General features: G+C 44.1%; 39 protein-coding genes (1 of these 39 running past the window's edge). 24 read left to right on the top strand and 15 right to left on the bottom strand.

The genetic code is table 11. From position 1 onward, the window contains the following. Positions 1–190 carry the beginning of a YehS family protein gene (locus J6I44_RS17770; RefSeq protein WP_265767533.1) on the bottom strand. It extends 287 nt beyond the left edge of the window, so the window shows 190 of its 477 coding nt (coding positions 1–190); the start codon lies at positions 188–190; its stop codon lies off the left edge, out of view. A 1625-nt stretch (positions 191–1815) separates the two neighbouring features. Between J6I44_RS17770 and J6I44_RS17775 the strand changes: the two genes are divergently transcribed. Next, positions 1816–2214 (top strand): hypothetical protein, encoded by a 399-nt coding sequence (locus J6I44_RS17775; RefSeq protein ID WP_265767534.1) that lies wholly within the window; start codon positions 1816–1818, stop codon positions 2212–2214. A 639-nt stretch (positions 2215–2853) separates the two neighbouring features. On the opposite strand, the gene J6I44_RS17780 is transcribed toward J6I44_RS17775, so the two are convergent. Together J6I44_RS17780 and J6I44_RS17785 are read right to left on the bottom strand one after the other, a co-directional pair. Then, positions 2854–5154: a DUF2357 domain-containing protein gene (locus J6I44_RS17780; RefSeq protein WP_265767535.1), complete on the bottom strand. Its 2301-nt coding sequence runs from the start codon at positions 5152–5154 to the stop codon at positions 2854–2856. 5 nt (positions 5155–5159) lie between these two features. Then, positions 5160–7007, bottom strand: a complete 1848-nt coding sequence (locus J6I44_RS17785; RefSeq protein WP_265767536.1) for an MrcB family domain-containing protein — start codon at positions 7005–7007, stop codon at positions 5160–5162. Positions 7008–7351: 344 nt separating this feature from the next. Between J6I44_RS17785 and J6I44_RS17790 the strand changes: the two genes are divergently transcribed. Together J6I44_RS17790 and J6I44_RS17795 are read left to right on the top strand one after the other, a co-directional pair. Beyond that, positions 7352–7567 (top strand): hypothetical protein, encoded by a 216-nt coding sequence (locus J6I44_RS17790; protein ID WP_265767537.1) that lies wholly within the window; start codon positions 7352–7354, stop codon positions 7565–7567. 12 nt (positions 7568–7579) lie between these two features. Next, entirely contained in the window at positions 7580–7945 is a 366-nt protein-coding gene (locus J6I44_RS17795) for a transposase (protein ID WP_265767538.1), read from the top strand. Between the two features lie 302 nt (positions 7946–8247). On the opposite strand, the gene coaD is transcribed toward J6I44_RS17795, so the two are convergent. Together coaD and rsmD are read right to left on the bottom strand one after the other, a co-directional pair. Further along, on the bottom strand, positions 8248–8760 hold the full coding sequence (gene coaD / locus J6I44_RS17800; RefSeq protein ID WP_265767539.1) for a pantetheine-phosphate adenylyltransferase: 513 nt from the start codon (positions 8758–8760) through the stop codon (positions 8248–8250). A 570-nt stretch (positions 8761–9330) separates the two neighbouring features. Next, on the bottom strand, positions 9331–9885 hold the full coding sequence (gene rsmD, locus J6I44_RS17805) for a 16S rRNA (guanine(966)-N(2))-methyltransferase RsmD (RefSeq protein WP_265767540.1): 555 nt from the start codon (positions 9883–9885) through the stop codon (positions 9331–9333). 872 nt (positions 9886–10757) lie between these two features. Here rsmD and J6I44_RS17810 point away from each other — a divergent pair. Continuing rightward, positions 10758–11123, top strand: coding sequence for an endonuclease domain-containing protein (locus J6I44_RS17810; RefSeq protein ID WP_265767541.1), 366 nt, complete (start codon positions 10758–10760; stop codon positions 11121–11123). Between the two features lie 640 nt (positions 11124–11763). Here the strand turns inward: J6I44_RS17810 and J6I44_RS17815 are convergent. The 3 genes from J6I44_RS17815 to J6I44_RS17825 form a co-directional block, all read right to left on the bottom strand. Continuing rightward, positions 11764–12627 carry a hypothetical protein gene (locus J6I44_RS17815; RefSeq protein WP_265767542.1) on the bottom strand — a complete coding sequence of 288 codons (864 nt, stop codon included), beginning with the start codon at positions 12625–12627 and terminating at the stop codon, positions 11764–11766. Between the two features lie 6 nt (positions 12628–12633). Beyond that, a complete protein-coding gene (locus J6I44_RS17820; protein WP_265767543.1) occupies positions 12634–13113 on the bottom strand; it encodes a hypothetical protein in 480 nt (159 codons plus the stop codon). Positions 13114–13256: 143 nt separating this feature from the next. Continuing rightward, positions 13257–13916 carry a class I SAM-dependent methyltransferase gene (locus J6I44_RS17825; RefSeq protein WP_265767544.1) on the bottom strand — a complete coding sequence of 220 codons (660 nt, stop codon included), beginning with the start codon at positions 13914–13916 and terminating at the stop codon, positions 13257–13259. A gap of 208 nt (positions 13917–14124) precedes the next feature. Between J6I44_RS17825 and J6I44_RS17830 the strand changes: the two genes are divergently transcribed. Then, positions 14125–14616 carry an MgtC/SapB family protein gene (locus J6I44_RS17830; RefSeq protein ID WP_265767545.1) on the top strand — a complete coding sequence of 164 codons (492 nt, stop codon included), beginning with the start codon at positions 14125–14127 and terminating at the stop codon, positions 14614–14616. Between the two features lie 12 nt (positions 14617–14628). Continuing rightward, positions 14629–15927: an MATE family efflux transporter gene (locus J6I44_RS17835; RefSeq protein WP_265767546.1), complete on the top strand. Its 1299-nt coding sequence runs from the start codon at positions 14629–14631 to the stop codon at positions 15925–15927. A 511-nt stretch (positions 15928–16438) separates the two neighbouring features. On the opposite strand, the gene J6I44_RS17840 is transcribed toward J6I44_RS17835, so the two are convergent. Together J6I44_RS17840 and J6I44_RS17845 are read right to left on the bottom strand one after the other, a co-directional pair. Continuing rightward, positions 16439–18184 (bottom strand): SulP family inorganic anion transporter, encoded by a 1746-nt coding sequence (locus tag J6I44_RS17840; protein ID WP_265767547.1) that lies wholly within the window; start codon positions 18182–18184, stop codon positions 16439–16441. After that, positions 18181–19965 (bottom strand): SLC13 family permease, encoded by a 1785-nt coding sequence (locus J6I44_RS17845; protein ID WP_265767548.1) that lies wholly within the window; start codon positions 19963–19965, stop codon positions 18181–18183. The genes J6I44_RS17840 and J6I44_RS17845 overlap by 4 nt, the downstream gene beginning before the upstream one ends. 226 nt (positions 19966–20191) lie before the next feature. Here J6I44_RS17845 and J6I44_RS17850 point away from each other — a divergent pair, with 226 nt between their 5' ends. From J6I44_RS17850 to J6I44_RS17880, 7 genes are all read left to right on the top strand, one after another. After that, positions 20192–20542, top strand: coding sequence for a hypothetical protein (locus J6I44_RS17850; RefSeq protein ID WP_265767549.1), 351 nt, complete (start codon positions 20192–20194; stop codon positions 20540–20542). A gap of 154 nt (positions 20543–20696) precedes the next feature. Continuing rightward, a complete protein-coding gene (locus tag J6I44_RS17855; RefSeq protein WP_265767550.1) occupies positions 20697–21407 on the top strand; it encodes an RluA family pseudouridine synthase in 711 nt (236 codons plus the stop codon). 234 nt (positions 21408–21641) lie between these two features. Further along, a complete protein-coding gene (locus J6I44_RS17860; protein WP_265767551.1) occupies positions 21642–22139 on the top strand; it encodes a Dps family protein in 498 nt (165 codons plus the stop codon). A gap of 40 nt (positions 22140–22179) precedes the next feature. Next, positions 22180–22473, top strand: coding sequence for a sll1863 family stress response protein (locus J6I44_RS17865; RefSeq protein WP_265767553.1), 294 nt, complete (start codon positions 22180–22182; stop codon positions 22471–22473). A gap of 115 nt (positions 22474–22588) precedes the next feature. Further along, positions 22589–23422, top strand: a complete 834-nt coding sequence (locus J6I44_RS17870; protein WP_265767554.1) for a mechanosensitive ion channel family protein — start codon at positions 22589–22591, stop codon at positions 23420–23422. A 259-nt stretch (positions 23423–23681) separates the two neighbouring features. After that, positions 23682–25880: a DUF349 domain-containing protein gene (locus tag J6I44_RS17875; RefSeq protein WP_265767555.1), complete on the top strand. Its 2199-nt coding sequence runs from the start codon at positions 23682–23684 to the stop codon at positions 25878–25880. Between the two features lie 75 nt (positions 25881–25955). Then, positions 25956–26819: an MBL fold metallo-hydrolase gene (locus tag J6I44_RS17880; RefSeq protein ID WP_265767556.1), complete on the top strand. Its 864-nt coding sequence runs from the start codon at positions 25956–25958 to the stop codon at positions 26817–26819. A gap of 63 nt (positions 26820–26882) precedes the next feature. Here J6I44_RS17880 and J6I44_RS17885 read toward each other — a convergent pair whose 3' ends face one another. Next, complete coding sequence (locus J6I44_RS17885; protein ID WP_265767557.1) at positions 26883–27353, bottom strand: hypothetical protein; 471 nt, start codon at positions 27351–27353, stop codon at positions 26883–26885. Between the two features lie 181 nt (positions 27354–27534). Between J6I44_RS17885 and J6I44_RS17890 the strand changes: the two genes are divergently transcribed. The 9 genes from J6I44_RS17890 (at position 27535) to folP (ending at position 37149) form a co-directional block, all read left to right on the top strand. After that, a complete protein-coding gene (locus J6I44_RS17890; protein WP_265767558.1) occupies positions 27535–27870 on the top strand; it encodes an arsenosugar biosynthesis-associated peroxidase-like protein in 336 nt (111 codons plus the stop codon). Between the two features lie 134 nt (positions 27871–28004). After that, on the top strand, positions 28005–29054 hold the full coding sequence (gene arsS / locus J6I44_RS17895) for an arsenosugar biosynthesis radical SAM (seleno)protein ArsS (RefSeq protein WP_350356719.1): 1050 nt from the start codon (positions 28005–28007) through the stop codon (positions 29052–29054). Positions 29055–29119: 65 nt separating this feature from the next. Further along, positions 29120–29755: a TIGR04282 family arsenosugar biosynthesis glycosyltransferase gene (locus tag J6I44_RS17900; protein WP_265767560.1), complete on the top strand. Its 636-nt coding sequence runs from the start codon at positions 29120–29122 to the stop codon at positions 29753–29755. 93 nt (positions 29756–29848) lie between these two features. Beyond that, positions 29849–30397 carry an REP-associated tyrosine transposase gene (locus J6I44_RS17905; protein WP_265767561.1) on the top strand — a complete coding sequence of 183 codons (549 nt, stop codon included), beginning with the start codon at positions 29849–29851 and terminating at the stop codon, positions 30395–30397. A 276-nt stretch (positions 30398–30673) separates the two neighbouring features. Further along, positions 30674–31396 (top strand): TIGR04283 family arsenosugar biosynthesis glycosyltransferase, encoded by a 723-nt coding sequence (locus J6I44_RS17910; RefSeq protein ID WP_265767562.1) that lies wholly within the window; start codon positions 30674–30676, stop codon positions 31394–31396. A gap of 153 nt (positions 31397–31549) precedes the next feature. After that, entirely contained in the window at positions 31550–34306 is a 2757-nt protein-coding gene (locus J6I44_RS17915) for a TonB-dependent receptor (RefSeq protein WP_265767563.1), read from the top strand. Positions 34307–34395: 89 nt separating this feature from the next. Continuing rightward, a complete protein-coding gene (locus J6I44_RS17920) occupies positions 34396–35646 on the top strand; it encodes an alkaline phosphatase family protein (RefSeq protein WP_265767564.1) in 1251 nt (416 codons plus the stop codon). 210 nt (positions 35647–35856) lie between these two features. Next, a complete protein-coding gene (locus J6I44_RS17925) occupies positions 35857–36198 on the top strand; it encodes a DUF3470 domain-containing protein (RefSeq protein ID WP_265767566.1) in 342 nt (113 codons plus the stop codon). Positions 36199–36318: 120 nt separating this feature from the next. Next, positions 36319–37149: a dihydropteroate synthase gene (gene folP, locus J6I44_RS17930; protein WP_265767567.1), complete on the top strand. Its 831-nt coding sequence runs from the start codon at positions 36319–36321 to the stop codon at positions 37147–37149. A 70-nt stretch (positions 37150–37219) separates the two neighbouring features. Here folP and J6I44_RS17935 read toward each other — a convergent pair whose 3' ends face one another. Next, positions 37220–37594 carry a four helix bundle protein gene (locus J6I44_RS17935; RefSeq protein WP_265767568.1) on the bottom strand — a complete coding sequence of 125 codons (375 nt, stop codon included), beginning with the start codon at positions 37592–37594 and terminating at the stop codon, positions 37220–37222. A gap of 210 nt (positions 37595–37804) precedes the next feature. On the opposite strand from J6I44_RS17935, the gene cdaA reads away from it, so the two are divergent. After that, positions 37805–38623, top strand: coding sequence for a diadenylate cyclase CdaA (gene cdaA, locus J6I44_RS17940; RefSeq protein ID WP_265767569.1), 819 nt, complete (start codon positions 37805–37807; stop codon positions 38621–38623). Between the two features lie 141 nt (positions 38624–38764). Here the strand turns inward: cdaA and J6I44_RS17945 are convergent, their stop codons facing one another. Beyond that, on the bottom strand, positions 38765–39709 hold the full coding sequence (locus J6I44_RS17945) for a patatin-like phospholipase family protein (protein ID WP_265767570.1): 945 nt from the start codon (positions 39707–39709) through the stop codon (positions 38765–38767). Positions 39710–39877: 168 nt separating this feature from the next. On the opposite strand from J6I44_RS17945, the gene J6I44_RS17950 reads away from it, so the two are divergent. Then, positions 39878–40750 (top strand): DUF4097 family beta strand repeat-containing protein, encoded by an 873-nt coding sequence (locus J6I44_RS17950; RefSeq protein WP_265767571.1) that lies wholly within the window; start codon positions 39878–39880, stop codon positions 40748–40750. 31 nt (positions 40751–40781) lie between these two features. Here the strand turns inward: J6I44_RS17950 and meaB are convergent, their stop codons facing one another. Both meaB and J6I44_RS17960 read right to left on the bottom strand, forming a co-directional pair. Then, the gene (meaB, locus tag J6I44_RS17955) at positions 40782–41876 is read right to left on the bottom strand and encodes a methylmalonyl Co-A mutase-associated GTPase MeaB (protein WP_265767572.1); all 1095 of its coding nucleotides are present in this window, start codon (positions 41874–41876) and stop codon (positions 40782–40784) included. Positions 41877–41992: 116 nt separating this feature from the next. Beyond that, positions 41993–42364: an endonuclease domain-containing protein gene (locus J6I44_RS17960; protein ID WP_265767573.1), complete on the bottom strand. Its 372-nt coding sequence runs from the start codon at positions 42362–42364 to the stop codon at positions 41993–41995. Between the last annotated feature and the right edge of the window lie 183 nt (positions 42365–42547).

The following is a 42547-nucleotide window of genomic DNA, read 5'->3' on the forward strand; positions in this document are numbered from 1 at the left end:
GGAAATGGGCCATCAGCAGGTGACTGCAATCCGCTTCTTTTTCATCCAACGGCTCATCCTGGTTCTTAAAGATGGCCGCTACCTCGCCGCGTTTGGGTTTATAGCCCCGGAGCTTCAGGATATGGGCGATCTCAATATCATTAAGATCCAGCATGTGGCGGATACTTTGGATTATATCATCATTTCTCATGTATTGTGGTACTTAAAGACAGTATTGCAGTTGATTTGACCAAAGGTACGGCATTTACAGCCGATGCAAAAACGGAATTACTATTGAATAGTGGTAATATTCTTATGATTTGCTTCCAAAACAATGCCGGATTCAGAACATTGACGGCTTCAAATTATAATGCAGCTCTGCACTCATCGGATGAGTATTTTTTGACCCATCCCACTACTACGTTAAAACTTCGTAGCGCATGCCGCCCCTTCCTTACGAGCAGGCCCTATGGAATGCCACGCTGTGGCCCTCCGATTCCTCGGAGGATTCCATGGGGCAGGGAAGGGAGATAATGATTCATCCTCTAATACAACCACCAGAGTCATTTCGAACAAAGCGTCAGCGGCGAGAGAAATCTTCTATTGTAAAGGGCTAGGTTCTTGTTCCATTTTTTCCATCAAGAATTCTGAAGGCTCGGAACCAGCAAAGCTGGGGAACCCAAAAAATTGACCGGCTGAGTAAATTATCGCTTCGATCCCTCCAGCTACGCTACAATCATTTAACTCATCGCTCGCGCTCTTCAAACAGGCTCGGGGTTAAACGCTTCGCTTTCGGTCTCTTGACCAGCGAAATTTACATTAGGCCGGGGCATACCCAAAAGTTCCTGTAGCTGAAAGAAGACCTCGTATTGATGAACTTTTCCTAACCTGAATCCTTAGAACCCTACCCCCCCAGTCTTTTCCAGCGTCAGCGAGAAATCTCCTATTGCTTAGCTGAGAAATAAAGAAGGATTCCGAGTGAGGCTGTCTAAAAAGATTTTACATCTACCTGGTCGCCTAACAAATTGAGGTTTTATCATTGTTGTTAACGGCTATAATTTCCCTGTCCCCCTTCGAAGGGGGAAACTCACGGTTCTTTTCCGTGAGTAGGGGGATGACTTATGGCATTAAACGTAAAGCGGGCTATTTATTGACATGAATGTTATCCATCCGGTCGCAAGTGTGTAACTTGTGGCAAGACAGGAGACAGCAAAAGGCGAAAGAAATTTATTACTTAATTTCTAAGCAATGCCATACTCTTATTACTATTTTTCAGTGATGAAAAAAGTAATCAAAAAACTCACCGGCTGAATAAATTCATGCTGCCGTTCGCTCCGCCTGCGCTAAAATCATTTAACTCAAGTTGCTCAAAAGCGGCAACTTTCAGACAGGAAATGATTTTCTACGCTTCGGCTTCAGTCACTTGTCCCAGCAGAATTTATATTAGGCCGGAGGGGTTAGAAGCTTGGCTGCCCCAAAATAATAAAAGGAGGGTTGTCTGGTCTGGATACCGGATACCAACTTTTGCTCCGTTAAAACCCCTCAGAAACTAAAATTGATCATCGAATCTGGCAATAAGCCCAGAAGTGAACTCAAGAGGGGGTATTTGGCCTAACTCCAATAAAAATAACCACCTTCGGAGATCCCATTGGGAGGTTCGGAGATCTCCTAACCAGTCAAAGAGATCTCCTTGGAAGGATATGCTTTCGCCCAACAAGGTTCGGACTTCGCTAAAGGAGATAACGAGATCTCGTAACGAGGTTGAGCCTTCTACCAGGGAGCCTGTGACTTCTCCCAGACAGCTTAGGAGATCTCTCAACAAGGTATGGACTTCTCATGATAAGCCAAGGACTTCGCCTAACCTTCTCCAGGGAAGTATGGAGAGGATTAGCACTGCTCCCAGGGAATGATCCAAGTCACCTCTCTTTATTTTTTGTGTTCCATTTTTTGGATGGCCAAATTCCGAAGTATCGGGACCAGGCAAGCTGGAATTCAAAAACTCACCGGCTGGTGGATTCTTCAGGTGCATGCCGGGCCGCGACCTCGGGAAAGAATGGAAATTCATCCTGGAGAACCGGGATTCAGACAACCATTCGTTCTGCTCCTCGTTGTTCACCGGCAACCCAGCACCTTCACAATCCTGAGGCCGGAGGTAATAATGCTTTTAAGGCTTTGGTTCAAAAGCAGAATAAATTGTCACTCAGAGCTCGGCGAGGAGCCTCAAATGTGGAATAAGCTAATCACTCATCGGATGAGTTCTTCTACCCGGGCTTCTGATCTCTTGGTTGTACCCTAAATCCCCTGAAAGGGCACTGCAATTTTCTACTCCTATCAAAAGCGACATGACCCACCGGAAGAATTTCTGTTTGACGAGGAGCTGCCTACAAACTGTGAGCAGCGGCAGACGAAGCTGTCAGCACCGAGGAGTTAAATTCTTCTTGACCTTTTACGAACCCCAGCTTGCTGATTCCGACTCTTCGGAAGGGTCAAGCCCCCGAATTCTCGGGGCACGGCAAAAGGTGGGTTAAACTATTTCTACCGACTGCTTGAATCATCATCAAGCAGTAGAGGGAATTTGTTTAAAGGATAAAGCCATACAGTGGAAAGGCTTTACAGATCTACGATCATAAAAAGGGAGGTATGATGGAGAAGACGATCAAGCAAATCGTTGATTACGCGGAAGGACGACTGACGGAGGAGGAAGCCATGGATCTCTGGGCCCACCTGCTCACCCAACCCGAGGACCTAAAGCTGCTGGAGTTTTATTTGGTGTACAAGGCGTACTTTTGGGGATGGAGTAAAATAATCAATTATACTGTTTTTTGGGTGTGCCAGGTACTGTTGCAGGGGAGAGCAGGACAGAGAAGAAGTGAGTTAATCTGTTGCTTTTGCTTTCATCAATTCAGTCAGCGATACACTAAATGGAAGTGCTGACCCTCTACCACTGCTATATTTAGATAACTGTGTGATATCCCATTCAACTTCTCTAAATGTATTTCTATTTACTTGAGTAACTTTAAAAACCAGATAATAATCTTGGCTTGGATTAGGATAATTCAAGTCGACAAGTTTTTGTTTAGAAAGTATTATAGGGGATTCTTTAATTTTTAAAAGTTTATCTGTAACAGTTTCCCCAAATGTGTGGAGAAGCAAAAATTTTGCCCCGGCTTCTTTCGTGCCAATTTTTAAAGCACCTCTATTATTTCCAGTTCTAGCATTATAAAGACCATGCTTTTTAATCCAGTCTAAATGACCTTTCCCTTTGTAAAAAGCTACCAAGACATTTGTTTTATCTGGTATTAATGACCTTTTTTGACCAAAATTCTCAGGGATTTTTTCCTCTAAAGAATCTCCGGGCTGTTCTTTATAAGTATCATATTTGTGAAATGATATTTCTTCTCTTTGAGAAGCTCTATTCAAGAAATGGCTAAGTACATCTTTTAGAAAATCTTTCAGATGTTGAGAACTGTCATCACTTTTTAAAGGACGAAGGGGAAAAGCACCAAGACCAGGGATAATTTCATGAAAGCCTTTTTTATTAAGATTCTTGTCACCTGGATATAAAACATAAGCGCCTCCTGTTCTCCTTATAGCATCTCTGTAGGCATGCATTTTTAACAGGTCAGCGCGCTTATATTTCCCTTCCTTTTCTTCTTGGTTTACCTTATCTAATTCTTGGTTCTTTTTTTTACTGTTTTGAATATTAGCGCTAAACAGATCGTCTAGATCTTTAACTTTATATTTTGCGTCAAAATGGATGTGTACTATTAATTCCTCTGCCTCTGCTTGACTTTCATTAATACCATGCGGCCATATGCTTAGTGTATAATCAGGACGCATATTGCTTGTCCAGCTGCCAGAATTAGGATAATCTTGATCTCCTGTAAAAGTCTTATTGAAACTAAATTGTATATTTAATTTGCGTGAATAAGTATTACAAATGCCTTTGATTGGGAAATATTTCCCCTGTTTTAATTTAAGATCAAGATTGCTCCCAGTTGCTTCGATTAACTTTTCAGCGGGCTTGGTTTTTATATCAAATACTTTTTCTATCGTATTTAATAGTTTAAAGAAAACCCAATACTCATAAAGCGATGCAACATCTTTCTTCCTTCCTTCATAAACATCATTACCTCCCTGCCATGTCAGTTGAGCTGCTAAATCAAACATCAGCCAAACCCTTAATATTTCTCTATAACCTCCTTTTCTTTGAAGAGTTGGACTGTTTAATGGAAGGATGTCAGGAGAAGATATCTCAGCAAAAAAATCATGATTAAGGTACTGTTCAATATTTAGTTCTATGTTTTCGGCCTCCATTTTTAGCCTATGTGTTTCTGGTGCGGCTTCTTTGAAGTCACTACAAATTTTAAGAAAAGACTTTAATGCATGTTTTATGAATCGATTTTCTGCTGTATCTATGGTTTCCTTTTTGCTGCTTGTGAGAACCTTTTCTGGTACTGATCCCAGCTTCCTCTTTTGAGGGTGGCTGTCAGGCAATCTAATTCTTTTTTCAGAACTAGAAATTTGATTGATAATGGAACGGGTGGGACGTCTTATAGATCGTATATCTCTTTTCTTATTTGTTTTTTCCCATTCTGAAGATGGCGTTTTGATTATCTTATAAACCGCTTGATCAAATTCATCCGACTCTAATATGGACTTAATGAATGCAAACCTTTGATAAAGTGTGGCCGCATCGGCGCTATAATCAATGGTGAATTGCTGGCTAACTGGAGATGAGTGTTGCATTAAGAGTTCTGTACTCCATTCAGTTATATACTCCAGCATTCTTCGATAATCAGTGCGATAGTTGGTTTTGATTGAGCGTACTTCAAGTTCTAAACAGCCGCATTGGGAACCATTGCTATCGCAGATATTCAATTTAAGAGTGCCGACATAAATGTTAGGTACAAGCCGGCCGCTGCTTGGATTAAATTTTGACTGCCTGATTATCCTTCCAGTATTGTCTATTTGATATTTATCTTCAACTTTATATTCATAGGTAGAGGCTTCATATAACTGAATGGGCGCTTCTCCGTATTCACGAGCTTCGGCTTCATCTACTTCTACAATTTTTTCTCCCGACTCGGATATAATACAAATGACAATGGTATTACCATTGTCCAGCTGTACTGGAATATCAAGTTTCTGATGATGTGTTTCTTTTGTAACCATACAAATTATGCTTCAGCAAAGCTTGTAAAGCCATTTTCCAATAACCTATTGTGCATTCTCACAATTTTCTCTAGGGAAATCGGATACTTTACATTGGCTGAATTATTAAAATCAAACTCGTACGGATTATCTAATATGTTATCAAGGCTGGCATCATCTTTAATGCATAAAGAAGCTAACACTCTTAAAATTGGCTCTAGCTTTCTGCGTGATCCATGTAGTTTTGGCAATATTTTTTGGACAATTACAATGTCTGTTATTTCTTGATTGCTCCAATCTTTAACTTTTCTACTTGCAATGCCTGCAAAGAGTTGTATCTCATGTGCCGAACGGTAGCCAAATTCAGCTCCGACTTTCTTTAATTCATTAAAAAAGTTGATTAGTTCAGTATTTAGCTCCTCTTTTATAATAGAACTGTCAGCAGGTGTATTGGCAATTTGTATAAATTTTGTAGCTAATGACGCTCCCATTCTTTTAATGGAATCTATATCCACATCCTGTGGTTCTTGAAGAAAATTTTCAAGTTCATCTGATGTAACCCTAAATTCTATTACATTTGCCCTATCTAGAACCTTTGGGCTGAACATATAGGTAGTTTCATCAATATTTACCGTACCAATCACGAATAGATTATCTGGGATATCAATGGTTGGTGGAACACCTTCCCAATCGTCTTTTCCAGAATGTAATTTTATTTCATCTCCTGATTCCATCGCACTTAAAAAATCTGCGAAATAACGTTCTACATGACTTAAATTCATTTCATCTAAGATCAAAAAGAAAGGTTTATTCCTGTTGTCAGAGGCTTTTATTATTAAGTCAAGAATGCCACTATCAGGTTTTTCGTAACCGTTATCTTTAAGAGCATTAGGATAGCCTAGCAAAGGCTCTCGATTAGTCCAGTCTGCTCCAACAGGTACGATGCATATTTGCTCATCATCCTCAGAAATCCATTTCGAGAACGCTTGAGCAATTTTTGTTTTACCAGATCCGGATAAGCCGGTTAAAATTATAAAAGGTTTAGTACATAAAGAATAAATAAAACGATTACATAATTTTTGACTGTAATTGAGATTAGCTGATTTACAATCGTTCACAAAGTCTGATAAATTCAGGTTGTTATTATTTCTTCTTGGGAAATCACCTGCTAAGAACTCTTTGTAATATTTGACCAATTTATTGAGGTCTTCATGTATTTTCTTTTTAGAAAATTCATGATTCAAGTCATAGTAGGAATACACGAATGAAGAACCATATCTAAAAGGTTCCCCCCAATTCTTTTCAGAAAAAAGTTCTTCAATAGATTTAGGGTTGTCTAAATCCCAATTAATATTAGGTTCATTAGTTTCGCTAACTCCATAGGCTAAGACCAGAATCTTTTTTTTCTTATAGTATAAGAAAACGGGGTAAATACCCTTACTGGTAGATTGATCGGAACCTAAAAAAGAAATCCAAGGAACATGGGTTGGAGTTCCTTGACCAAAACTAACTTTTACAGTTAACCCTCTAAATTCGTTTCTGTATTTTGAAGTTTTTAGACTACCAGTAAGTGCTTGGTCAATATATGCTTCAAGAGTAGGAATAAAATTTTCATCTTCTTCTTTTTTGTCCTGAATTTTGAAACCTTTATCCCGAAGAATTTTAAAAGGTTTTTTAGTGGAATTACCAAAATCACTTAATAAAAGCTCATCGCCACCATCTAGTTTATTAGCTTCAGACAAAACAAGAATTGGAGGATATCGTTTGCCATCATGTACTAAATCATATTTATAAGAGTTTCTTCCGGTTAGAAGATTAGGATTTTCATCAATCTGTTGGATAGCTTTTTGTATTTGTTCTTTAGTAAAATCCATTTTCAAATGTTATTAGATGAGAATGCTTTAACCATTAGTACATCTTTCATGTCCCCTAATCAAAAGGATTATACCTATCTTTCAAGCCAAAATCAGGTATCCATTTTGGCTGTATTTATATCAGGCCCAGGGATCTATAGGGAATATTCAAGTGGGGTACAATTTTGGGAGCAGAGCTTCCTTTAAACGTAGGAGAGATGCTTCGGCCACGTGTTCGGGTACGAAGGAGGAGAGGTCGCCGCCCCGGTAACCTATCTTGTTCATCATTTGGATTTAGTGCCGGAGGTGTTTTAATATATCGTCACTAACGCATCAGAAAGAGAGACGGTAATACTGATATTATTATGAATTACGATCCGAAAAAACATAACCGCCGGTCGCTACGTCTTAAGGGATACGATTATTCATCTCCGGGGTTGTATTTTGTGACGATCTGCACCTATGATCGAAGATGTCTTTTTGGAGAGGTTGCCAATGGTAACATGGTATTGAATAAATGGGGTAAGATTGCCCGGGATGAATGGCGACGTACCGAATCCATCCGGGATAATGCGGTATAGGATGCCTTTGTGATGATGCCTAACCATCTGCACGGTATTGTACAAATCATTGATACTGATAATAACGCAGGGGCATATCGCGATACGTCCCTGCTACACAATACGTCTGCCCATAATAACAATGACAAGCAACAACCCGAATTTCGATCACCGTCCAAAACATTAGGAGCCATCGTCCGTGGGTATAAATCCGCGGTAACCACCAAAATAAATAAAAAACGGAACGTATCCGGCCGGAAGGTATGGCAACGCAATGATCATGACCATATCATCCGGGATGAGAAGTCACTGGAACGTATTCGTTATTATATCCGTGCTAACCCCAGCCAATGGGAGGAAGATCAAAAGAATCCACAAGATTTTGACACCATAGAATAGAGGTCTTTGCAAAACCGAATATTCACTCTTCGACTTCATTCGCTCCGATATAATTCGGGCTCATTGCGCTCAGACTGACGTCATATTGAGCGCAGCGAAGCGTAGTCGAAATGTGTACCAGTATTTCAAAGTCCTCTTCTAAATTTAGTTTTGACAGTCAGGGACTATGAAATTTCTTCTCAAAAGCCCCTCTTATATCATAGGAGGGGCGCCGACGCCCCACGTAGCAAGTACTTCGGCGCAGTGGGCCTTTTAGCGACGTAGCGGTTTGGGGAGGTCAGAATAACAGCATTTCAACGTTTTTACCCTTCCTCGGCTTCGCGCTGCTCTTCAAACTTGGCTGTGAGGGCTTCAGCTACGTGTTCGGGCACGAAGGAGGAGAGATCGCCGCCCCAGTAGCCGACTTCTTTCACCAAAGAGGCGGAGATGAAGGTGAGCTGCTCGTTGGGCATCAGGAAGACGGTATCCACTTCGGGGGCCAGCCGCCGGTTGGTGAGGGCCATGCGGAATTCGTACTCAAAGTCGGAGATCTGGCGGACGCCCCGAACCAGGGTCTGGGCGTTCTTCTCTTTGGCGAAATCTACCAACAGGCCGGTAAACTGCTGGATCTCTACCCGCTCGGCCCACTCCTTGCCTTCCACACACGTCCGGATCAGCGCCTCTCGTTCATCACCGGTAAAGACGGTCTCTTTGTTTTTGTTTACGGCAATGGTGACGATGACGGTATCAAAGAGGTCGGTGGCACGCTCGAGGATATCAAGGTGTCCATAGGTGATGGGGTCGAAGGAGCCCGGATAGAGTGCTAATGTTTTCATGTAGTTATGCTTGGTTATTGGTATCGTCGTTAATGTGTTTACCGGTCATAGAATATATCGGATCTAAATTTATAAGATCAATCCTCCTGTCCTTGTGGAATGGAGCTCAATTCCACGGGGCCTGTCCTTACCGACAGTAGTCGGGACAGGCTTTGGAGCCGTGACCGCCTGCCGGCGGTAAGAGGGATTTAGCCAGCTCTACGAAGTTTTAACGTAGTAGAGGGAGATTGACTACTCCTAATAGTTCTTAAACCTTTATTTACAACCAGTAAACGGGTTAGTAGTTAGTTGTTATTCGTGCTTCCCTGATAACCAATAACAAATAACTATTAACTAACAGGAGATGCAAGATCTGTCGGGATTTTGAAATACGGCTCATCAATATCCGGAGGATTGAAATTTATACGTTGAGGGATTAAACCGTAGCCTTTTGGGCCAACCACCCCTGGCCCCTCCCCCTCCTTTATAAGGAGGGGAAAAGTTATAACTTGGAGTTTCTCCCCTTATGAAGGGGAGATCAAAGAGGGGTTGGATGATCATAAAAGCCATATTTCATATCTCAAAACAGGTTTAAAACTTAATTCCTGCTTCATCCAGAAAGATACTGACGTAAGTGCGCCCGTACTCTCGGACATAGGCGCAATGGGGATGGTCGTTAAAGTCGTGCCGTTTGTCGTGCTCGACGATCAGCCATCCGTGTTCGGCCATCCAGCCGTCGTTGATGATAATGTTGATCATTTCTTCCATCTGGGGATAGTCGTAGGGCGGATCGGCAAAGATGATATCGTAGGGCAGGGCCAGTCCGTCTAAAAAGTCTTCAACCCGTGCGGGGGTGGTGCGTACCTGGTCGGAAAGGTCAAACTCTTCGGCTACCTTTTCGATATGTTGGATGTTGCGCCGGTCGCTGTCTACGAAAAGCACGCTTTTAGCGCCCCGGGAGAGGGCCTCGATACCGAGGTTGCCGGATCCCCCGAAGAGGTCAAGCACTTTGGCCCCACGGATGTATTTGCGGGCGTCGAGGGTGGAAAAGAGTCCTTCTTTGACGCGGTCGGTGGTGGGACGCACGTTAAGGGTATTGGGTATGTGGATGCGTCGTCCTTTTAAAATACCGGTGATGATGCGCATAAATCAGTGATCCATTAAATGTGCGGTCTTATTTTACTACGGTAAAGGTAAGAAAAATAATTGGGCGGAGCGTACTTTCCATGACCCCACCCCCGATAGCCTGCTCCGAGACTTCGGAGAGTGGGTCAAAATAAAGGCCCATTTTTTTATAATTGGATCTCCGGATAGAGTTTTGTAGCAATTTGAACAGCTTAGCTTCGTATAAAGCTTATGATGACCCTCTTTTGATTTCTCCCTACTCGGTAGGGAGAAAAACTCATTTATATAGCGTGGTGCACGATTAGTTAGTAAGGCGTCCCTCTTCCTGGTCCCAGGGAGAGGGCGGGTGTGGGTCAATATAATGGATCTGCTATATTTCGGTGGACGATCGGTTAAGTCGTAGATGGCGGATGACCTCTTTTTGTTTTTCCTCTGCGGACAGGGGAAAAGACTCCTTAAAATAAAATTGAGTACTTAAATGAATAAAGCGTTTCCCTCCCTGGTTTCAGGGAGGGATCAAAGCCTGCTCCGAGACTTCGGAGGGTGGGTCACAAATAGAGATCTATTTTTTCATAAAATGTGGTTTTAGGAGAAGGCTTGGTATTCAATAGTATGCAAGTAATTGCAATGGGGCTGTTTAAAATTCTCCCTTTGTTAAGGGGGGAATGGTATAGCTGCGAGGGTTAAAAAATGAGGTCAAGCACAGATAGTCTCCCTTAAAAAAGGGAGTCCCCGAGAATTCGGGAGAGGGTTGTACTTAAACCGTAGCGTTCTTCTGTTGATTTGGCTTCAAAAGTTTTTCTTGAACTTTTCCGAAGTAATGGGATCAGGAGGTAGGTTGTATTTTCTTCAATATTAATTATACTTAAAAAAGAAATTATACAAGAGAGCCAATGAAAATTTACTACAACCCCAAATTAAAGTCGATTGCCCGAGCTCTTAGGAAAAATGCTACGCTGGCAGAGGTACTCCTATGGAACAAACTAAAAGCACGAAAAATGATGGGATACCAATTCATGCGTCAAAAGCCCATCGGAAATTATATTGTTGACTTCTATTGTCCTAAACCAAAACTGGTCATTGAGATAGATGGGGAAAGCCACAGGTATAAATTAACGGAAGATGTTGAACGACAAGAATGGCTTGAAAATTTGGGGCTTACCGTATTGAGGTTTGATGATCGGGAAGTCAAAAAAGATATGGACAATGTGCTTTATAGCATCAAGAGTTGGCTTCAACTGAATATGTCAGCTAAATAAAATACTCTCCGCAGTTATAAAATTATGGCTAAAGGCTTTAAGTAATCGGGCTGGCAAGAAAAATTCTCCCTTAGCAAAGGGAGTGCCGCGCAGCGGGAGGGTTGTGTTTAGCACTACGTGAGATAACAACCCCCACCCTGCAAGCAGGGCACCCCCTTTGCTAAGGGGGAATATAAAACTGCAAGGTTTATGTAATGAGATTAGTTCAATATCCTTCGATCTGAAAAGTTTGGCTTTATGCCTTCTTGATACCTTTTTAATTCTTTGAGTACCCCTTTTTTTCCTCCCTGATATTTTCAATCACCGGCTGTCATTCTGAGCGGTCCCGACAACTGTCGGGAGAAGTCGAAGAATCTCCTTGAATACAGAACTAACGTTTAAAGGAATAAACCGCAGTACCTACGCGAGCCTCGTGGCGGGAGATACTTCGGCTCCGGTCGCATTTGCTTTCTACGCTCAGTATGACGCTGCTTTAAATGGCAGGGAAGAATCAAAGCCTGCTCCGCGAGTGACCCCATCTTATTCTTCCCCTACTTCGCAGGGGAAGAAACTCATTGATATAGCATGGCGCATTAAATTAGTAAGGAGTTTCCTCTCTAATTTTAGGGAGGGATCAAGGGTGGGTCACAAAAAGAACGCCTTAATCATAATCCAATGCCAGCATCATCGCCGGGAAGGCTTTTTCAAGGCTAAAGCCATAGGTTGCTTCATCGGCATTAACCTGGATTTTTTCCAGGCTGTCCATCTTGGTGATGGTGCCGGTGTCGTCCCAAAAAGGCTCCAGTATATCCACAATATGAAAAGTCTCGCTGCCGTAGAGGTACGTCTGCTCATGCAGCCCGCCCATCCAGCTCAGCTCTTGGGTGTGTTGCAGCCAAAAGTAAGGCAGGTCCTGGATGTCGTCGAAGGTGATGTAGGTGGCGCCCCGCAGTTTTCCTAAAATAAAGGAAGCAATGCTGATGCAGTTCTTAAAGCAGCCGATCGTCATAAAAGATCCGCCGGGATTGGCGTGCTGTATCCATCGGCTTCCGATTTCGAAATCACTGATCAGTTCGGTGGTGGCCGTTTCGGGAGCCAGCTTTTGGGCGGCCTGCTGAAAAGATTTATTGCGCAGCAACAGGAACTTATACTCCTGGTTGCTGAGGGTGTACCAAGTGGCCTGGATTTGGCTGCGGTCGGTACCACTCATCAAAATCTTGATGTGCCGCTCTCGTTCGTCGGCATTGTCATACACAATTTTGGGGACGATCGTCCAGCATTCACGGGAAGGCATCGTATGCAGCCGCAGGTGACGAATATTGTATTCGTCTTTGAGTTGCTTAACGGTCTGTTGAATGCCTCGAAAATGCTTGTCGGATTCATCCCAAAGCATTTCCGAGACATCAGCGTTGAAATCGTACGATCCTATGCGGGTAAAGGTAGCATCTGTACCCGGCTGATTGACCGCGTAAAAAAGTTGATGGTCAAATAAACAAAGCCCTAAAATGGGGGGTTGTTGCTCCATGTGCCATTATTCCCAACTGGCTGCATTCAGTTCGGTTGTATTTTCAAGAGATCCGATCTTGTCTTCAGTATCAGGATCTTTTAACAGGTAAATAGGTGGACGCAGTGTATCATTCAGGCTGTATTCGAATCTGGAATGAGGCGGCCGCGGTGAGTAGATAAGCGAATCCACGTTAAACTGCTTGGTGGAATCCATCGGCTGGAACAGAGAGTCTGCCTGGATCTTCATGAGTGAGTCGGTCTTTATAAAGCTTACTAAGGTATCAAGACCACCTTCGGAAGGGGGAAAGCTGTCGGTTTGACTTTCGTACTGAATAAGAGCATCCCGAATAGTTCCCATGTTATAACGGACGCGTTCCGTCATCTGCTCCCGATCTATTACTGCCTGATAGGGATCTACAATTGAGCGATATAGCCAGTAGCCCAATCCGATAATAATAATTCCTAATACTATACTTATTAATCGATTACGCTGGTCAACAGTCATGTGGCGATGGATATAAAATTATTGTGTTTAGCGAAATTATGACTTTGAAAATACATGCCGGCATATTGATATGCAACTGTAACTAAAAAAAGCTGTTCGCCTTAGCGGATCATCCGTGCATCCGATTTTATATAAGAAAAATACTAACTGGTATAAAGGTGATAAATTTTTTCGACAAAATGGGATGATAATCCGCGTTGCTGGAATTTCTGTACCTCAGCAAGCCTCGACTCTTCTTGTAACAGACGAATAGTAAAATGGTTCCCAAATAGTGTTTGAACCTCACTTAACGGCACAGAAAAGGGCGGGCCGTTCATCTCTTCTTGTTCATATTCAAAAGTTTGAAGAAAAAGCTGGGTGTGCGAACCGCATAGCTGCAGCAGCTTGTGCGCATATTGAGGTCTTGTATCAGGGGGCAGCGCCACTAACGAGGCTTTATCATAAATGGCGTCAAGAGGGCCTGTGGCCTGTGTGGGTAAGGATAAAAAATTTCCCTGCCAGAGCGTTATCGAGGGAGACTCAAAAATGGGGTAGCCGTATCGTTCTGTGCGCGTAAACGATTCCGGGGAGTGGGCTATAAATTCTTTAATTGCTTTACCGGAAGCTTCAACACCGACCACCTTATGCCCCAGGTCGGCCAGCCACTGCAGGTCCGGGCTTTTGCCGCACAGTGGAACCAAGACGGTTGTGCCTTCTGCAAGAGCAAGCGCTGACCAGAAGGCAGTAAGTGGAGGAAAAACGTGATCCATATGCCATCCAATATTCCCTTTGCGCCATCGACTTTTCCAGTAACTAATTTCCATGGGTACTACCTCTTTGTTCAATTTTACTGCTAAGATAATAGGAATAAAACCAAGAGTATATAAATAATGGTTCAGATACTTATTATCTTTATTTAGCTGTTAATGTGTTAAGTTTGGTTTGTTGGGAATAGTTCATCATTAGATATCAGATGTGGTCGTTGATTATTAGATCAGCTGAAACACGAACTCAAGGAGAACGGGTGTTGCTATGGAAATTGATTTAGTGTGGATTATGACAGCCAAAGTGATTTTTGGCATATTTCTAGGGAGTTTAATTGGCCTTGAGCGAGAGTTGGCTGACAAGCCAGCGGGCCTGCGTACCCACATGTTGGTGTCAGGTGCTTCAACGTTGTTGGTCATATTGGGGGATGTTATGATCAAGCACTATGGAAGCGGACCATTCGTAGAAGCCATCCAGGCCGACCCCATCCGTATTATGGAGGCCATCATTACGGGCATTAGTTTCTTAGGGGCCGGCACCATCATTTTCCGAAATCACGAAGAAAGTGTAGAGGGATTGACGACCGCGGCTTCTATTCTTTTTGCGGCGGCCATTGGTATTGCTGTGGCATTGGGGCAGTACCTGTTGGCCTCAATTCTAACGGTAATAGTAATCGCAATTTTGTTTGGCTTAGGTTATATTGAGCGGCTTATTAAAAAACTCCGCAGACGGATATACGGCAAGAATTCCAACAAATAAATACCCAATCGGTTGAACAGGCAGATCCTCAACCTGGCTATCCCCAACATCATCAGCAATTTATCGGTTCCTCTTCTGGGGGCCGTCGATACCGCATTGGTCGGGCATCTGGAGGAAGCTTATTACCTGGGCGCCATTGCACTGGGGGGAATGATATTTAACTTCATCTTTTGGGGGTTTGGCTTCTTGCGCATGGGAACAACCGGTCTCACCGCGCAGGCCTTTGGCAAGGAGGATAAAACCGAAAGCGTGATGATTCTCGCCCGCGCCCTGACGGTAGCGGGGGTGTTCAGCCTGTTAATCGTACTGCTGCAGGCCTGGATTGCCGACCTTAGTTTTTGGGTGGTGGAAGCTTCTCCGGAAGTAGAACGGTATACCCGCATCTATTTTGATATCCGTATCTACACCGCTCCGGCAACGCTCTGCCTGTATGCCATCAATGGCTGGTTCCTGGGGATGCAGAATGCACGCTACCCGATGATCGTAACGGTCGTCTTAAACGCCATCAATATTGCCCTGGATGTCTATTTTGTACACAGCCTCGGCATGACGGTGGATGGTGTTGCGTGGGGCACGCTGATCGCTCGTTATGCCGGCGTTACACTGGCTGTCGTCCTGCTGCTGACCCGCTACAAGGACTGGCTCAAGAGCTATGTCCATAACCTTTTGATGGAGGTTAAAGCCCTCAAAAAGTTCTTTTCGGTCAACCGTGATATCTTTATTCGTACGCTCTGCCTCATTTTCTCTTTTTCTTTCTTTACAGCTAAATCGGCTTCTTTTGGGGATGTCATTCTGGCTGCGAACTCAATCCTGCTTCAGCTTTGGATGATCGTCTCCTACGGCATTGATGGCTTTGCCTATGCGGCAGAAAGCCTGATCGGGCGGTATAAAGGATCCCGGCAGCAACAGAAGGTGGTGCAGGCGGTTAAATATTGCTTTATCTGGGGGATAGGCATCGGCGTATCGGCTTCTATCGTTTATGCAGTCTTCGATGTGCAGATTCTGCGGCTTTTTACGGATCAGCAGCCCGTCATCGATGCTGCAATGGTGGTCTTCCTGTGGACCATTGCAGGTCCGACGGTAAGCAGTTTTTCCTATATCTGGGATGGCGTATTCATCGGTGCTACGGTTACGGAGCCTATGCGAAACTCCATGATTATTGCAACGCTTGGATTTTTCTTGCCGGCTTACTTTATCGGTGTGCCCTATATTGGCAATCATGCCCTCTGGCTGGCCATGGTGTTGTTTATGCTGGGCCGGGGACTCACACTTTCCCTTTACGCCCCCAAACATATTTTGCAACGCCGCTGATCTGGAGACTTTCTTCCTTCCACTCATCGGATGAGTGATCGAGCTAAATTTTAGGATACATATTTTAGGGCGGACTTAAGTGGATTTCCTCTTTTTCATTGTTCAAACTCTATTTTTTAAAAGAGTCTTTCTCCCTGCGGAGTAGGGAGAAAGCAAAAGAGGGTCAACGCTACTTTATGACCCATCCTCCGAAGTCTCAGAGCAGGCTTAAATCCTTCCTTGTCAACAGGGAAGGACTTGGAAAGTTTATTTGATACCTGTTTTTGATGAACCAAGATCCCTCAAAGTAGCTCCTCTTCCGGTTTTTTAGGGAAAACAAAGCCATTTATTGTTTTCAATTTCTTATCTCGAACTCAGGTTAATTAAATCGCTGTCATGAAGATGAAGATATCCAGCTTTTTTGTGTTGTAAATTAGATTGGATAAGGGAGGTTAATGTCACTCATCGGATGAGTGATTAAGCCAAGTTCAATGTTAGAGGTCTGATATACTCATCCGATGAGTATTAGGTTCTATTCCTCATGGTTATTGACCTCCTGCTCATAGACATCCAGCCGCGAGGTGTTATCTTCATCATCCATGATCTCTAAAATATGTTTTACGGCCTCGTGGGGCTCACGGAAAAAGTGGTTTTTGCCCAGGTAGTTGCGGAGCCCTGATTTATCAATGACATCACGGATGGGACCTTTGAGGCCGGTTATATAGAGTTCGATATCCCAATTTTTAAGGGTCGCAGTCATGGATTTGATCTGGTCGATTGCCGTTGTGTCCAGGGAGTTAATCGTACTGCCGTCAATAATAACGTGGCGGGTGTTATTATTACGTTCTCGTGTTTTCTCAATGATGAAATCCCGGAAGAAGTCGGCATTAATAAAGGAGAAAGAAGCATCTACCCGGAGGATGAGCACCCCCTTAATGGCCCGGGCTTCATTATTCCGATTGATGTTTTGGAACAGGCGGGTTCCGGGGATAAGACCCAGCTCTGCAACATTGGGACGGCTATATTTATAGAGAATATTAACCATGGAGGCAACGACGCCCAATAAAATGCCTTCCTGGATGCCAATAAAAAGCGTGCAGACGGCGGTAAAGATGGCAATAAAGCCTTCGCTTTTCTTGGTAGAGAACAGAAATTTGAATTCTCCGATATCAATAAGATTTAAGGCCGATACAATAATGATAGCGGCCAGAATGGGCATCGGCAGATAGTAGAAAACCGGGGTAAGAAGCAGGAGTGTGGCAATAATGACGGCTGAGGTGATAATATTCGCCAAGGGTGTTTGCACGTTGGCTTGCTCGGAGGCGGCTGATCTTGAAAAACTGCCTGAAATAGGGATAGACTGAAAAAGGCTTCCCAGAAAATTGGAGGCCCCGATGGCAACCAGCTCATGGTTGGTATCAATAACGTAGTTATTCCGCTTGGCAAAGGTGCGTCCCAGGGAGGCCACAACCATAAATTGCACAAGGGCCAGTGTCAGTGCCGTGGGTAAGAGCTCGCGCATATTGCTAAAGTTGATTTCTGGCAATGAAATTGGAGGCAGGCCCATGGGTATTTCTCCAACCAGTTGAATATTGAGCGCCTTGGCATCGAAAAACCAGGCTGCCAATATACTTGCTACTAATATGATGACGGAAGAGGGAATGTTGGATTTGGTGTATTTGAAAATAGTAAGGACGATGATCGCAAGTCCACCCCAGAGCAGTGTATCCGGCTGTACCTGGTCAAGCTTATAGAAAACCTCTTCAATGATGGTAAAGATGTATTGCGTATTTGAGAGTTCGATTCCCAGCAGGTTGTTTAGCTGGGTGAAAGCAATAATCAAGGGTGCAGCGAGGGTAAAGCCGGCAATGACGGGACGCGAGAAGAAGTTGAATACGGCCCCCAGCTGCATAGATCCCATAATGAGCTGCAGTCCCCCGGCCATCATGGTGAGTAAAATAGTGAGCGTAATATATTCGGAAGTGTTGGGCTCAGCCAGCAGGCTGATCCCTGCCGCAATAATCAGCATATCCACCGCAACAGGTCCTACCGACAGGTTTTTGGACGTCCCCAGCAAGGGATAGACGAGCAGGGGGATTACACCGGCATAGAGACCATAAATAGGGGGTACACCGGCAATGACGGCGTAGGCCATTCCCTGGGGGATGAACATAATCCCGGTAGTAAGTCCGGCAGATAGATCGCCACGGAACTTGGAAAGGCTGTAATAGGGTAGCCAGTCAACGATTTTAAACGTTTTTTTAAGCCATTCTTTCATGCATCAAAAGGCCAAATAATGGGTATAAAGATAGTTGCAAGGATCCAGAACAAAATATTTAATGGTAATCCGATTTTGGTGAAATCCGTGAACTTATATTCCCCGGCACCGTAAATTAAGGTATTCGTCTGATAACCAAAAGGAGTTATAAAACTTAATGAGGCTGCAAAAGTGACGGCAAATAAAAAGGGGTGCGCATTTACATTAAGTGTATGGGCCGTTTTAATGGCTATAGGCGCCAGTAGCGCGGCCGAAGCATTATTCGACATAATAGCTGTAATGGCCATCGTTAAAAGAAAGAAACCTGAGAGCACTGCTTGTGGACCTAAATCAGAGAGCAAAAAAATCATCTGGTCAGCGAGGAGTGCCGCCGCGCCTGATTTATTCATAGCTGTGCCCAATGGAATGACCCCGGCCAATAGCATGATGACTTTCCAGTTTACAGCTTGATAGGCCTCTTCGGTATCAAGGCAACCGGTTAGCATCATCAGGATGGTACCACATATAGCACTGACGACGATCGGTAAAACATTGAGTGCAGCGGTGGCTACTACGCCAAACATAATAGCCAGGGCAATATAGGTTTTTTCCGGTCGATATCTCCTTTCTCCAATCTTGGAAGCTACGACAAATGAGGGTGTACTGTCGATTTCTTGCACCCGGTCCTTGCTCATGCTGAGCAGCAGGGAGTTCCCTCCTTTGAGTTTGAGGTTGCCCAATTTCTCCTGCTGCAGCTCACCATGCTGGCGTACTGCAAGGGGGACGGCTCCAAAACGATCAAAGAAGTCAATCGACTCCAGTGACTGGCCCGACAGGGCAGAGTCTGGTGCAACGGCAGCCTCCACCAAGGCATCCCGGCCTTGCTTTAAATCGGTATCGGTCCATTCGTGGGCCGGCTGCAGTGCAAGGTTGTCGGTTTTTAAGAGTTTATCAATTTCATCGGCGCTGCCACGGATGCGTAAAACATCGCCTGCCACAATTTTGATTTCGGATCGTTGAGCTGAGGCATCTGATTCTTTTTTGAAAATTCGCAACACATCCAAATCCAGGCGTTGGGTCAATTCTTCCGGATGGAAAATATGTCCCACCAGCTCCGATCCCTCTTTCACAACCACATCCGTCAGGTATTCTTGCATCTTATACCCCTTGGTAAGCTGTTTATGTTCCCTGCGGTCGGGTATGGCCCGGATGCCATAGGCAAACATATAGATAAATCCCGCAGCAAGAAGGATAAGCCCAACAGGGGTAAACTCAAACATCGAAAAAGCACCTACACCTTGCTCTTCAGCGATAGAACTGACCAGAATGTTGGTAGAAGTCCCTATCAGGGTACAGGTTCCCCCGAAGATACCGGCAAATGACAGTGGCATCAATAGTTTGGAGGGACTCACATCCACATGGTTGGCTATGTGAATGACGATGGGAATAAAGATGATGACCACAGCCGTATTATTAATAAATGCGGAACAGACACTCACAAAGATCAGCATCTGGAAGAGGCCACTCCAGTAGTGTTCGTTCATCTTGTCAATGAATAGCTCGCCGATGGTATTTAGGAGACCCGTTCGCCGTAATCCTTCACTTAGGATAAACATGGCCGCAACCGTTAGCGTAGCGGGATTGCTGAAACCGGCTAACCCTTCGCTGGGACTCAGGATGCCTGTTATAAGCAGCGAGACCATAATAATGAGTGCGGCAATATCAAAGGAGACGTATTCTGTTGAAAACAGAACAAGGGCAACTATTAAAAGGAGGAACACAAAAATAATTTCAAAAGACATGTCAGTAAAAAATTAGAATAATTGAATTACCGTTTATCTTTGAAGGACCTTAAAATGGGTTTTGAAATATATCTGTTCATTCATATTAAGCACGGTATGGATAAAATAAGTTTCCATAATGGAAGTGTCTCCATTTTTTAGCTGGAAATTAAGAAGGTGCCCATAATTTTTCTTATCTTTATCCTGATATTTCAAAATCACTATAACTGATTAAGATTTTAAGTGGATGAAGTACGAGCATAAGTTTTTCTATCTTTGTAAAACGCCTCTTAGCGCCGAAGGTCCGGAAGATGTAGAGGTAATAACCAGGGTCGAGAAAAGTGAAGAGTTTCCAGCCGTTTTTAAGCAGTATGAAGAACTGCGTTCTCATGCTTTTAACGATGATGATTTGTACAGTATCATCCGAGCCGATGATATTTACGACCTGATTCGGACCGGCACCGAAAAACAAGCCAAGGAAGAGGGCTTTGAAAAAGCGCAACAAGAAATCATTACCAATCTTCAGCATCGGGTTATGCAAGATGGGGATGCCAACGCACAGGCCATCCTGAAAGAAGTGCATGATATCGACGCTTAAGTAATGTATAGTTAGTAAGTCGATTTTGTGCCGGCTCAGGGTTATATGCTTTCAAAAAAATGGGTGTAAATCCACGGCTAAATTATTTTGCTAATTAATTGCGGATTACACTTAAACGTAAGTTTTAGACCTTAGTTATACGGGTAGGAAATCTATGGCAGCCAGAAAACGTCCTTTCTACATCGTAGATCAAGACAAAGATGTTTTTATTGTCGATAAGCCGGCCGGATTGTTAGCGGTGCCAATCCCCAACAGCAACGTGAAAAATCTGTTTGATTTAGTAGCCGACCATCTGGGTAAGCATGGCGTGCGGGTAGGGACGGTCCATCGTATTGACCGCTACACCAGCGGACTCATGGTGTTTGCCAAGAATAAGCGAGCTTACGATGACCTCTACGAGAAGTTCCGTGAGCACACCCCCAAACGAACCTACCTTGCTATTGTTCGGGGGGTCTTAGAGAAGGATGAAGGTACGCTCGAGCACCATCTGAAACTCATTAAAAAGGGATTTCGGAATATTGTAGTCGATCCTAATGAGAAGGGGGCTACTCCGGCACGGCTATCCTATAAAGTCAGGGAGCGTTTCCTCAACAATACACTGGTTGAAATACAACTGGATACGGGACTTAAGAACCAGATTCGTGTGCAGTTCGAGCATATTGGTCATCAGTTGGTGGGAGACCAGCATTATGCCCCTGAGGAGAAGGAAGAGCCGCTGATCAACCGACAGGCGCTCCATGCATATCAACTGGAGTTTGAACATCCCCGGAAGAACCGGATGGTACAATATGAAGCGAAAATTCCGGCCGATATGATGCGGCTTATTGACCATTATCGCTGGAAAAAAGAAAGTCGCCCGAAATAATAAGGGCAGTTATTTTCTATCCTATCTATAAAGAGCATCTATTGGTGTAAGGGAATGATTCTGATGATATTGATGTAGTAATGATATCAAGGAAATGGACATAGAAGCTTTATGATTTTACACGACATCAAAGAGTTCTTTTGTGAATTATTCACAGAATTATTTAAAAATCGGGAACAACCCGCAAACTGCGGTTGTAACAAATAATAAATAAGATAGGAGAAGGCCACATCAATGAGTAATCCCAAAAAAGCAAAGAACGTCATGGAGATTAATATTGGTATAAGCGAAGAGAACCGGAAAGCGATTGCGGATGAACTATCAAAAGTATTAGCTGATTCGTATATGCTATATTTGAAAACACATAATTACCACTGGAATGTTACCGGTGAGTTGTTCCATTCACTGCATGAGCAGTTTGAGGAACAATATACCGAGCTGGCGGAAGCCATTGATGAAATTGCGGAACGCATTCGTGCTCTCGGTTACCGGGCGCCCGGTACGTTCAAAGAATTTAACGAGTTGACTTCCATAGACGAGGATACCGAAGAGCCGGAAGCACTCGAAATGGTTCGGCGGCTGGCATTGGGCAATGAACAAATCTTGCGTACGGCCCGTAAAGCGTTGAAACCCGCCAACGAAGCCGAAGATGAAGCGACCGTTGACCTGCTAACACAGCGATTGGATATACATGCCAAAACGGCCTGGATGCTTCGAAGTCACTTGGAGTAATTGTATCTCATTCAATTTCAATTAATAGTATTAAACACTTATGGCTACACGAGAAGAATACATCGAGAAGTTGGAAGCTCAGCTCAAAGAATGGAACAGTAAACTTGATGAGTTGGAACAAAAGGCAGATCAAGAGTCGCAGGAGCTAAAGGGGAAATGGCAGGAAAAAGCTAAATCCCTAAAAGCAAAACGACGGAAGTTGAGTGATAAGCTTGATAAAATCAAAGACTCCGGTGAAGATACCTTCGAGAAGATAAAGGAAGATACAGAAATCCTTTGGGGAGATCTGAAAGATGGATTTTCTGATGTGAAGGCTATCTTTCAGGAAGAGTAAATCTTAATTGGAATCTAATAGATTTTTTTTAGATTAAGGGCAATGTACTCTGGTGCATTGTCCTTTTTTATTAGCTGTTATTAGCAAAAATTTTAAATAAACATTGGGAGTATTTATGGAAAGTATTGACGGGTATCTAAATCAGGCTTGGCCGATTTTATTAAATGTGATTTATGCCATAGTAATTTTAATTGTTGGATGGATTTTTGCCAACTGGGTAAACAGGACCATCAGGCGGAAAGGAGAGGCTTCTGCCAAGCTGGACGATACCTTGATCAAGGTATTCGCCAAGACCGCCAAAGTGCTTGTTCTGGTGGTTGTCGTAATGGCCGTGTTAGATAAATTTGGCTTTAAAACTACCAGCTTGGTGGCCGTAGTTGGTGCCTTGGGCTTAGCTATTGGTATGGCCTGGCAGGGAGTGCTGGCCGACTTTGCGGCTGGAATTATGATCTTGGTGTTGCGCCCATTCAAGGTTGGGGATACAGTAGATATCGCTGGTGAGTTAGGTCATGTAGAAGAAGTTGGCCTTGTTACAACAAGGCTCAACTCGGTGGATAATGTTGCTGTAATCATGCCTAACTCAAATGTATGGGGCAACAATATTAAAAATCTGTCACTTAATGATATCCGCCGTGTCGATATGGTAATCGGATTCGGTTATGATGATGATATTGATCATGCCAAGCAAACGATTAAGCAGGTGCTTTCGGAAGATGAGCGTATCCTGGATGATCCAGCTCCACAGATTGCCGTTTCTGAGCTTGGCGGAAGCTCGGTAAATGTAAATGTAAGACCGTGGACGAAGAAGGAAAACTACTGGGCGCTTAAATTTGATCTTACAGAAGCGATTAAGAAACGATTTGATGAAGAGGGGCTGAATTTCCCTTATCCATCACAAGATATCTACTTTTATAACCAGGATATTTCTGAGGAAGGGGAAGGAGCATAACCTTCTTGATAAGTAAAGTTTAATGGTAAAGGCCGGTTTCGATCAGAAACTGGCCTTTTTTATTAGCATCAACGGCTAATACAGCTATTCTTGAAATAAAATTCAGGTGAAAAGCAGGCAAAATGATCTTGGTAGAACTGTCAAATATTTTTCCGGTCTATCCATTGTAATAAGTTGCGTAGAAATATTATCTTACCTAAACTAAAAAGCTGTAGAAGAATTCCGAATTTGAATTGCGAAGTGTTTAATTGAGGTTTCTGTGAAATCGATTATGGAAGAGCAAAATAAAACATCCGAATATATATATGAGGATGAACAGGTATTTTTAACGGAAAAAAGGGAACTGTTTCTTAAGAAAGCGGCATCGGAAGATTCCGAAAAACTTTGCGACATTGCAGAAGATGACGAAGTGGAAGAGAAAGTAGCAGAACTCAAGGAAACCTTTGAGCAATTTCAGGAAAGATTTAAGGCGCTGATTGCAGCTGATGATACGGAGGTAGAACAGGTGAAAGAGCTTCGGTCCGATATTGAAGGGAACGCTTGTATTGGCGATATAGAGGGGCTTTTATCTCAGGTTGAAACCTATCAGGAGACGTTAAAAAATCCTGAAACGCCTGATGAACAAGAAGCTTCTGATGACGGAGAAGTTGATGATGAGGCTATCGAAGAGCAGCCGGAAGAAGAGGAAAAGGATGAACAGCAACAGGTAGAAGCCGAAGAAGAAGTATCGGATGATGAGGAGACGGAGGCCGAATCAGAAGAAAGCGAAGAGACCGAGGAGGACGATCCCGTTCAGTATTATCGCGCTATTGTTAAGAAGGCGCAGGATCTCGCCAAGCAGACCGACTGGCCTTATGTATCGATGGAGCTTGACAACCTGAGTCGCGAGTGGTCCGAAGGTCCGGATACGGATTCAGATGAGGTGAAGAAGCTTTTCAGTAAATTTAATGATGCTGTTCAAAACTTTGAGCAACGCAAGGAAGAGCACTATGAGGAGCTTAACAAAAGGAAACAGGAAAATTTTGAGACCAAGAAGAGGCTGTTGGAGGAGCTGGAAGGTATCATCTCGAATGAGACCTGGACGGCCACCCGACGCGTCAGTCAGATAAAAGGGCAATGGAGCAGTATTGGCGCCCTGCCATCCGGCAAAGGAGAAAATTTTGATGAACGGTATAAGGAGTTAATTAGCACCTTTAATGACCACAAGGTAGATCGGCTGGTTCAGGAACGCCAGAAGCGCGAAGACAACCTAATGGTGAAGCTGACGGTGCTCGAAAAGATGGAACGGGTCAATAAATCTATTGACCATGAGACCGAGAACTGGAGCGATATTGATGAACAGTTCGATTCGTTGACCAAGCAGTGGAAAAAAATTGGTCGTGTTCCCAAAGAAAAGTCTAATGAGGTGTGGGAACGCTATAAGAAAGCGCAGGATGACTTCTACGATTTAAAATACCGCTACAATCCTGACCATCAAAGTATGGTCGATAAGTTTTCGAGTAAGAAAGAAAAGCTTATCGAAGAAGCCGAAGCCTTGGTAGAGGCTGATGATATTGCTATCGCAGCCCGAAAGATTAATAAGCTGCACCGCCGCTGGAAAAAAGTAGGTAACTTGCCACAACGGGCCGAAGATAAGCTTTGGTCTCGTTTTAAAGCCGCAACGGATGCTTTTAATGAACTAAAGGCTAATAATCAGGAGAAGATAAAAGAGCAGGAAGAAGAGCATTATCAGCAGAAGCTCGACCTGATTGATCAGGCCAATGCCATTAAAGATACCGACGACTTTGAAAAAGGGCACTCCAAGATGCAGAGTATGATGGATCGCTGGAAGAAGATTGGTCCGGTGGCTCGCAGCAAGTCCAATAAAATTTGGAAGCAGTTTAAGGGGGCGATGGATGAGTTTTATGACCGCCGTCGCGAACATTTTAAGGAGGTTAAAGAAGAGCGAAAGGATAACCTCGAAGAGAAAAAAGAGCTTCTGGAAAAGCTACATGAGCTCGGTCGGCATGAAGATCCTATTGAGGCGGTAGAAATCGCCAAAGGCCTGCAAGAGAAGTTCAAAAATGTAGGCTATGTGCCCATCAAGCACAAAAATACGATGTGGAAGAAGTATCGTGAGGCCTGCGATATCATTTATGACCGTTTCCGTGCCGCCAAGTCGGGAGACAAATTTGACCAAGAGCTGGCTAAAGCCGACCTGGATACCGACGATCGTAATAAAATTCAGAAACTTCGCAAACAATTTAAGAAGGTTAAAAAAGAAGCACGCGAGCTTGAGAAAGAGGTTCTGCAGTTCAAGGAAAAACGAACCTATTTCAGTTCTTCCGGGGATGGTAACCCCCTGCTTGATCAGCTGAATGAAAAAATTCAGGAAGCAGAAGATAAGCTACAGGCTAAGCAAGACAAGATGGATGCCCTGACCGAACAGATGGATGACATTCGGGCCGAGGCTGAATAGCCTGCCTGGGGATTCTACTTGAAGGTATAGCAGCTGGGAATGGGAATAGGGAGGCAATGACCAAAGACGCTGAGGATGGGCGATCAATTATCGTGTAAGATTACATTTTGGGGAGTGCGAGGCTCTACGCCCTGCGCTGATCCAGAGCATATGGCGTTTGGTGGCAACACAACCTGCGTTCAAATTCATATTCCCGGTTCTGATGAGCAACTTATTTTGGACAGTGGAACGGGAATCCGAAAGTTGGGCAATAAACTGTCCGGACAAAACCAAAATATCAGGGGACATATTTTTATTACGCATCCCCATCGCGACCACCTCCAGGGTTTCCCTTTTTTTCGTCCCTTGTATAGTTCAGGCAACAATTTTGAAATACATATGCCTGAACAGGAACAAGGAAGCTGTCGGGAAATTTTTACCGAGCATCACAGCAAAACGTTCTTTCCGGTTTCTCTGGATATGATGAATGCCCACCTTACCTTTGTTGACCAACCACCTGAACGAACCACCTATGAGGGGTTTGAAGTAGAATTTATGCGGGCAAATCATAGTACAAACACCGCTATCTATAAATTCCATCTGGATGGCCGGCAGCTTATTTTCGCACCCGATAATGAGCTGGTCCCCGAGGATCTGGAGGAGGACTGGGGGCATAAGGAGCGAATCCGGGAGTTCTTTCAGGATGCTGATATTTTAATTCATGATGCGCAGTATGACCTTGAGGCATACAAGCATAAGCAGGGATGGGGACATTCTGCATGGCAACAGGTTATAAAGGTAGCGAGAGAGACAGGGGTAGCCAAGCTGCTGTTAACGCATCACGATCCAAGTTCGGATGATGAAAAGCTATATCAGCTTGATGAACATATTCAGGAAGAGTATGGAGCTTATTTTGACATCATTGAGCTCGCAAAGGAGGGAGACACAAGCTTTTTATAAAAAAGTGAGGATGTGGTTGGACACCCTCACTTTCTGTTGAAAGAATATAGCGATGATCCTCAGTTAGAGATAAAACCGAATACCAATCCCTCCTTCAACATCAAGATCCGTATCTGGAGCAAGGTTGATAATGGGGGCTACCTCCATGAAGAGTCCGATAGGAGCATCTTCGAAAAGGTAATTAAGGCCAACAGGAACACGAGCACCAATAACGGCATCATCATCTGCCAGGATAACACGCCCGCCAATACCGTAATACAACGGTAATGATCCCTCATCAACTTCATCAAAGAGATTAAAATTATGCCAGAGATAGTCGGCATGGACATGTACCGCATCACGATTTAATGACCAGGCTAATCCCACATCAAAAGCGTTGTTGCCGCCTAACCAGGATTTGAGGCTTAAGCCTGTAGGCTCACCTACCATAACCCCTATGCCAATATCTTTATCGGCTTGCTGGGCATGGGTGATGCTCGTCATCGATAAAAATAGTAGGGCCGTTACAAAGACAGTGGATAATGTTTTCTTCATAAATTTAAAATAGTTTTATGGGTTATTTGGTAAGATTTATTTATTTAACGCAGTCATCTCTAAGTAATCTTGCAATAAAAAAGTTCCGTTTATTTTGACTGTAAATCCAATCTGGAACTTCGGAATTGCCGTATATAAGCTATAGATACCACTTTAAACCTTAATCTAAACTGATTTTAAAATGAGAGAAACCTATTACAAGCCCGAAGATCTTAAAAAGTTTGAAGATGTCGGTGAATTTGGTCCTGAACTGGCGGAGAAGTTTTTTGACTATTATGGAGCCGTATTTGAGGAAGGGGCCCTAAGTGCCCGCGAAAAAGCACTGATTGCCCTGGCAGTATCGCATACGGTGCAGTGCCCCTATTGTATTGATGCTTATACAACCGATAGCCTCGAAAAGGGCGCCAGTGAAGAACAGATGATGGAGGCGGTGCATGTAGCCTCTGCTATACGCGGGGGATCTTCATTGGTACACGGGGTGCAGATGATGAATAAAACCAAAGATTTAAGCATGTAATGCAGGATGAAGGATATGGGGAGTAAGTATTCAGAACTCAGAATCCAGAATTCATCGAGTGCTGATAGCTGGACAGGACCACAGATCCCATTATCCACCACTTATTACTCATCACTCACAACTCCCAAACCATGATCAAATCCCTGAAGACACAGCACCATAAACTATCGGATCCGGCCTATCAGCTTCACGTGCTGAATGACCATTCTGAGTCGTTGCGTAATCAGCCTAAATTTCGTGAGAAACTGGAAGAAATCAACCTTTATCCATTAAAGCCTACGGGGATTGAAATTTTCCAGATGAATGTGGGCTACATGTGCAATATGACGTGCAAGCACTGCCATGTTGATGCGGGACCGGATCGCACAGAGGTTATGAGCAAGGAGACGTTCAAGCAATGCCTGGAAGCACTGCAGCATTCGAAGGCCGATACTGTCGACCTGACGGGCGGGGCTCCCGAAATGAATCCCCATTTTCGGTGGTTTGTGGAAAAAGTCTCTGCGTTAGGGAAACATATCATTGTCCGCTCCAACCTGACGATTCTGACGACCGCCCCCAAATACCAGGCGCTGCCCAAATTTTTTGCTGAACACGGGGTAGAAGTGACCTGTTCGCTGCCCTTTTATAATAAATCCAGAACCGACCGGCAACGGGGAGAAGGGACCTACGATCGGTCGGTGGAGGCGTTGAAAAAACTAAATGCCATCGGCTACGGCACGGAAGGGACTGGCCTGGAGCTGAACCTGGTGTATAATCCGGCGGGTGCTTTTTTACCCGGGGGACAGGAATCCCTCGAAAAGGATTTCAAACGTCAGCTTAAGCGTAAGCACGGAATAACGTTTAACAACCTGTTTACGATCACGAATCTCCCGATCAGTCGATATCTTAACTTTTTGCTGGAGTCCGGCAACCTGGAGGAGTATATGGATCGGCTGATCACTTCCTTTAATCCAGCTGCAGCTCAAGGAGTGATGTGCCGAAATACGATTTCTGTGGGGTGGGACGGCACCTTATATGACTGTGACTTTAATCAGATGCTGGAGATGCCCGTAGAAGAACAAGCCCCCCGGCATATCAGCGAATGGAACGAGTTAAAGCTCAATAATCGTGAGGTTAAAATAAACCAGCACTGCTTTGGATGTACGGCGGGTGCGGGGAGTAGCTGTGGTGGAGCAACGACATAGATCATCAGTTTTATTAAATTTCCAAAGGTTAGTAAAACTTTCTCTGAAAATATTTAATTAACACTATGGCAGATTCTACAAACGAATGTCTCCTTATTTTTGCAAAAAACCCGGAAAGAGGAAAGGTAAAAACACGACTGGCAAAAACCATTGGTGATGGGCAAGCTCTAGCAGTTTATAAGAAACTCCTCCGGATCACCAAATCGGTGACCGATACGTTGGATCTCTCCAGGCAGATTTGGTATTCAAACTATATTAATGAACAAGATCTGTGGTCGAAAGGTGGGTATGAGCAACGGTTGCAGGAGGGCGATGATTTGGGCATGCGCATGCAAAAGGCCTTTGCCCGGGCATTTTCGGATGGTTTTTCTAAAGTGGCTATCATCGGTACGGACTGCGCAGCCATTACATCTAAGATTTTAAGGCAGGCATTTCAACAACTGGAAGAACATCCGGTGGTCATAGGTCCATCAAGTGATGGGGGATATTACCTTTTAGGTATGACCAATTTCTATCCTGCTCTTTTTGAGCAAAAGGAATGGAGCACGTCATCTGTTTGCCGGGAGACCATCCAGCAGCTTAAAACTATGGAAATCTCGTATCATGAGTTACCTGTACTAAACGATATTGATACAGCAGAGGATTTACGGGCTTCGGGAATAGACATTGCAAAAAGCGACCGGGAGTGCAACTCCCTCTAAGCATATGCTTAAGAGATTTTATAAAAAACAAGCTTCAAGGGAGTCAAGCTCCGAGGGAGTTATACTCCCGATCAAACCAAAGGGGCCAAAATCATGAAAATATATGATGATGTAGAAATCTACTTTGTTACCTCAACAATTATCGAATGGTATCCGGTTTTTACAAAGAGGCTATATTTTGATGTTATTGTTGACAGTCTTCAATATTGTCAGGTAGAAAAAGATTTACGGATTCATGCTTATGTTATTATGCTTGATCATATCCATCTGGTTGTTTCTTTGAGTAACAAATCCCCCAAAAGGTTGAGTGATGTGTTTCGTGACTTTAAGCGATTTACTTCTCGAGAAATAACAATGCTGTTAAAGAAAGAAAGTAATCAGCAGGCATTAAATATTTTTAAAAGAGCGGCTATTAATGATGAAAGAAAAAATAATTTCAAAGTGTGGCAAGAAGGTTTTCATCCAAAGGGCATTTATAATGAGAAATTTGGGCTTCAAAAGCTGGAATATATTCACAGTAATCCGGTTAAAAAGGGGTGTGTATTAAAACCGGAACATTGGCAGTATTCCAGTGCTGGTTTTTATTGCGGATATAATAACGTGCCGTTAGAGGTGGAGGATATTTTTAAAATTAATGAGTAGTAGATGCAACCGGGAGTGTAACTCCCTCTGAGCATATATCTTATGAAGTAAAGTGTTCAAGCTCCAAGGGCGTTGTACTCCCGATAGAAAAATCAATTTAAGCTGATAATGGAATTAAGTGTAATAATACCAACCTATAACGAGGAAGAGTCTATTGGGGAAGTAAGGTAATCGGGAGTGCAACTTGCTTTAAACCCAGTACTACTCCTTTTATAGGCTCCGAGGGAGTTATACTCCCGTTGGGTATAGTTAATTTTAAATTCTTTAGTAATCTCTGTGGAGAACTTAGCGGTAAAGTTAAATGATTCTACTATCAAGTTAAGCGTCATCATTCCCACCTATAACGAAGCCGAAGTTATCGCAAAAACAGTCCGGCAAGTATTTGATAAGGGAAATGACCTCATTGAAGAAGTCATTGTCGTTGACGGTGGAAGCAGTGATGAAACAGTATCCCAAGCCCAACAAGCAGGAGCTACGGTTATAGATTCACCTTCCAAGGGGCGGGCCGCCCAGATGAACAGGGGCGCAGAACACGCTACTGGTGATATCTTATATTTTTTGCATGCGGATAGTCGTCCCCCGGCGAACTTTGCAGCCTCCATCCACCGGTCCATAACAACAGGCTCTGATGCTGGTTGTTTCCGATTGGCATTTGACGACGATCACTGGCTGCTCACATCTTATGCGTGGTTTAGCCGTTTTGATATTGATTTTTTCCGATTTGGAGATCAGAGTTTATTCATAAAGCGAGAAGTATTTGCTCAGCTCCGGGGGTTTCGGGAAGATCATATCGTTATGGAAGACCAAGAGATGGTACGCCGAATAAAAAGCGATTTTTCCTTTACCATACTGGATGGGGCTGTAGTGACTTCGGCCCGCAAGTATCACAAGGTGGGTATATTAAAACTCCAGCTGATATTTAGCCTCATACTCACCCTTTATTATTTGGGAGTAAGTCAGGAGCGTCTGGTCGGTATTTATAAGGGACTCATACAATAATGTTATTTTTTTGTTATTTTAGCGCCAGCATAATCAGTCAGAGTTAACATTCTCGTAATTTTCTATTCGTTATATTTGCACTTCTGATAATTGCGAGAAATATACAGTACCATTTATCTAACCATTAACTAAAACGAACATATATCTATCGATATGAAACGTTACTTATTTTTGTTTATAGCTTTAATAGCTTTTCCACTAATATCGACTGCTCAAATAAACGGACAGGTATTTGATGCAGAAACAAACCAACCCTTACCAGGAGCTAACGTTGTCGTAGAAGATACCCAAACGGGAACATCTACAGATGCTGAAGGTGAATTTACAATTGATGCCGAGGAAGGTGATGTCTTGGTTATATCATTTGTTGGATATAATACCCAAGAGGTTACGGCAGAACAGGGTATGGAAATATTCCTTCAGCCTGACGAAGAAATGTTGGGTGAAATTGTAGTATCAAGCAATGTTATTGACATTGCCCGAGCCCGGGAAACGCCTGTTGCGGTATCTACTATAACGCCGGCAGAAATTTCTCAGGAAATTGGGAATCAGGAGTTTCCGGAAATTATGAATAAGACACCCGGTGCGTATGCAACGAAGCAGAGTGGTGGATATGGTGATTCCCGTATAAGTTTGCGTGGGTTTGATCAAAATAATACAGCGTTTTTGATTAACGGGCAGCCCGTCAATGATATGGAAAACGGCTGGGTGTACTGGTCTAACTGGCAGGGATTGACGGATGTTGCATCCGGTATACAGATTCAGCGCGGATTAGGTGCCACGAACCTTGCGGTACCGTCGGTAGGTGGAACCATTTCGATTTTTACAAAAACAGCGGAGCAAGAAAAAGGCGGTTCTGTTTCTCAGCTGGTAGGGAATGATGGCTATACCAAAACGGCTGCGTCCTATAATACAGGGCTTGGTGATAATGGATGGTCCGCTTCTTTCCTTTTAAGTTATTGGCAAGGAAATGGGTATGTAAATAATACCAGCGGTGAAGGTTGGACTTATTTTGGGGCTGTAGGGTATGATCCGAATGATAGCCACTCTTTCAACCTGTCTGTGCTCGGAGCAGGTCAGTGGCACCATCAGCGTGGTACGAATGTTTCTATTCGTGATTTCCAAAACTTTGGAGATGATGGTATTGACCCACGCTGGAACAGCAACGGTGGTACGTTAAATGGTGAAGCATTCAACATGGAGCGTAACTTTTATAATAAACCGTTGGCCACCTTAAACTGGGATTGGAATATCAGCGACAACGTATCGCTGGCTACCTCCCTGTATGGTTCTGCCGGACGTGGTGGCGGGACCGGACCACGCGGAAATAACTACTTCAATTCAGCCATTGACCTTTACCCCTTCGGAGGTGGCCAATATCAGGAAGACCTGACGGCTCACTACTTGGAAGGTGGTGATGGCGCGGCTTCAAGAAAGGAAGACGGCTCGATCAATTTTGATAACGTAGTGGATGTAAACCGATCTACGACTTCGGGCTACAACGGAGCCCTCGGTGCATATAACGGTCAGCTGATTGGGTCGCACGGATACAGTGAGAATGGCGTTAATAATGCCGTACTTGTTCGCAGAGCTTCGATGAATTCCCATAACTGGTTTGGGGGTATTTCTAAACTGGAAGCCGAAGTTGATAAATTTACACTCTCGTTGGGTGTTGACCTTCGAAAATACACCGGCTATCATTACCGTGCACTCAATAACTTAATGGGCTTGGATGGCTACTTTTCTGGAGGTGATGATTCTAACGGTAATCAAAATTCTCTTGGTAAAATCCTTGAAAGTGAAAATACCATTGAGGCCTCTCCTTTCCATGATACCGGGATCTCTGGTCCAAAAATTGACTACTACAACCTCGGCCTTGTGAACTGGCAGGGGGTAAACGGTATGGTTGAGTATGACAGTGGTGACATGTTTACAGCCGTTATCCAAGGTGGGGTTTCCAACCAATCGTATCAGCGAGAGGACTTTTTCGACCAGCAGGGCAATGCGCTGTCTGAAAAGAAAAATGTCCTGGGCGGTTATGTGAAAGGTGGTGCAAACTTCAACATTTCAGATCGCCACAATGTTTTTGCCAATGCCGGTTTCATCTCGAAGCAACCGCTCTTTGATGCTGTTTTCCCAGGCTTTGCTAATGATATAAATCCGGATCTGCAAAATGAGCAGATTACTTCAATTGAGCTTGGATATGGATACACCTCTTATGCCTTTGATGTAAACGTAAACCTCTATTCTACGGTGTGGGGTAACCGTTTTGTCGAGCGAACTATTCCTGACCCCAATAACCCCAATCAAGATGCCACTGCGCAGTTTGATGATGTGGATCAACGCCATAATGGTATTGAGGTCGAGACGACCGTCCGCCCAACGAATAATTTAAGATTGGATGGGACATTGTCCGTAGGTGACTGGAAGTATACCAATAACTTTAATGCTACCCTGTTTGATGAGGATCGAAACGAAATCGGTACGTCTACGCTTTATACCGACGGCGTAAAAGTAGGTGATGCAGCTCAATTTGTCGGCTATCTGGGAGCTGACTATCGTCTTGGAGATTGGAGCATCGATGCCGGCTACCGGTATGTAGACAATCTGTATGCCAACTATAGTATTACAGATGATGCTTTTGCTGATCCTGATAATGAAGGCGCTCTCAAGCTTCCTTCCTATGGGTTGGTAGATTTAGGCTCAACATTCCGATTCGACTTTTTTGGACAGTCGGCATCATTAAGGGTTAATGTCAACAACCTGTTTGATACGACCTATATTTCTGAGTCTGAAACCAATTATCACGCTGCTTCCGGAGATGAGACCTGGAACGGTATACACAACCGTAACTTTGTATGGTTTGGTTTTGGCAGAACCTGGAATGCATCGTTGAAGTACAACTTCTAACAGTCTGCTTTCAGGCTTGAAAAGTGATTGAAATTGAAGGGGCAGTCTCGCTATTTGGGGCTGTCCTTTTTATTTTTGAACTGAACTTAATGATTACAAATAGAATGCAGAAAAGATACGTTCTTTGTTTAGCAGCGATAGTTCTAGCACTGACATTTATAGGCTGTCATGATCAACAGCAAACACAAAATTCGCAGCATAAGTTACTACTCATCTCTTTTGACGGTTTTCGTTATGACTATTTAAACAAAGTGGATACTCCACATTTTGATAGCCTGGCTGCCGGGGGTGTGCAGGCCGAAGGACTTATTCCTGTTTTTCCCAGCAAAACCTTTCCCAACCACTATGCCATTGCCACGGGACTCTATCCCGAAAACTCCGGCTTCGTGGGGAACACCATGTATGATCCAAAATGGAAAGAGTGGTATCGCATTCGTGATCGTAAGGCTGTGGAAGATGGCAAATGGTACGGGGGCGAGCCCATCTGGAATACCCTCGAAAAGCAGGGAATACGTACGGGCACCATGTTTTGGGTGGGATCGGAAGCGAATATCCAGGGTATGCATCCCACCAACTGGAAGAAGTATGACGGAGATATGCCGTTTAAAGCACGTGTGGACACGGTTGTCAAATGGCTGAGTGCACCGGATACACAAGCCGTAGACTTTGCCACCCTTTATTTCGAGCATGTAGACGGTATAGGACATCGCTATGGCACCGAGTCTGATTCTCTTAAAGCCGCTATTCGAGAATCCGATCGCATCATGGGATATCTGAAAGAACAACTGTGGAATAAAAACCTTTGGGACAACACTAACATACTGATTGTTTCTGACCACGGGATGGTCGACCTGGCAGCGGATAAAACCATATTCCTTGACCAGATCATTGATATTGCAGATACGGAACGCATTATCTGGGGGCCACTGACGATGATCCAACCCAAAGAAGGGACAGAAGAGCAGGTCTACCAGGCGCTGAAGAAAAAGGAGAAGCATTACCGGGTTTATAGGAAAGAAGAAATTCCTGAGCGGTATCATCTAAAAAATCACGGGCGGGTTACGGATCTCGTAGTCGTTGCTGACTTGGGATACATGGTGCTAAATTCAAAGTACAAGGAACAGTTCGTTCAATCGCTGCCTCGTGCAACCCATGGCTATGATCCGGCGGAAAAGAAGATGGAAGCTCTTTTCCTGGCGCATGGACCCGCATTTAAATCGGACACCACCGTCAAGGCCTTCCAGAATATTCATCTATATGAGTTGATGAATCATGTGATGGGCACCAAGTCCGCTCCCAACGACGGATCTCTGGATAGCGTGCGGGTGCTGTTAAGGTAAGAGTTGCTTTAGGTTAGGTGGACGCCATCAATAAACGGTGTGGCACTATATGGTGCGGTCCACTTCCAAAGTGGGCTGCACCTTCTAAAAGAAATAGCTAAATTAAGAGTCCGTCTAAATTAGATTCTCTGGCATAAAACGTTGCATATATCCGTTGAAGCCGGGATATTACGGCCCACTATTGAAATAACAAAGAATACCTGATTTCTAATGGCATACGTAGTAACGGAACCCTGTATCAACTGTAAGTACACCAACTGTGCGGCTGTTTGTCCGGTGGATGCATTTTTAGAGGGGCCCAACTTTTTGACTATTGATCCGCTTGCCTGTATCGATTGTGATGCATGCGTAGCTGAATGTCCGGTAGAAGCCATTTATCCTGACGATGAAGTACCCATGGAATGGGAGCACTATATTGATCTTAACGATCGATTGGCTGAGCAATGGCAGGGACGCATTATTAATGAAACCAAAGAGGAACTCCCCGAAGCAGATGAGTGGGCTGAGGTTACAGATAAGCTTGATCAGCTTATAGAAGAATGGGATGATTAGTTATTTTCGTTAATAGTTATTTGTTTACAGTTGTCTCATCATCCAAGATGAGTGGTTTAGAATATAAGAACCCACCGATAACCAATAACTATTAACATTTTTTGAAGGTCTCCAATATTTATGGACTTAACGATCAGGGATAAAGTTTTAGACCTCTCACCTCCTAAAATTATGGGGATTCTGAATGTAACACCTGATTCGTTCTCTGACGGTGGAGCCTTTAACGAGACGGATGCAGCCATGCAACATATTGCAGAGATGGTTGCAGAAGGGGCGGATATCATTGATGTAGGGGGAGAGTCCACACGTCCCGGCTCCGACCCGGTGGCAGCGGAGGAGGAATCAAACAGGGTTATACCCATCCTTGAGCGGGCCATTCCAGCATATCCCGATACATTTTTTTCGGTCGACACCACAAAATATACTGTTGCTGAAGAAGCTCTGAAGCTTGGTGCGCACTTCATTAATGATGTGAGCGGGATGCAAAAAGAGCCTCGCCTTGCCAACTTATGTGCAGAGTACGAGGCTGGCTATATCCTGATGCATTCGCAGGGAGATCCCAAAACAATGCAACAAGACCCTACTTATGATGATGTTGTAAATGATCTTTACCTGTTTTTTAAAGAGCAGGTGGAGGCCGCTCAGGCGAAAGGCGTCGAACGGCTTATTATAGATCCCGGTATTGGTTTTGGAAAAACACTGCAGCATAACACGGCCCTTATCCGGGAGCTAAAATCCTTTCAATCTCTGGATTGCCCAATACTGGTAGGGGCTTCACGCAAGTCTATGATCGGGGAAATTTTGAACGACCGCACTGTGGACGATCGCCTTATTGGCACCATTGCTGTTCATTACCATGCGCTTATTAATGGGGCTAACATCATCCGCGTACATGATGTAAAAGAGGCTCGTGACTCGCTGGCCGTCTTTAACGCTCTTTCCGCTAAATAGAACTTTTTGATTCCAGTTTTCGGATCCCAGATTCTGGATGCTTGATGTCAGAGCCCAGTATCCTACTGGATCATCTGGTGCTTTTGTGATTTTTCTGAACGGAAGACAAAAAGTTATTGATCATTTTGCTTAGAATATTGAGGCGTTCGTGCAACTGTTGAAACTGGGTGTCATCTTTTCGGGAACCAGTCTCATGCAATGTTTCCAAGTGATCTATGGTCTCATCAGTAGAAGCTAAGGCATAAATAATAAACCGGATAAAATCGTTTTTATAATGCCGCCGTCCATATCCTTCTACTATGTTAGCTTTTACAGCTTTCATAGATCTGCGGATTTGTGACCCCGTTTCATATAGCTCAAATTTGGGAAGATTCAAACTCATCTTATGGATATCAATAACTAATTCCCTTGATCGTTGCCAGATATCCAGTTTTTTATAACCCATTGTGTTATGAATTTATTTGCGTTGTCCTTGGTAAGGTCCTCAAACCAGCAATTCCTTACAAGAAACTTTAAATAAGATTGAGATCTTCGTACCTGAAATATCTGGCATCCGCTATCTGGTATCCTGTCAACAAAAATCGGAGGCCTTCTCAAACTTTCTAAAATTATAGTTATATTTATAGAAAATATCCTAAGCTAAAGAGATACTCCCTTGATCCCCATTGGATTCTTAGAATTTGGTATTACAGACTTCATTGAAGTCCTGATTATTACCACGGTACTATTCTACCTTTATCGGTGGATCCGGGGAACTTTTGCCATTCAGGCAGCAGTGGGCCTGGTATTTATTATTATCATTAATGCTGCCGTAAGCGCACTGGGCTTTACCACCATCAACTTTATTTTAAGGGGCATTCTGGATGTAGGGGTGTTGGCCGTCATTATCATCTTCCAGCCCGAGATCCGTAAGCTGCTGTACCGACTGGGACAGAACACCAACCTGGATCGCTTTTTTGTTCGTTCTAATTCCGATACCATTATCGATGAAGTGATCGATGCGGTACGTAATATGTCGCATTCCCAAACCGGGGCCCTCATCGTCTTTGCCCGCTCTTCTTCATTGCAGGATCTGGTGGATGTAGGGGTAAAACTGGATGCCCGGGTCAATAGTAAACTCCTTCAAACCATCTTTAACAAATCAACGCCCCTGCACGACGGCGCGGTTGTCATACGGAACAATCGCATAGTTGCAGCCAGCTGTTATCTGCCGATCTCTCAGAACCAGAATATTTCATCGGTCTTTGGAACCCGTCACCGGGCAGCCGTAGGGATTACCGAGACGAATAATGTATTTGTGGTTGTCGTTTCTGAAGAGACCGGCCGTATTTCAATTGCTGAAAAAGGTTCGCTTACCAGTGGACTCACCATCCAGAAGTTACGGAGTGAAATGCAGGAGGCTCTGGGTGAGCAAAATATGGACGATGAGGGCGTTGCCTTTTCTTCTGCCCAGTCGGAGTTAAACCTGAATTAAGTGTACCTTTTTCTGCCTGCTATCCGATCTTGCAAGTACTACGCGAAGAGTATGCGTAAGCCTTGCGAACACTTCGCGTAGTGCTCGCAGAGCCTTTGCATAGGGTAGGCATGGTCCATTTACATATATGGACTAAATAATTTAACTTGGATCTTCCTCTTCAGGGACATTATCTAATATTTCTTGTGCCCGTTTTTTGCCTCGCTCATAGCGTTCCTCAAGTTTGTCCCGTTTAAAGTTCAGGGAGTCGCCCAGAAGTTCCTGGGGCGCTACTATATGCGATTTGATAAATTTATAGGGCATGCCATTGGGTTTTTTTAGGGTAGAACCCTGCTGTTCCGCCTGACCCACCAGCCGATTGATCTGGACGAAGCGCTTAATGTCTTCCTTAAAAATTTCTTCCAGCATGACATCAATGGCCCGTTTGGCAATTTTCAAAATATCGTTCACTTCAACATCTTCCTCACGATTGCCAATTGGTTCAGTAGGAATAATAACGACCTCATCCGGATTGTACGGGAGTACCTCAGCAATAGGAGAAATATTACGAATACCCCCATCCACAAGCACTTGTCCGTAGAAATCCACGGGGTCAAACTGCACCGGGATGGCGGAGGAGGCCAGGACCCGAAGAATATCATCTTCATCAATTTGGTGGCCGTTGCGCCGAATAGTTGCATTCACATAGTGACCCTTCTGCAGAGAAACAAAACCAAAATGAAAGGGAATCTGCACCTCTTGACCCAGCAGATGGTTAGTGAGCAGGCGTTTCAGCGGTGTATGATCATTAAGTCCACGGGGTGGATCGGTAAGCCCGATTTTGTATAACGTAAACTCTTTGATTACGCCGGCCAGCGATCGACTTGTTAGTATGTCACTCCTGCTGATTACCTGCCATAGCCGCTGAAGTTCCTTAAACTGTTGGGTGGCTATCATAGCACCATTGAGGGCTCCAACACTTACGCCGCTCAGGACATCGAACTGATAGCCCCGTTCAAAAAATACCTCCAGCGCACCTACCTGGAAGGCGCCCTTGGCCCCGCCTCCGGAAAGAACCAGCGCTATCTTCTTATCTTGGTCAGGCATATCCGTATTTTTTTGATGAAATGCTAATACTAAGATATAAAAAAATAAGAGGGTGTAAACCTTCTCCAGGTTTTAAGCTGGGGCCGATCGTTAATATGTTAATCTGCTACAACTTTTTAGTCTGTCTTTCGTACAGTGCGATGTACTTTTAATAAAATGGGTTCAGTTATGAAATATGTAAAGACAGGTTTTTTTACGGCACTATTGATCACACTGGCTGGAACGGTGTGGGCGCAAGATGAAGCATTCAAGTTGAACGAAACATATCCTATTGCGGAAGAAGGAACGCTCCACTTAGTCAGCGATGACGCCGAGGTAACGATAGAAGGCGCGGATCGATCCGATGTGCACGTGGTCATTTACCGCCATGTAGATATGGATGGCTGGAAAGTGGAGAAGAGCGGTACTTTTGATGTGGAGGTCAAACAAAGAGATGGGGATCTGTATATCACCGAAAAGAGTGATGAAGAACGGCGCGTAGTTGTAGGTAGTGTGAAAGAAGAGTACCAGATTACCATTCAGGCTCCTCACGATATTGCACTCGATATTCAGGGTGACGACGACCGGTACACTATCCGAAATATAAATCGGGGCATTAGGCTGGAAGCCGATGATACCGAAGCTGAGATCCTTAATGCCGGCGGTCAACAATTCAATTTCAGCATGGACGACGGACGTATTAACATGGATAGGGGGCAGGGTTCCTTAGAACTTTCGATGGATGACGGAACCTTTTCGGTAGCCCAAGGCACATTTGATAATTGGAATACCCAAATGGATGACGGTATCATTACGCTTGGGACTCGGCTTGTTGATGGAGGATCATATAGTTTAGATATGGATGATGGTTCCCTGAAGCTAAACATAGCCGGTGGTGGGGGACGTTTTATCATTAACCATGATGACCCGGAGATAGATTTTGGAGGTTCATTCGAAGCAGTACGTGCGGGCGAAAATCATTCGGAGTATCGATTAGCCGGCGGCAATGCAGAAGTCGAAATTAACACCGACGACGGAGAGATTACCTTAAGCGTGATTTGATGTACTGCTATTTTTAACTAAAATCATGAATTTAGCGAAAGTGCTTAAAGTACAACTCCAGTAATTGTTGCGCAGCCCGGAATGAGCTGAGTTCTCCTGCCAGCACTTTTTGCTCAATCTCGGATTGTCGCTTCTTAATTGCAGGATGCTCAAAAAAGTGGCTGCTGAGCTGTCGTTCAATAGTGTCATGCATCCAGTGCCGGGCTTGTTGATTCCGCCGAGTTTGAAAATAACCATTCTTTTTAGTCAGCTCGATATAATCCAGGATGAGTTGCCAGATATCGGCAATACCCTGGTTTGTCAGTGCCGAGCAGCTTGTAACTTGGGGCGTCCATCCGGATTCCGTCTCAGGGTACAAGTGCAGAGCGTTTTTATATTCCCGCAAGGCTTGCTGTACCGCTTGTTGGGGAGCTTCATCTGTTTTGTTGATGGCGATCGCGTCGGCCATCTCCATAATGCCTCGTTTGATGCCCTGCAGTTCATCCCCGGCCCCGGCCAACATCAGCAGCAGAAAGAAATCCACCATAGAATGTACGGCCGTTTCCGACTGTCCCACGCCTACTGTTTCAATAAAAATGGTATCATAGCCGGCGGCTTCGCAAAGGTACATCGCTTCACGTGTTTTCCGAGCCACGCCACCCAGCGATCCCCCGGTTGGAGAGGGACGGATATAGGCCTGATCGCTATTGGAGAGGGTTTCCATACGGGTTTTATCACCCAGGATGCTGCCCTTGCTGCGTGTGCTACTGGGATCAATGGCCAGCACCGCTAATTTTTGTCCCTGTTCAATAATATGGTTGCCCAACGATTCAATAAAGGTGCTTTTGCCTACGCCGGGCACGCCGGTAATGCCGATACGGATCGCATTTCCGGTATCCGGGAGACACCGCTCGATAATTTTCTGTGCTTGCTCTTGATGTTCCGGTAGGCTACTTTCAATCAGAGTGATAGCCCGGCTCAAAATCGTGCGATCGCCAGCTTTAATGCCTTCCACATATTCATCGATGGATAGTGCTTGTCGTTGGCTAAACTGCTTGCGGCTATCCGGATTGATGGAGTGGTTCTGTTCTACACCCTTGTTCACTGAGAGAGAAGAGTCATTATTTTTGTCTGGATTTTTAGGCATTTAATAAAGTTGATCACACCCCTCCCGTTTTGCGGCGTTCCCATTAAGGGGAGAAGTATTAATCCCTCCTTGAGGAGGGGCTCCCGATTAATCGGGGCGGGAGGTGTTTTTCTTATTTAGGTATTTTGTTTTATCCAATTCTCAATTATTGAAACTACGGAATCAATATCCTGTTTTATTTCCTCATTCTCGAATCTTAAAAACTGTACTCCATAAATTTCTAATTCTTGTTGTCGGTCTAAATCGCTTACACTGACTTTTGGATGCTCATGTACTTTGCCATCAACTTCGATGGCTAACATTAATTCATGGCAGTAAAAATCGACTATATATTTTAACATTGGAATTTGTCGGTGAAACTGATAGTCTAAGCTCTTATTTCGAATTTTTTGCCATAATAAGACTTCTGCATGAGTCATATTCTTGCGGAGATTTCTCGCAAGAGTTTTTAGTTTGGGTTCATATGGAATAATTTTGTTTTTTGCCACGCGAAATAAAATATGATTACACCCATCCCTCCAACTTAAAAACAAGTTGGAGTACTTCTGTTAGACTTACCAACCTATTGCAAATGGCAATAATCTTGTCATTTTAAAAATACCAGCCGGCCGGAGAAAGGCTAAGGAGTACACTGGAGTTTAGACTCCAAGGAGGGAATCAGCCCCTCCGGC

Origin of the sequence: Fodinibius salsisoli (assembly GCF_026229185.1) — a bacterium.
Taxonomy (GTDB): domain Bacteria; phylum Bacteroidota; class Rhodothermia; order Balneolales; family Balneolaceae; genus Fodinibius; species Fodinibius salsisoli.

Excerpts from the sequence above, each read along its gene's own strand:
- J6I44_RS17775 (WP_265767534.1), top strand. The coding sequence starts at position 1,816 with ATGATAAGCCAAGGACTTCGCCTAACCTTCTCCAGGGAAGTATGGAGA.
- J6I44_RS17780 (WP_265767535.1), bottom strand. The coding sequence starts at position 5,154 with ATGGTTACAAAAGAAACACATCATCAGAAACTTGATATTCCAGTACAG.
- J6I44_RS17785 (WP_265767536.1), bottom strand. The coding sequence starts at position 7,007 with ATGGATTTTACTAAAGAACAAATACAAAAAGCTATCCAACAGATTGAT.
- J6I44_RS17790 (WP_265767537.1), top strand. The coding sequence starts at position 7,352 with ATGAATTACGATCCGAAAAAACATAACCGCCGGTCGCTACGTCTTAAG.
- J6I44_RS17795 (WP_265767538.1), top strand. The coding sequence starts at position 7,580 with ATGATGCCTAACCATCTGCACGGTATTGTACAAATCATTGATACTGAT.
- coaD (WP_265767539.1), bottom strand. The coding sequence starts at position 8,760 with ATGAAAACATTAGCACTCTATCCGGGCTCCTTCGACCCCATCACCTAT.
- rsmD (WP_265767540.1), bottom strand. The coding sequence starts at position 9,885 with ATGCGCATCATCACCGGTATTTTAAAAGGACGACGCATCCACATACCC.
- J6I44_RS17810 (WP_265767541.1), top strand. The coding sequence starts at position 10,758 with ATGAAAATTTACTACAACCCCAAATTAAAGTCGATTGCCCGAGCTCTT.
- J6I44_RS17815 (WP_265767542.1), bottom strand. The coding sequence starts at position 12,627 with ATGGAGCAACAACCCCCCATTTTAGGGCTTTGTTTATTTGACCATCAA.
- J6I44_RS17820 (WP_265767543.1), bottom strand. The coding sequence starts at position 13,113 with ATGACTGTTGACCAGCGTAATCGATTAATAAGTATAGTATTAGGAATT.
- J6I44_RS17825 (WP_265767544.1), bottom strand. The coding sequence starts at position 13,916 with ATGGAAATTAGTTACTGGAAAAGTCGATGGCGCAAAGGGAATATTGGA.
- J6I44_RS17830 (WP_265767545.1), top strand. The coding sequence starts at position 14,125 with ATGGAAATTGATTTAGTGTGGATTATGACAGCCAAAGTGATTTTTGGC.
- J6I44_RS17840 (WP_265767547.1), bottom strand. The coding sequence starts at position 18,184 with ATGAAAGAATGGCTTAAAAAAACGTTTAAAATCGTTGACTGGCTACCC.
- J6I44_RS17845 (WP_265767548.1), bottom strand. The coding sequence starts at position 19,965 with ATGTCTTTTGAAATTATTTTTGTGTTCCTCCTTTTAATAGTTGCCCTT.
- J6I44_RS17850 (WP_265767549.1), top strand. The coding sequence starts at position 20,192 with ATGAAGTACGAGCATAAGTTTTTCTATCTTTGTAAAACGCCTCTTAGC.
- J6I44_RS17855 (WP_265767550.1), top strand. The coding sequence starts at position 20,697 with ATGGCAGCCAGAAAACGTCCTTTCTACATCGTAGATCAAGACAAAGAT.
- J6I44_RS17860 (WP_265767551.1), top strand. The coding sequence starts at position 21,642 with ATGAGTAATCCCAAAAAAGCAAAGAACGTCATGGAGATTAATATTGGT.
- J6I44_RS17865 (WP_265767553.1), top strand. The coding sequence starts at position 22,180 with ATGGCTACACGAGAAGAATACATCGAGAAGTTGGAAGCTCAGCTCAAA.
- J6I44_RS17870 (WP_265767554.1), top strand. The coding sequence starts at position 22,589 with ATGGAAAGTATTGACGGGTATCTAAATCAGGCTTGGCCGATTTTATTA.
- J6I44_RS17880 (WP_265767556.1), top strand. The coding sequence starts at position 25,956 with ATGGGCGATCAATTATCGTGTAAGATTACATTTTGGGGAGTGCGAGGC.
- J6I44_RS17885 (WP_265767557.1), bottom strand. The coding sequence starts at position 27,353 with ATGAAGAAAACATTATCCACTGTCTTTGTAACGGCCCTACTATTTTTA.
- J6I44_RS17890 (WP_265767558.1), top strand. The coding sequence starts at position 27,535 with ATGAGAGAAACCTATTACAAGCCCGAAGATCTTAAAAAGTTTGAAGAT.
- J6I44_RS17900 (WP_265767560.1), top strand. The coding sequence starts at position 29,120 with ATGGCAGATTCTACAAACGAATGTCTCCTTATTTTTGCAAAAAACCCG.
- J6I44_RS17905 (WP_265767561.1), top strand. The coding sequence starts at position 29,849 with ATGAAAATATATGATGATGTAGAAATCTACTTTGTTACCTCAACAATT.
- J6I44_RS17915 (WP_265767563.1), top strand. The coding sequence starts at position 31,550 with ATGAAACGTTACTTATTTTTGTTTATAGCTTTAATAGCTTTTCCACTA.
- J6I44_RS17920 (WP_265767564.1), top strand. The coding sequence starts at position 34,396 with ATGATTACAAATAGAATGCAGAAAAGATACGTTCTTTGTTTAGCAGCG.
- J6I44_RS17925 (WP_265767566.1), top strand. The coding sequence starts at position 35,857 with ATGGCATACGTAGTAACGGAACCCTGTATCAACTGTAAGTACACCAAC.
- folP (WP_265767567.1), top strand. The coding sequence starts at position 36,319 with ATGGACTTAACGATCAGGGATAAAGTTTTAGACCTCTCACCTCCTAAA.
- J6I44_RS17935 (WP_265767568.1), bottom strand. The coding sequence starts at position 37,594 with ATGGGTTATAAAAAACTGGATATCTGGCAACGATCAAGGGAATTAGTT.
- J6I44_RS17945 (WP_265767570.1), bottom strand. The coding sequence starts at position 39,709 with ATGCCTGACCAAGATAAGAAGATAGCGCTGGTTCTTTCCGGAGGCGGG.
- J6I44_RS17950 (WP_265767571.1), top strand. The coding sequence starts at position 39,878 with ATGAAATATGTAAAGACAGGTTTTTTTACGGCACTATTGATCACACTG.
- meaB (WP_265767572.1), bottom strand. The coding sequence starts at position 41,876 with ATGCCTAAAAATCCAGACAAAAATAATGACTCTTCTCTCTCAGTGAAC.